Origin of the sequence: Neorhizobium sp. LMR1-1-1.1 (assembly GCF_040675795.1) — a bacterium.
Lineage (GTDB): Bacteria > Pseudomonadota > Alphaproteobacteria > Rhizobiales > Rhizobiaceae > Neorhizobium > Neorhizobium cellulosilyticum.
In genome coordinates this window covers 343,218-400,700 of record NZ_JBEGHE010000036.1, presented here as the reverse complement: position 1 = coordinate 400,700, position 57,483 = coordinate 343,218, and the positions used below count along the sequence as shown (strand labels likewise).

Genomic DNA, 57,483 nt, shown 5'->3' with positions numbered 1-57,483 from the left:
GTTCAGCCCGAAGCTTGTCCTGTCGCTTCAGATGCTCCGCCTTCGAAAAGGGGAGGTTCGGTTGCGGCATGGCACTCACAGGATCGTCCTTTCGCAAGATCGTCAAAGCTCGATGTTGCTTCACGATACGGTTTGGTATACCACTCGTCAACCAGCGGAATACAAAAATTGCGTCACACCGAAAACCGCATGGAAAAAGGGATCGCTGAGGATAGACAGCCTTTGGGCGCAAGAGCTGGTGACAACCGCCATAACGTGTGGCACCAGAAAGTCATTTGAAGCCGTCTCCTTAAAGGGAGGGACTGGATATTTATGCTGATTGAAACCGATAAGCGGCTGGCGCTGCAGGCCTACGAGCAGATATTGAACCTGATCCTTTCCGGCGCAGCCCAGCCCGGCGCGATGGTGACCGAACGTCGTCTGGCCGAAACGCTCAACATGTCGCGCACCCCGATCCGGGATGCGCTGCTGATGCTCGAAGGCGAAGGCCTGCTGATCCGTCAGGGAAGCCGCGGCCTGCAGGTCAAGCAGATGCGCATCGAGGACTATATGGACGCGCTGCAGGTGCGCCTGCTGCTCGAACCTGAAGCAGCGCGTCTTGCTGCAGGCCACATGCCGGCTGCGGCGCTGAATGAACTGGAAGCGGACCTTAAAACGCTGCTCGGCCATCCAGAAGATGGCGAAGGCAAGCCCGATCGCGGCTCCGTGCGTGATGTCGACGACCGCCTGCATGGCGGCATCGGCGATGCCGCTGGCAATCCGCAACTGGCCCATATCATCCGCACGCTGCGCCGCCAGACGCAGATCTTCGACCTGAGAAGCATGCCGGAACGGTTCGACGCGACCTGCCGCGAGCATCTGGCCATCGTTTCAGCCCTGCGCGAAGGACGCGGTGACGATGCCGCACAGCTGATGCGCGATCACCTCGCACATGTAAAAGACAGCATTATCGGGAGACTGACCCGCGCATGACCGTTTTGGCAGAAAAAGCACAGACGGAAACGTCCGTGCTCAGCAACGCCGCCCCTGTGGATATCCCTCTCGCCGAACGGCTGTTCGACGAGCTTCGACGCCGCACCGGCACCAATCGCGGCATCACCCGCACCTCCTATGGTCTCGGCGAACAGATCGCCCATGACATGGTGCGCCGCGAGGCCCGCAAGCTCGGCCTTGAAGTAACGACCGATCCCGGCTGCAATCTCTACATGACGATGAAGGGCCGCGAAGAGGGTCCGGGCATCTTCATCGGATCGCATCTCGATTCCGTGCCGATGGGCGGCAATTTCGATGGCGCAGCCGGCGTGCTTCTCGGCCTCTCGGTCATTTCCGGTTATGTCCGGGCCGGCATCCGCCCGCCGCGCGATATCACCGTCATGGCGATCCGCGCCGAGGAAAGCACCTGGTTCGGGGCCTCCTATATCGGCAGCCGCGCCGCGCTGGGCCGACTGACGGGGCGCGAACTCGATCTGGTCAAGCGCTCCTCCGACCAGATCTCTCTCGCCGCCGCCATCGATGCAGCCGGCGGTGACACGGAATTCCTTCGCTCGGGCCAGTCTTATCTCGACCCGAACAACATCGCGATGTTCATCGAGCCGCATATCGAGCAGGGACCGGTTCTGATCGAGAAAAAGCTGCCGATCGGCATCGTCACAGGTATTCGCGGCTCCTTCCGCTATCGCGAAGCAAAATGCATCGGCACCTATGCCCATTCGGGCGCGACCCCGCGCGAATATCGCAGCGATGCCGTGCGGGCCGCCTCCGCGCTTGTGGTGAAACTCGACAAGGCCTGGGACAGGCTGCAGGAGGAAGGTGCGGATCTCGTCGTCACCTTCGGCCAGTTCTCGACCGATGCTTCGGAAGCTGCCTTCAGCAAAATCGCCGGCAAGCTCTCCTTCGCGCTCGATGTTCGTAGCCAGGAGCCGGAAACGCTCTCAAAAATGCAGGCCGTCGTTGCCGAAGCGGTTGCCCGCATCGAGGCGGACCATCGGGTCAAATTCGAGCTCGGCCGTTTGACCGACAGCAAAGCGGCGAAGATGGACGACGCTATTGTCGCCTCGCTCGCCGGATTGGCAAAGGAGCATGGTATCGAGGCCGAGATCATGGCCTGCGGTGCGGGCCATGATGCGGCGGTGTTTGCCGATGCCGGTGTGCCGACCGGCATGGTCTTCATCCGCAATGCCAATGGCAGCCATAATCCGGACGAGCAGATGGAGATTGCCGATTTTACGCAGGCAGCACGGCTCGTATCCGCGCTCTGCCTCGACCCGCCATTGAAAGCCTGATCATGTCCGATATCCGTTGCGACTGCCTCATCGTCCAGCCGATCGCCAAAAGCGCCATCCGCATGCTGGAAGAAAAAGGGCTTACCGTCCACATTGCGGCCTCCACCACCTTTGCCGATCTCGAACCCTATCTTGCCGTCGCAACCGCGGTCATCACCCGCAATCATGGCCTCTCTGCCCGCGAAATCGAAGCCGCGCCCAATCTGAAGGTTGTCGGCGTTCATGGCACCGGCACGGACAAGGTGCACAAGCCGTCGCTTGCCGCGCGCGGCATCCCGCTGCACAACACGCCCGGCGCCAATGCCCAGTCGGTCGCCGAACTGGTGATCGGTCTGGCGCTTGCCTGCTCGCGCTCGCTGATTGCCGCCGACAATGCCTCGCGCACCGGCGATACGCTCTTCCGCCAACACCACCGCACCTATGAGCTCTCCGGCCGCCGCCTCGGCCTGTTCGGCTACGGCCATATCGCCAAACTGGTCGCCCGTCTGGGCCAGGCCTTCGGCATGGAAGTCGCCACCGTATCGCGTTACACGCCTGCCGAAGAATTGCAGCGCGACGGCATCACGCTTCTGCCCGATCTCGATAGCCTCTGCGAATGGGCCGATGTCGTTTCACTGCACGGCATACCCGAGGAAAAGCCGCTTATCGATGCCCGCCGCCTGGCGCTGATCGGTAAAACCGGCATCCTGATCAACACCGCCCGCGGCGCATTGATCGACGAGGACGCGCTTGCCACGGCGCTGAAGGACGGCATCATTGCAGGGGCAGGCCTCGATGTGCTTGTGATCGAGCCGATTACCGCAGACAATCCCCTCCTCGATTGCCCCAATCTCGTGCTGACACCCCATATCGGCGGCTCGACCGACGAGGCTCTGGAAAAGACCGGCTTCCAGGTCGCCAGCAAGGTTCTGGCCGAACTCGCCGCTCTCGAACGGATCCCGGCCACCGGCACCTGACCGCGACAGGATAGACAAGACATGCATTTCAGGCCCCGATCCGGCCCAAAATCCACATCCGAGAGCACTTATCCGCGCATCCTTCGCTGCGGCGACCGCGCCATCGGTATCGAGTTCTCGGATACGGTCAGCGAGGCCGCAAACCTCAAGGTCCTGTCGCTCGATGCATCGCTTGCGGCCGAGCCGATAGACGGCATTCTCGAAACCATCCCGACCTACCGCTCGCTGACCGTGATCTACGATCCGAAAATCCTGCGAGGCGCGGCTCTCGGCGAAGCGCTGATGCAGCGGGCAACGCATGACACAGCGGTACCGGAAACCGGTCGGCTCCTGGAATTCCCGGTCCTTTACGGCGGCGAACATCAGGCCGATCTCGACGAACTCGCCGCGCTGAAAAATATGAGCGCAGCCGATGTCATCGCGCTTCACGCTTCCGCAGTGTACCGGGTTTACATGATCGGTTTTGCGCCCGGTTTCGCCTATCTCGGCGGCCTGCCGGATATTCTGCATACGCCACGGCTTGCCGTGCCGCGGCAGCGGATTGAGGCCGGCGCAATCGGCATCGGTGGCCGGCAGTCGAGCATCAATTCCGTCCCCGGCCCGAGCGGCTGGCGCTTTCTCGGCCGCACGCCCTTCAAGCTTTTCGACCCCGCCCGCACAGAAGCTTTTCTCCTGAAGGCCGGCGACCGCATCACCTTCCGCAGCGTCGACCTCGACGAGGCCCGAGAATTGGACGAGAAGGTCGCGGTCGGCACCGCCGAATTGAAGGAGATCGCCCGATGACCGCTCTCCTGACCATTTCCCGCGCCGGCCCGCTGATGTCGGTGCAGGATGATGGCCGTTACGGTTTTCGCGCCCGCGGGGTCTCCACCTCCGGCGCCATGGATCGCGACGCGCATGCGATCGCCAATGCGCTGGTCGGCAACGATGCCGATGCCGCAACCATCGAATTCGCCCTCACCGGCGGCGCGTTCACGGCAGATCGCGACACGCTCATCGCCGTCACCGGCGGCAGTTGTCAGGTCGAGATTGCCGGTAGATCGGTTTCCACCTGGGAAAGCCATCTCCTCAAGTCCGGCGAAACGCTGACCGTCGGCGCCTTGCGCGGTGCCGTCTGGGGTTACATCGCCATCTCCGGCGGCATCGCCATCCCAAAGATGCTCGGCAGCCGTTCCACCCATGTGCGAACCGCAGTCGGCGGCCTGAACGGCAAGGCGCTTAGCGCCGGCGATATCCTGCCGCTCGGCGATAGCGAAAAACGTGCCCCCCGCACCCTCGGCACGCCCTACCTGCGCGGACACGGCCCGATCGCCATCATCCCCGGCCCGCAGGACGATTACTTCGACGAGGACGCGTGGAAGACCTTTCTGCGCCAGCCCTATCGCACCACCACGGCGCGCGACCGCATGGCCATGGTTCTCGACGGTCCCGTGCTTCAGGCATTCAAGGGCCACGACATCGTCTCGGATGCGACCGTCGTCGGCTCCATCCAGGTGCCCGGATCGGGCAAGCCGATCGTACTGACCGCCGACGGCCAGACGACCGGCGGCTATCCCAAGATCGCCACCGTCGCGTCATTCGATCTCGCGCGCCTGGCGCAACTGCCGGCCGGCCAGCAATTTTTGTTCCGGGCGATTTCAGCGGACCTAGCGGAAGAACAGACAATCCACGCCGACGACCGCCTTGCCGCCGTGATTGCCGATCTCAGGACGAGCGAAGGCTGACCACCACCCGACTTCGTCATCCTCGGGCTTGTCCCGAGGATCTAAGCACTGTGCCGGAGACTGCGACGTTGCAGCTGGTCGGAACGGCAGCAGATGCTCGGGACAAGCCCGAGCGTGACGACGGAGAAGTGTTCACCCCGCCCACTACACCGAAGCCCCAATCACCCATCCGGCCTTTTCCAGCGCCTCACGCAACTGCCGCGCCATGCCCACCGCCCCCGGCGTGTCGCCATGCACGCAGACGGACCCGATCGGCACCTCAAGCCGCTTGCCGGATGTCGAGGTCAGGCACCCTTCCGACACCATCCCGATCACCCGTTTCACCAGCAGGTCCGGATCATGGATCACCGAACCTGCTTCAGAACGCGGCGAGAGATTGAAATTGTCCGCATAAGTCCGGTCGGCATAGATCTCGTTGATAGGCGTCAGGCCCAGCGTTTCCGCAGCCCGCGCCGTCGCCGTCCCCGGCATCACCATGAAGGCGAGCTTCGGATCGACGGCCTTGATGGCGCGGCCGACGGCAAGCGCCATCTCGTCGTCATCGGCACAGACATTGCCAAGCGCCCCATGGGTCTTCACATGCGTCATCGGATGGCCTTCGAGGGCTGCGACCGCAGCCAGCGCCCCGACCTGATAAGCCACCAGCGATTCCACTTCGGAGACGCTCAGTCCCGGCAGACGTCGACGACCGAAACCGATCAAGTCCATGTAGCCGGGATGCGCACCGATCGCGACGCCGCGTTGTTTCGCCAGTCGCACCGTCTCGCGCATGATGTCCGGGTCACCGGCATGAAACCCGCAGGCGATATTGGCGGTGCTGACAATATCAAGCATCGCCGCATCGTCGCCCATCGTCCACGGGCCAAAACCCTCGCCCAGATCGGAGTTGAGATCAATGCGCATGTCTTCCCCTTTTTAGTCGTCCGGCCGTTTTCGGCTGTCCGGTCAGATGCATAACACGGCACCTGATGATTGCCACGATTTCCCGATTGCACCGTGCACACCGTTGGTATACCACTGGTGTGCTGATTTTGAAAACGGGGAATGACATGGGCAAGCGCCTTCTTTATCTCGGCAATGGCCGCAAGTTTCAGTCCATCGCAAAGCTCGACGACCGCTTCGAAGCCTGGGGCCTGAAGGTCGATCGCTACTGGGCTTATGACGGCCAGTTCCCCGAGACGCTGAAGGGTTATGACGGCATTTTTCTCTCCGGCAGCCCGCATGGCGCCTATGAGGACGTGCCCTTCATCCTGCGCGAACATGATCTGATCCGCGAAGCCGCGGAGCTTGAAATCCCCATGCTCGGCATCTGCTTCGGCAGCCAGATCCTTGCTTCAGCGCTGTGTGGCCGCGACCAGGTGTTCCGCCGCACCTCCTGCGAGATCGCCTACAAGGACCTGCCGCTCACCGAGGCCGCCCGCACCGACAAGCTCTGCCGTGATCTGGTCGACAGCGCCTACATGTTCGTCTGGCACAATGACGAGGTGAAGGCCGCCCACCCGGACATGACGATCCTTGCCTATTCCGACGACTGCCCCAACCATATCTGGCGCTACAAGGACAAGGATATCTGGGGCATCCAGGGCCATCCGGAAGTCACCAAGGCGCAGGCCGTCATCTGGTTCGAGGAAAACCGCGAGCGGATGACGCTCGATGGCGCCGATATCGATGACCTCAAGGCACAGGCCCACGAAGCCGCCGAGGCCAAGACCATGCTGACCCGCTTTGCGGAACTGGTCCAGAACGCCTGATTTTCCCAAAACATCCCGATCGAGGAAGAATAATGGTTACGCCCGCCTACTGGTTCGAACGCGCCGAATTCCTGTCCCGCCTCTCCCGCGTCCAGGCGGAGCTGAAGAAAAAGCAGCTCGATGGCCTCGTCGCCTTCCTGCCGGAGACCGTAACCTGGCTCACCGGTTATTTCACCCGCGCCTATGGCACGCTGCAGTTTGCCATCATCCCGGCAGAAGGCGAGCCGACCCTGTTCTGCCGTGACGTCGAGGAATATTATCTCGACAGCACCTGCGTTTTCTCCGACCGGGTGATGTGGACAGACAGCGACGACCGCATGGCCGTTGCCGCCTCCGCCATAGAAAGTCGCATCGGCAAAACCGCCAAGCTCGGCATCGAGCTTTCCGCCTGGCCGCTCTCGGCAGGCCGTTACGAATATCTGAAATCCGCTCTTCCCGGCATCGTCTGGCAGGACGAGAGCGCCATGACGCCACAGATGCGCCTCATCAAGTCGCCCGCCGAAATCGCCTATCAGCGCCGTGCGGCAAAGGCCGCCGAAGCCGGCATGCGGGCAGCGATAGACAGCGCCGCCGTCGGTGTCACCGAGCGCGAAATGGCAGCCGAAATCTGCGCCGCGATGATCCGCGCCGGTTCCGACCTGCCAGGCCCGGGCGTCATGTCCTCGGGCGAACGCGCCTTCCACCTGCATGGCGGTTATTCCGACCGGGTGCTGGAAGCCGGTGACATTGTCCAGATCGAGACTACGCCGAACGTAAAACACTACCACGCCCGCTTCATGCGCCCGATCCGCGTCGGGCCGGTGCAGGATGATGATTACAAAGTCGTCGAGCAGCTGATCGCCATTCAGGATGCAGCAATCCGCGAAGTGAAGCCGGGCGTTTCGGTGCGTGTGCCGGATGCGATCTATCGTGACGGCGTGCTCTCGGCGGGCCTGCGCGAGACTTACACCAACAAGACCTTCTATTCCGTCGGCCTGCTCCTGCAGCCCAACGGCGGCGAGCCGCTGGAATCGGCGGAAAACAGCACCTGGGTCTTCGAACCCGGCCAGACTTTCCATACTTACGTGCTCGCCCGCGGTTTCGGCATGTCGGAAACGATCACGATCACCGAAACCGGCTATGAAAAGCTGACCAACTTCCCGCGCCAGCTCTTCGTCAAGTAAGCCGACCTAAAGCAATTCCAGCAAAAGTGGGAACCGGTTTTGCGTCCGGAATTGCGTTAAAACAACGAGATAGAGCTGTTTCGCCTTTCGAAGAAAGGCGGAAGTGCTCTACCCCGGAACACCCTGTGGCGGTGTTCCGGCAAGGCTGTAATAGGCATAGATCGCCGCAAAGGCGGCGATCACCACGAGAATAGTAAAAACCCGCTTCAGCCACGGCGGCGTCTGGCGCGGCGGCTTCGGCTGTTTCGGCCGCTGGAACTTGATGACATTGTCGCTCATAAGATTGTTCTAGCCGAGCCTTTGGCGAAAGCCAATCGGCAACGGAGGCGCAGCACCGATCACCCTCAATAGAAAGTTGCGATCCGTTTTCCGTCCATCTCGCGCACCTTGAAACCGGTCTCGCAGGTCTCGGTCGGGACGTCCTCGCGGATGATCTCTTCCGGCCCTCCCTGCCTGAAAAGCCGGCCCGCCGAAGCGGAAGAACTGATGCGATTTAACGAACCTACCATAAGGCCCCTCACCTAACGGCGCACCGTGCTTTCCCGTCTCATTTCCCGTGACCTCTTCTCCGGCGAAGATATCGAGGCACTGACGCAGGCCGTCTCCATCCCGCTTCTCTCGCTAAATCTCGGCAGATGAACAGCCAACGCCGCGGTTAATCGAATGAAGCTCCGGTCGGAGGGTATAAAGGTCGCCTTTTCAACGACAAAACCATTCATCGAAGGCTGAGAGCCCAATCGCTACCGGCGCGGCCCGCCTGGGGATCGTTGACTAACTGCGTGTCGAGAGCCTGAACCGGATTGCCAGTCGGAGATGACCGACGCACTACGTGTCCCAATAATCGATGCGATCTAAACATAGATTCTGCCGAATATTTCGACCCCGCTGCGGGAAACGGCTGCAAAAAAAGGCGGCTCGAAAGCCACCCTTTCTAATTCTGAATGTCCGGCGCTATCAAGCAGCCTTGGCATCGCCTTCAAACTGACCGCACCAGTCGTTAGCGGAAACCACCGGCCAGAAGCCGCGGGCATCGGCCGCCGGCTGCGTGACCGGCGGGTTGACGCGACAGAGACCAGCATCTGCCGGAGCCGAACCGGCGTTTACGACGTGATCTTCATAAAACGAACAGGCTTTGCAGGAAGTATCTTTCGACATGGGTAGCTCTCCTTCTTCAAATGTTAGCCTCAAAACCTGAGACCCAAACTCATAAATATTAGAATGATTCTAAAATAAGGGATAAAGCTTGGCAACCACTAAAAGGGTCGTTGCCGTCAATTTCGCCTGCGGCATTTGATCGCCCGGTCAGTGATTGCGCGAAAACCTGAGACTGAAGTGCGCTTCCCCCGCACTGTCCAATCCGATTTTCCCGCCTCCGCTGCCGCGTGCATGCCCGCAAGCCGGCCGGCAGGACTCACTTTGATTCTCTTGATACTGATTCTCACTTTCCGGCGACAAAACCGGCCGCTTACTCGCCAGCCCTACGGCTGCCGGCTAAGGTGTTCGACACCGGCCCTCATTCATAGTAAACAATAAAATATATATTTTTCAGATAGTTAGATAAGTTTTTGCAGAATCCGATTCCGTTGGATTAAGGGTTCGGTTTACTAGAAATTCCTTGTAAGCCTTCGAAAAAGGCGGATACTGGCGGCAGTTTCCCTGAAACTTGAGTTTTATCGCCAGAACGGTTCCCTGCATGAACGCGCATTCTAAATTGCCGTCTTTCGAGTTTGACGAAAAGATCCTGCTCCAAGGTGCAGAGATCTCGCGTCGCCTCGACCAGTTGCGGCTGGAAAAATTTCCTCCGAATGCAAGAAAGACGTTGCGCCTGTTCTCCATGGCCGAAGTCGCGCATTATCTCGGCGTCAGCCCCAACAATCTGAAGCGACTGCATCTCGAAGGCAAGGGACCGACCCCGAAGACGTCGACCGGCGGCCGCCGTTTCTATACCGGCGAGCAGATGCGCGAGCTGCGCTTTTTCCTCGACAAGACCGGCAAATCCGACGCCAAGAAATACGTCCCGCATCGAAAGGATGGCGACAAGCTGCAGGTGATCGCCGTCGTCAACTTCAAGGGCGGTTCTGGCAAGACGACGACGACGGCCCATCTTGCCCAGCATCTCGCGCTGACCGGCCATCGTGTGCTTGCCATCGATCTCGACCCACAGGCCTCGCTTTCCGCACTTCACGGTTTTCAGCCGGAACTGGACCGCAATTCTTCGCTTTATGACGCTATCCGTTATGACGACGAGAAGAAGCCGATTGCCGAGATCATTCAGCAGACCAATTTTCCGGACCTGGACATCATTCCGGCCAATCTGGAACTGCAGGAATACGAATACGATACTCCGCTGGCGATGCAGACGTCGAGCGAGGGCAAGCGTTTCTTCACCCGGCTCGGCAAGGCGCTGCAGCAGGTCGAGGACCGTTATGACGTGGTGATCGTCGACTGCCCGCCGCAGCTCGGTTACCTGACGCTGACTGCACTGACAGCCGCCACCTCGGTATTGATCACCGTCCACCCGCAGATGCTCGACTTGATGTCGATGAGCCAGTTCCTGCTGATGCTCGGCAATATCATCAAGACGATCAAACGCGCCGGCGCCAATGTCGAGATGGACTGGCTGCGATATCTGATTACCAGATATGAGCCGACCGATATTCCGCAGGCCCAGATGCTGGGTTTCATGCAATCGATGCTGGCTGAGGAGATTCTGAAAAATCCGATGGTGAAGTCGACGGCGATCTCCGATGCCGGTCTGACCAAGCAGACGCTCTATGAAGTCGAGCGCGCGAATTTCACCCGTGAAACCTATGACCGCGCCATCGACTGCATGGACAGCGTCAATTTCGAGATTCAGGGGCTGATCCACCGGGCCTGGGGGAGGATGTGATGGCGCGCAAAAACCCGTTTGCCAATGTGATGAATGAGGACCGGCCGGATAACGGCGTGGCGCTCGATTACGCCGTCAAGGGCGCGTCGCGTACGATCATGTCGACGATCGACGAGCTGGCCGAACGTGCCGACAAGATGCTGGAAGGCGAAACCGTCGTTGAGCTTTCGCCAGAGACGATCGAGGAATCCTTTATCCGCGACAGGCTGGAAGAGGATCCGCAGGCATTCGAGGATCTGGTCGCTGCCATTCGCGAACACGGGCAGACCAGCCCTATCCTCGTGCGCCCTCACCCACATAATGATGGCCGCTACATGGTGGTTTTCGGCCACCGGAGGCTGAAGGCGGCCACCGCGCTCGGCCGCAACGTTCGTGCGGTGGTCAAGCCGATCTCCGACCGTGAACATGTGATTGCCCAGGGGCAGGAAAATTCTGCTCGTGCCGATCTGTCCTTCATCGAAAAGGCAACCTTTGCTCGTCGGCTTTCAGAGTTACACTACGACAATGACAGCACGATTGTGATGACCGCCTTATCTGTGGACAAGGCGACGCTCTCCAAGATGATGTCGGTCGCCAACATGCCCCGTGACATTCTCGACGCGATCGGTGGGGCCAAGCTGCCGGGTCGCGACCGCTGGTATGAACTCAAGCTGCTTCTCGAACGTCCGGCCAATCTCGCGAAACTGCGCGAAGTTCTCGCTGCGACCGATCTTGAGGGTTTGAACGGAGACGCCCGTTTTGTCTTTGTCGTCGATGCCCTGACCCGCAAGAAAGCCTCGGGTTATGCACGGCCGCCGAAGAAGTCGAAATGGGTTCCCAAGGATGAAGGCGTTGCAAGGGCGGTCTCGGCCGAAATCCGCAACGACGGGAAAAGTTACACATTGGCATTGAAGGCCAAAGACGCCGTGGGTTTCGGTGAATTCATCGCCGACAGCCTGGACGATCTTTATGCCGAATATCGCCGGCTCATGAAGGAATAGGACCGACCAAAAGAAAAAAGCCCCCAAAACGTTTCCGTCGTGGAAGCTTCTCTCTGATTAAGCACCTGCAGAATCGCATTTCCACGAATCACAGTCAAGAGTTTTTGGCATCGTTTTGGTGAGCGGCTTTCTTTTGCCTGAAGAAAGGTGAAGGGAAAGATGCGAACTGGACTTGTGACGACGCCTTTCGGGCGGCGGCCGATGACGCTCGCCTTGGTAAAAGGCCAGCTGCAATCGTCCGACGACCGGATGAAGCGTCCTGTCGAAAAATGGAAAGTGTTCCGCGATATCTCCGAAGCGCGTCAGTTGCTCGGTCTGCATGACCGTGCGCTTGCGGTTCTCGATGCGTTGCTAACCTTCCATCCGAAGAACGAATTTGCGGCAGGCGACAGGCTTGTCGTCTTTCCATCGAATGCGCAGCTTTCTGTTCGTGCTCATGGCATTGCCGGCACGACCCTGCGGCGTCATCTTGCGGCCCTGATCGAAGCCGGTCTCATCCATCGTCGCGACAGCCCGAACGGCAAGCGCTACGCTCATCGAGGACATGGCGGCCAGATAGAAGACGCTTACGGTTTCGACCTCGAGCCACTGATGCTGCGTGCTGCCGAGCTTGCCGGACTTGCACAACAGGTCGCTGCCGAAAAGATCCGCTTCAAGCGCGCCAAGGAAGCCCTCACCCTTTGCCGTCGTGACATCCGCAAGCTTCTCACCGCCGCCGTGGAAGAAGGTGCGGAGGGTGACTGGTGCATGCTGGAAGAGATCTACGAAGCCATGATTTCCCGTCTGCCGCGTTCCCCCAATCGGGAAACGGTCGAAACCGCACTCCGCGAAATGGACGGGCTGCGTGCGGAAATCGTCAATCGTCTGGAAACGCAGGTAAAAACCGAAAAAACAGACACCAATGACATCCAAAATGGATGCCACATACAGAATTCAGATTCCGAATCCATCTATGAACTTGAACGTGGCTCTGAGAAGGAGCTTGAAGGAAAAACCGAGCCAACCAAGCTCAGGCAGAACGAGACGCCAAAAACGTTTCCGCTGAGCATGGTGCTGCGGGCCTGCCCGCAGATGCTGGATTATGCGAGAGGCGGTCAGATCGGCAGTTGGCGTGATTTCATCGCAACCGCCGTTCTGGTTCGCTCCATGCTGGGTGTCAGCCCGTCAGCATATCAGCAAGCCTCCGAAACACTCGGGCAGGAAAATGCGGCCGTGGCACTGGCCTGCATTCTTGAGCGTGCCGGACATATTAATTCCGCTGGTGGTTATCTGAGAGACCTGTCGGCAAGGGCGGGGCGTGCCGAGTTCTCGCTGGGGCCGATGCTGATGGCGTTGATAAGGGCCAATGCGAGTGAGGGCCTCAAGCGAACGGGATAGCTTTCAAAACCCGTCGTTGACGGCAGTCAAAATCCCTATTTTCTTCAAATATTTCCGTTAGATACGCGGAAGTGAAGGACTTTCTTTGACGATAAAGATCTCTATCGAGACGAATGCGCCTGTAATAAGTGTCGCGGTGGAGAAGAGACAATAAGAAAAGGGCCGCTCCTTCTTTGTAAGAACGGCCCCAACCGGGTTTCGAATATCAGACGATGCCGCCGCTACCACCCACGACGGCCGGGCGCTCGCCTGCAACCTTCTTCCGATAACCGCTCTTGCGATAGGCGGCGATCGGATCGATTGCGCCACCGGCACGGCGACGGGCTTCGGCAAGGATCGGCTCGACATCGGTGCGGTAGGCGCGCTTCAGCGTATCGGTTGCCATCAGGGCATCGTTGTCCTGCTGGTATCCGTCCAGCGCCTTGCGATCGACGATCAGGGCCTGGGCATAGGCACGGCGGATTTCGTTCGCGCTTGATATCAGGCTCTCGATTGGATCGGTGACGTTATGCGACTGGTCGATCATGTGGGCCGGATGGAAACCCTTGACCCCACGGTTTTCGGCATCGACCAGTTCGTTGAAGACGAGGAACAGGCGATAGGGGTCGATCGAACCCGCATCGAGATCGTCATCGCCATATTTGGAATCGTTGAAGTGGAAGCCTCCGAGTTTCTTGAACTGGATAAGGCGAGCAACGATCATTTCGATATTGGTATTGGGCGCATGGTGGCCGAGGTCGACGAGGCAGAAAGCCTTGTCACCGAGCGTCTGGGCGATCAGCAGATTGCTGCCCCAGTCCTGCACGACCGTGGAATAGAAGGCCGGTTCGTACATCTTGTGTTCGGAAAACAGCCGCCAGTCGTCCGGCAGTGCCTTGTAGATATCGGTCATCGACGCGAGATAGCGTTCGAACTGGCGGGTGAAATTAGCCTGGCCCGGGAAGTTGGAACCGTCGCCGATCCAGACGGTCAAAGCCTTGGAGCCGATGGCGTTACCGATCTCGATACATTCGATATTGTGCTCGACAGCCTGGGCGCGGGTGGCGGCATCGGTGTGGCTGAGCGAGCCGTATTTATAGGAATGCGCCTGGCCGGGTGCATCAGAGAAGGTGTTGGAATTCATCGCATCGAAGCCGAGGCCGAGCGAATTTCCCTTTGCCTTCAGGTCTTTCGGATCGGTCTTGTCCCAGGGAATATGCAGCGAGACGGTCGGCGTCGCGCGGGTCAGCTCATTGATGACGGAGCAATCTTCCAGCTTGTCGAAGATGCCGCGCGGTTCGCCCTGCCCCGGAAAGCGGGCAAAGCGCGTGCCGCCGGTACCGACACCCCAGGAGGGAACGGCAACGAAGAATTCCGAGACCTTGTTGGTGATCGCTTCGATATCTACACCGCGGCGGGACAGGTTTTCTCCAAGCGCGGCATAGTCGGAGGCGAGCGCTACCTCATTGTTTTTGTTGTGTTCGCCGATCACATCGGCGGAAATCATCTGATCCGTCATTTTTCCTCCTCCGCCAGGCGAACGAACCGGCGCTGGCTGCGTTATCGTGTGCAATTATTTCAAAGACGAGGATTTCATGGACGTCATTCGCATCCTTCTCGCCATCATCCTGCCGCCTGTGGGCGTGTTCCTACAGGTCGGCATCGGCCTGCATTTCTGGCTGAATATTCTGCTGACACTTTGCGGCTATGTGCCCGGGATCATTCACGCGATCTGGGTCATTCTGCGCAAGTAGCCGCGACCTGCCACCGGGATCAAATTCCACGGTAGCAGGCAGATGTGATTAGCGGGTAAAACTCTGGGCGTTACCGGCATCGACATTGATGATGTTGCCGGTCGATTTGGCCGAGAGGTCCGAGGCGAGGAAGTAGATCGCCTCCGCAATGTCTTCCGGGAAGACGTTGAGCTTGAGCATCGAACGCTTGCGGTAGTGTTCCTCCAGCTCGGTCACGTCGATCTTGGAAGACGTCGCCCGCTGTTCGCGCCACTCGCCACTCCAGATTTTCGAGCCGCGCAGAACGGCATCCGGGTTGACAGTGTTGACGCGGATACCGGCATCGGCTCCTTCCAGAGCGAGGCAACGGGCGAGATGGATTTCCGCAGCCTTGGCCGTGCAATAGGCCGAAGCGTTAGGCGAAGAGGCCAAACCGTTCTTCGAGGCAACAAAGACGACGTTGCCGCCGATCTTCTGGCGACGGAACAGGCGGAAGGCCTCGCGGGATACCAGAAAATAGCCTGTCGCCAGAATGTCGATATTCTTGTTCCACATCGCAAGCGTAGTGTCTTCCACCGGTGCCGAAGAGGCTATGCCGGCATTGGAGACGAGGATGTCCACGCCGCCGAATTCGACGGAGGCTTCGACAAAGGCCTTTTCCACAGCATTTTCATCGGTCACATCCAGCTTGACGCCACGTACGGCGTCGGCACCGAAGCGCTTGGCGAAATCCGCTTCCGTTTCCGTGAGCGCATTCTGATCGATATCCGCCAGAACCACGCAGGCACCCTCGCCGATCAGGCGGGTTGCGGTGGCGCGGCCGATGCCGCCGGCACCGCCGGTGACGAATGCCACCTGTCCTGCCAGGCTTTTCGGCTTCGGCATGCGCTGCAGCTTCGCCTCTTCCAGCAGCCAGTATTCGATATCGAAGGCTTCCTGTTCCGGCAGGCCCTGATATTCGGAAACGGTCGAAGCGCCACGCATGACATTGATTGCGTTGACATAAAACTCGCCGGCGATGCGGGCGGTCGCCTTGTCCTTGGCAAAGGAGAGCATGCCGACGCCCGGAACCAGGAAGATGACCGGGTTGGGGTCACGCATCTTTGGCGAGTTGTCGTGTTTACAAGTCTCGTAGTAGCGGGTGTAATCGGCGCGGTAATCTTCCAGCGCCTTGTCGAGGCCGGCAACCACGGCATCCGCATCCGGCTTTGCCGGATCGAAATCGACGATCAGCGGGCGGATTTTGGTGCGCAGAAAGTGGTCCGGGCACGAGGTGCCGAGTGCGCCCAGCGGTGCGAGGTGCTTCGAATTGACGAATTCGAGCACGGCATCCTGATCGTCGAAATGACCGAGCTTGCGTTCAGCCTTGCCGATGCGGCCGCGAATTTCAGGCATCAGCTTGGCGGCAATGGCGCGGCGTTCTTCAGCGCCGAGGCTCTTTGTGACCGCACCGCCGAAGATCGTCTTGCCTTCGGTTTCCTTGGCAAACCACTCGATCGCCTTGTTGATGATGTCGAGCGTCAGCTGGTAGCAATCCTTGGCGTCATCGGCCCAGGTGAACAGGCCGTGGCTTTCCAGAACCACACCCTTGGCGGTCGGGTTGGCCTTGACGAAAGCTTCGAGATCCAGCCCGAGCTGGAAACCGGGCCGGCGCCAGGGGAGCCAACCAATATCGCTGCCGAAAATCTGCTGTGTCAGTTCCTTCGAGTTCTTCGAGGCCGCAATCGCGATGATCGCATCCGGATGCATGTGGTCGACATGCGTAAACGGCACGAAACCGTGCAACGGTGTATCGATGGATGCGGCGCGCGGATTGAGGTTGAAAGTGCAATGGGGCAGGAAGCCGACCATGCGGTCTTCATCTTCGACACCCTTGTAGATGCCTTTGAGTGCGTCCAGCTTGTCCATATAGAGAGTGGAGAAGCCATCAAGCTTGATGGTGCCGACATCGCCGCCGGAACCCTTGACCCACATGACCTTGACCTTTTGACCGGTCAGCGGATCGGTTTCCATCACCTTGGCGGACGTGTTGCCGCCGCCGTAATTGGTGATGCGTTTGTCGCTGCCTAGAAGATTGGAGCGATAAAGCAGCTTGCCCGGCTCATCGAGTTTGGCAGCGTAAGCATCATCCCAGCGGTTATCGAGAAGGCGGATTTGGCCCGACATGTCGTCCTCCCTGACGGTATTTTGTGACGACGCTGGTCCTCCTGCGCCGTTTGTGCGACAGGATATCGCGCGATGTTTGGTCGCTTGTCAATCGTAATTGATCAAGTTCGATCATGTTGCGTTGCGGTAGAATCAATCTTGATCGTTTATGATTGACAACTTTAGGAAACTGATAATAGTTGGCCTCAGGAGGAGACCATGCACGAACGCGAACGACATCGCATAATCTTGAGCGCGATCCAGGAAAAGCCTGTGATCACGGTGCAGGATATTGCCGATCTGACGGATGCGTCCGAGGCGACGATCCGCCGGGATATCGCGTCTTTGCACGTGCAGGGCAAACTTCGCCGGGTGCGGGGCGGAGCGGAGGCGGTGCATCCGCCGCAGATCGGCCAGCTGGCCGCCCGCTCATTCCGTGTTTCGGAATCGGTCAACATCGATAAGAAACGCTCAATTGCGCGTCAGGCCGTGGATCTGTGCGACGAGGGTGAATCGATCATCATCAATGGCGGAACGACGACGTTCCAGATGGTGCATTACATGGCCGCGCGCCGCATGCAGGTGATGACGAATTCCTTTGCGATCGCGGAACATCTGGTCAAGCATTCCAAGAACAACGTGACGGTGCCGGGCGGTACGATCTATCGAGAACAAAGCCTGATCCTGTCGCCTTTCGACAATGACGCAATCCGCAATTTCTACGCTCGCCGCATGTTTATCGGGGCGCAAGGGATTGGCCCTCTCGGGATCATGGAGCCGGATGCACTGGTGATCCAGAGCGAGCAGAAATTGATGAGCCAGGCCGAAGAATTGGTGGTTATGGTCGATTCATCGAAATTCCAGCGGCGGTCGAGCATGATCCTGTGTCCGCTGGAGCGTGTGACGACGATCATTACCGATGACGGCGTCTCGGAGGATGCCAAACGCATGGTGGAGGATGCCGGCGTGACACTGATTATCGCCGGTATGGCAGGTGCTGCACATAAGGGTGAGGAAGATACCCCGTCCGTCGCATACGGCGCCGGCGGGAGGAAATGGACATAGGTTCAATCTTTGGGAGGAGAATTGGCATGAAACTTTCGAAACAACTGGCGAAGAAGCTGGCATTGGGCGCGGCACTGGCCCTGGCCATGATGTCATCGGCGGCGAATGCTGCCGACATGAAGATCGCGCTTGTGGTTAAATCGCTCGGCAACGGCTTCTTTGAAGCCGCCAACAAGGGCGCACAGGAGGCGGCAAAGGAACTCGGCGGCGTCGAGATCATCTATACCGGCCCGACTTCGACGACGGCGGAAGGTCAGATCGAAGTAATCAACTCGCTGATCGCTCAAGGCGTCGATGCGATCGCCATTTCCGCCAACGACCCGGATGCTGTCGTCCCGGCGCTAAAAAAGGCGGCCCAGCGCGGCATCAAGGTGATCTCCTGGGATAGCGGTGTTGCACCGGAAGGCCGTATCCTGCAGCTCAATCCGTCTTCGAGCGAGCTGATCGGCAAGATGTGCCTGCAACTTGCAGCCAGCCATCTCGAAGGCGGCAAGGGCGATTTCGCCATTTTGTCTGCCACCACCACCTCGACCAACCAGAATATCTGGATCGGCGAGATGAAGAAGCAGCTGAAGGATTTCCCCGGTCTCAACCTTGCCACCACGGTTTATGGCGATGACCTTGCCGACAAGTCCTATCGCGAAGCGCAGGGTCTTTTGACCTCGCAGCCGAACGTCAAGGTTATCGTCGCACCGACCACGGTCGGCGTGCTGGCGGCATCCCAGGCGGTCAAGGATGCCGGCAAGATCGGCCAGGTCTATGTGACCGGTCTTGGTCTTCCATCCGAAATGGCGGGCGCCATCAAGTCCGGTGCGACCAAGGAATTCGCCATCTGGAACCCGATCGATCTCGGCTACAGCGCCACCCAGATCTCCTATCATCTGGTGAAGGGTGACGCCGACGGCAAGCCGGGTTCGGAAATCCCTGCCGGCCGCATGGGCAAGATCAAGATCGGTGACAACGGCGAGGCCGCGATGGCCGATCCGTTCATCTACGATGCCAAGAATATCGACGAGTTCTCTAAGATCTTCTGATCCCTCCCGGGACTTCAAGGTCCGGCGCCGCCAGCTTTTTGGCGCCGGACCAGCGATGACTTCCAATTGGCAGATATGATGATGACCGCAGTTGAACGGACGGGCATGGAGATGGCGCCTATTCAGGATTCGAGATCCGCGGACCGGACGACGATCCTGGAAATGCGTGGAATTTCCCAGATTTTTCCCGGTGTTAAGGCGCTGGATGGCGTCAATATCTCGCTTCATCCGGGTGAAGTGACTGCCCTGATCGGCGAGAACGGCGCGGGGAAGTCGACGCTGGTGAAGATCCTTACCGGGATCTATGTGCCGAGCGAAGGCGAGATCCTGATCGATGGGCAGCCGGTCAGCTTCTCAAGCGCGCAGGATGCCGTCGATGCAGGTGTCACCGCCATCCATCAGGAGACAGTGCTGTTCGACGAATTGTCGGTGGCGGAGAACATTTTTCTTGGGCATGCGCCGCGCACCCGTTTCGGTCTGATCGACTGGAAGGTGATGAATGCGCGCGCTGCCGAATTGCTTCACGCGCTGGAAAGCGAGATCGACCCGACTATACGGCTAAAAGATCTTTCGATTGCGCAACGGCATCTGGTGGCGATTGCCCGGGCGCTGTCGGTCGAGGCACGCATCGTCATCATGGACGAGCCGACCGCTGCCCTTTCCCGCAAGGAGATTGACGATCTGTTTCGCATTGTCGAGGGCTTGAAGAAACAGGGCAAGGCGATCCTGTTCATCAGCCACAAGTTCGACGAGGTTTACGAGATCGCGGAGAATTTCGCGGTGTTTCGCGATGGCCGGGCTGTGGGTCACGGGCGACTTTCCGAGACACCGCAGGATACGATCGTGCGGATGATGGTGGGCCGCGATGTCTCCAACATCTTTCCCAAGGTCGAGGTGGCGATCGGTAAGACCGTGCTTTCGGTCGAGAATTACTGCCACCCGACGGAATATCGCGACATCTCTTTCGATTTGAAGCGCGGCGAAATTCTCGGTGTTTATGGCTTGGTCGGTGCCGGTCGTTCGGAAATATGCCAGTCGCTGTTCGGCGTGACGCGGCCGTCTTCCGGTCAATTAGTGCTAGAGGGCGAGACGATTTCCATTCGCTCGCCGCGCGATGCGATTGCCGCCGGTATTGTTTATGTGCCGGAAGAGCGCGGTCGCCACGGACTGGCGCTGCCCATGCCGATCTTTCAGAACATGTCGCTGCCCTCGCTGGCGCGCACCTCGCGATCCGGTTTCCTTAAGGCCGCCAATGAACTGGCGCTGGCGCGCAAATATGCCGAACGGCTGGATCTGCGTGCCGCAGCCCTTTCCGTACCTGTTGGTACGCTTTCGGGTGGCAACCAGCAGAAGGTGGTGATCGGCAAATGGCTGGCGACGCTGCCGAAGGTGATCATTCTCGACGAACCGACCAAGGGGATCGATATCGGCTCCAAGGCGGCGGTGCATGGTTTTATCAGCGAACTGGCCGCCGAAGGCCTGTCGATCATCATGGTCTCTTCCGAACTGCCTGAAATTCTTGGCGTGTCAGATCGGGTGCTGGTGATGCGCGAAGGTTTGTCGGCAGGGATATTCGACCGCTCGCAGTTGAGCGCCGAAACGCTGGTGCGCGCCGCCACCGGTAATGCGTGAGGACGCAGAGATGAAGAAACTAATGAAACACCGCGAGCTGCTTCTGGTCGGCATTATCGCCATCATGGTGGCGGGGTTCGCAACCCGTGCTCCCGGTTTTGCCACGCCCGGAAATCTCGCCAATATCTTTAACGACACATCGATCCTGATCATTCTGGCGCTCGGCCAGATGACGGTGATCCTGACCAAGTCGATCGACCTTTCGGTCGCAGCCAACCTGGCCTTTACCGGCATGGCTGTGGCGATGATGGATGCGGCCTATCCCGGCATGCCGCTGGCGCTGCTGGTGATCCTGGCCATCGGCATCGGTGCGGCGCTGGGCGCCATTAACGGCATGCTGGTATGGTGGCTCAGAATCCCGCCGATTGTCGTGACGCTCGGCACGCTCACCATTTATCGCGGCATGGCCTTCGTGCTGTCGGGTGGAGCATGGGTGAATTCGCACCAGATGACGCCCGGTTTCCTCAACTTCCCTCGCTTAGCCGTTCTCGGGATGCCGCTCCTGTCATGGATGGCAATCGCCATCGTGCTGATGATGTGGGTCGTGCTGACGCGAACGCAGTTCGGCCGCGCGACCTATGCTTCCGGTGGTAACCCGACTGCGGCGGTGTATGCCGGTATCGATATAGGCCGGACGCGGTTTTTCGCTTTCACCCTTTCGGGCGCGCTGGCTGGATTGGCCGGATATCTCTGGGTGTCGCGTTATGCGGTCGCCTATGTCGATGTCGCGGCCGGCTTCGAACTCGATACGGTGGCTGCCTGCGTCATCGGCGGTATCTCGATTGCCGGCGGGATCGGTACGGTCGCCGGTGCCGTGCTTGGGGCGCTGTTTCTCGGCGTGATCAAGAACGCCCTGCCCGTCATTGGCATCTCGTCCTTCGCGCAGATGGCGATTTCCGGCATCGTTATCGTCGCGGCCGTTGTTTTCAATGCCCGCGCCGAACGCAAGGCCGGGCGCATTATCCTGCGCGACCGTGGCGCCAAGGAGGTTTCCGCATGAGCGACACCCGCGACATGAGTGCTGAAACCAGAACCCGTTCCGCCATTCCCGATCGGCTCGGCACGCCGGTGAGCCGCCTGCTCGGCAGCTGGGAAGTGCTGCTGTTCGGCGTGGCAATCGCGATCTTCATCGCCAATTCCTTCGCCTCTCCTTACTTCCTCAACGCCTGGAACCTTTCCGACGCGACCTTCAATTTCACAGAAAAGGCGATGATCGCCTTTGCCATGGCGATGCTGATTATTGTCGGTGAGATCGATCTTTCGGTTGCTGCGATCATTGCGCTCGCCTCCACCGCCATGGGGGCGGCGGCCCAGATGGGGATTGGTGCGCCGGGGCTGGTGGCGGTCGGCATCAGTGTCGGGCTTGTCTGCGGTGCGATCAATGGCACGCTGGTCTCGGTGCTGAAGCTGCCATCGATCGTCGTCACCATCGGCACGATGAGCCTGTTTCGCGGGATTTCCTACATCACGCTCGGTGACCAGGCCTATGGCAAATATCCGGCCGATTTCGCTTACTTCGGGCAGGGTTATGTCTTCTGGGTCTTCTCGTTCGAATTCGTGCTGTTCATCGTGCTCGCCATCATCTTCGGCATCGTGCTGCACGCCACCAATTTCGGCCGTCAGGTTTTCGTCATCGGCAATAACGAATTTGCGGCACGTTTTTCCGGCATTCCGGTCGAGCGGATCAAGTTCAAGCTGTTTCTGCTGACCGGCCTGATGTCTGGCATTGCTGCGGTCTGCCTGACTTCACGACTGGGCTCCACCCGCCCCTCGATCGCTCAAGGCTGGGAACTGGAGATCGTCACCATGGTCGTGCTCGGCGGCGTCTCCATTCTCGGCGGCGCGGGCACGATTGCCGGCGTCGTCATCGCGGCCTTCGTCATGGGTCTCGTCACCTTCGGGCTCGGTCTTCTCAACGTGCCGGGCATCGTCATGTCGATCTTTGTCGGCCTTCTTCTGATCATCACCATCGCGCTTCCCATCGTGGTGCGCCGCATCAGGTTCATGAGTACAAAATGATTTTAGAGAAATACGCATTCAAGATGAAACTGAACCCCGGCATGGAGGCGGAATATCGCAAGCGCCATGACGAGATCTGGCCGGAACTGAGCGCGCTTCTGCGCGAGGCAGGCGTGCGGGATTATTCCATCCATCTCGACCGTGAGACCGACACCCTGTTCGGCGTGCTTTCCCGGCCGGTGGACCACTCCATGGCGAACCTGCCGGAGCATCCGGTGATGAAGCGCTGGTGGGCGCATATGGCGGATATCATGGAGAGCAATCCGGATAATTCGCCGGTTCAGAGCGATCTGGTCACGGTGTTTCATCTGCAATGAGTGCATTCGAAAGGATCGCCGTCCTCGATATCGGCAAGACCAATGCGAAGGTCGTGATTTTCGATGCCGCGAGCGGCGCGGAAATCGAGATGCGGCGCATGCCAAATCGGGTTCTCTCAGGCCCGCCCTACCCTCATTATGATGTCGAAGCGCTCTGGGCTTTTCTGCTTGAGACGCTGGCTGATTTCGCCAAGGCGCCGGGCTTCGATGCCATTTCGATCACGACACACGGCGCTGCGGCGGCGTTGATCGAAGCGGATGGGCAATTGGCCTTGCCGGTTCTCGATTACGAGCATCAGTATCCCGAAGATATCCAGCGGGCCTATGACGAGATCCGCCCGGATTTTGCCGAGACCTTTTCGCCGCGTCTGTCCGGTGGACTTAATCTGGGTGCCCAGATCCATTATCAGAAATCGATCTTCCCCGAGGCGTTTTCGCGCGTCCGGACGATCCTGACCTACCCGCAATATTGGGCCTACAGGCTGACCGGTGCCGCTGCCAACGAGGTAACGTCGCTCGGTTGCCATACGGATCTCTGGAGGCCCCATGAGGGCCGCTTTTCCTCGCTCGTCGATGTGTTGGATATTCGCGACCTGATGGCTCCGGTTCATTCGGCCTTTGATCAGGTGGGTATGGTCCGCGCTGATATTGTTTCGGGAATTTCCCTGTCCGAACCTGTACCGGTGTTTTGCGGTATTCACGATTCCAACGCTTCCCTTTTGCCGTACCTTTCGGAAAGGGACGCGCCATTCGCTGTGGTTTCGACGGGTACATGGGTCATCAATTTCGCCGTGGGCGGCGATGTGGACCGGCTGGATATGATGCGCGACGCATTGGCGAATGTCGACGCATACGGACGTGTCGTCCCCTCGGCCCGTTTCATGGGTGGCCGGGAGTTCGAAATTCTGACAGGCGAACTGGGCATTCTGGATCAGGATCGGGCAACGGCCGCATTGCCTGGCGTTATCGGGAAACGCCTGATGCTGTTGCCGAATGTCGTTGCGGGATCTGGGCCGTTCCCGGGGCGCGAGCGAAAATGGGTGAATGGGCAGAGCGCGTCTGCTGATGAGCGATGGGCTGCGGCCTGTCTCTATTTTGCGCTGATGACGGAGACCTGCCTTGATCTGGCAGGCGGCAGGGGGACTATCCTCGTCGAAGGACCGTTTGCTCTCAACGCGCTCTATCTCAGTCTATTGTCCAGCCTGACGGGCAGGGGAGTATTTGCCGTTCCGAGTTCGACCGGCACGAGCCAGGGGGCGGCTCTGTTGGCGGGCATCAAGCCGGCTGACCGCCGTGGCGTTCCGGCCGTTGCAATCGATGGCGCCGGCCTTTCTGGTTACAGGGCGGATTGGCTCGCCAGCGTTTGAGTCTTGCTCCGGCCGGATTAGGCGCGGAGAGCCCAGTTGCCGGACGAGGCTGTTGACAGCTGTCAACCGCGATCCGCTTTATTGCTGTGCGGGCTTAGGTCAGGTGAGAGGACGGGTTGCCTGTCGGTGCTGGTTCCGATGTGTCACCGTCTTTCGCAGGATGGCGCGTCTCGTCCCCGGCAATAGGGGAGGGGCATCTTTCCGAGTTGCGCCGAAGCTGCGCTGATTGATACGTCAGGGGAGGGCTGTTGACAGCTGTCAACGTCTTCCGACGGCGCCGGAAAACAAGGCTTTTAATAACCGGGATCGCGTATTTTCAGACGATGCTCTTAAGCCTATAATACGAATCAGCGGGACCTGCCTGCGTCGAGCCTTCAGCCAGATATGGCTAACTATCCACTAGCGAAACGAAACGTTTGATTAGGTTTCGTATCGCGTCGCTGACGTCTATTTTTCAAGATGTTAACCTGTCCGGATTTTCCGTAGAACGATGTGATCTCGACACCATCTGTCCCATATCCAGGCTATGCCCAAGGGTTTCACGATCCGTTAACGGACAGGCTGCTGCGGCTTCATCTTTCGTGCTCGAGACACGTTTGGCCGTAGGATCCGCTCTCAGTGTCCGATCGCAGGTTTCAGTCGGCGGCGTGTCTCGCTGGGGCTTTCGGCGTAACTGGCGCGGTAGCTGCGCGAAAACGCCGAAGCGGAATTGAAGCCGGTTTCGGCGGCAATATCGGCAAAGCTCGCTCTGGTCTCGATCACCTTTCGACGAGCGGCGTTGAGGCGGAGTGCGAGATAGTGGGCATGAGGCGCGACACCCATCGTCTGGTGAAAGAGATCCTGAAGGTGGCGGATGCTGACGCCAGATCGTCTGGCAAGTTTTGACAGAGAGAGCGGTGCCTCGACCGTCTTCTCCATGAGCTTCACTGCAGCCTGTACGCGCGGGTCGATTTTTCCCGTGCTGCTGATGAGCGGATGATCGGGACGGTCTTTTTCGCTGCGCTCCTGTTCGTAAATGAACAGCCTCGATATTTCGAGTGCCAGTGAATAGCCGTTGGTACGGCGGATCAGTTCCAGCATGAGGTCGAGCGTCGGGAGAGGCCCACCGGTGGTGATACGCTTGGCGTCGATGACGAACCGCTCGCGGACCATGATGACCTGCGGGTAGGCGCGGGAGAAATCGTCGAAATCCTCCCAATGGCTGGTAGCCGAAAAACCGTTGAGCAGACCGGCTTCGGCGAGGATGAAAGCGCCGCTCTCTATGCCGGCGATCGATGTCCGGTGGCGGGCGGTGCGCGACAGGAGAAATTTCAGCTCGCGGGTTGCCGCGCTTTTCCAGTTGTAACTGGCCAGAACAAAAAGCGGATCGGTTTCGCGGCCAGGGCGGAATGCGCCTGATACAGGGGCGGGGATGCCGGACGTTGTCTCGACCGGCCGGCCGTCAGGAGAGTAGATCGTCCAGCGGTAGAGATTTCGCCCGGCGATACGGTTTGCGGCGCGTAAGGGCTCGATGACCGAGGATAGCAGAATGAGGTTGGTTTCAGGCAGAAGGAGAATGTCGATATGCTGGTTATCATCCATGCGCTTCCCTTTGCAGCATTCCGAAAATGTATAGAGCAGCGCCGATAGTGGAAAGCATTTTCCTTTTCCCTCGCTCGTAATGGCGGCAGCGAAAAGGAGGGAACAATGCCGCTCGAGATGAACCGCGAGGTCTTCATTACCTGTGCCGTGACCGGTGCCGGTGATACGACCGGAAAATCCGGTCACGTTCCGATTACCCCGAAAGAGATTGCGGACTCGGCTATCGATGCCGCCAGGGCAGGGGCGGCGGTGGTTCACTGTCACGTTCGAAACCCCGAGACCGGGGCAGCGGCGCGTAACCTTGAACTCTACAGGGAAGTCACCAATCGCATTCGGTCTGCTGATGTGGATGTCGTGTTGAACCTGACGGCTGGCATGGGTGGCGATCTGGTCTTCGGCAATGTCGAGGCGCCATTCCCTTATAATCCCGATGGCACCGATATGGCGGGTGCGACCGAGCGTGTTGCGCATGTGGCCGACTGCCTGCCGGAAATCTGCACGCTCGATTGCGGCACAATGAACTTTTCACTCGGCGATTACGTGATGACCAACACGCCCTCGATGCTGCGCGAAATGGCGCGGCAGATGACGGCGCTCGGCGTGCGTCCCGAGATCGAAGCTTTTGATACCGGTCACCTGTCGTTCGCCAAGCAACTTGTGGAGGAGGGGCTGATCGAGGACCCGGTGCTGATCCAGCTCTGCATGGGCATTCCCTGGGGTGCGCCGGACGATCTCAACACATTCATGGCAATGGTCAACAACGTGCCGAAGAGCTGGACGTTTTCGGCCTTCTCGATCGGCCGCAATGCGCTCGCCTATCCGGCGGCCGCGGTTCTGGCTGGCGGCAATGTCCGGGTCGGGCTTGAGGACAATCTCTACGCCGGCAAGGGGCAGCTCGCGACCAATGCGCAACTGGTGGAGAAGGCCGTCGGGGTGATCGAGGGCATGGGGGCGAAGATCATCGGGCCGGATGCGGTGCGCGAGAAGCTGAAGCTGGTGAAGCGGTAGAGGTCGGGGTGTGCCCCTCATCCGCCTGCCGGCACCTTCTCCCCGCGCGCGGGGAGAAGGACAGATGTCGCAACGTCTCCGTTCCTCTCGAAAGTTGAGCAGGGCACGTCCCCTCTCCCCGCTTGCGGGGAGAGGGTTAGGGTGAGGGGCAGTGGTTAGGCCGGACGAAACAAGGGAAGAATTCATGACGAGCATCCAGAAGGCCGCCTGTATCGGCGGGGGCGTGATCGGCGGGGCATGGGCGGCCCGCTTCCTGCTCGGCGGGATAGACGTGTCGATGTACGATCCGCATCCGGAAGCCAAACGTATCGTCGGCGAGGTACTGGCGAATGCCGAGCGCGCCTATGCCATGCTGACCATGGCGCCGCTGCCGCCGAAGGGAAGGCTGACCTTTTGTGGGAGCGTGGAAGAGGCCGTCGCAGGGGCTGACTGGATTCAGGAAAGCGTACCCGAGCGCGTCGACCTCAAGCGAAACGTGCTCACCGAGATCGACAGATATGCCGATCCGGAAGCACTGATCGGTTCGTCGACCTCGGGCATCATGCCGACCGAACTGCAACGTGACATGCAGCATCCCGAGCGGATGTTCGTCGCCCATCCCTATAACCCCGTCTATCTTCTGCCGCTGGCCGAACTGGTCGGTGGGGAGAAGACATCGCCCGAGACGCTGGAGCGCGCCAGAGACAGGCTGGCGCCGATCGGGATGAAGGGCGTCATCCTGAAAAAGGAGATAGAGGCGTTTGTCGGCGACCGGCTGCTGGAAGCCATATGGCGCGAGGGGCTGTGGCTGATCCATGACGACATCTGCGATACCGAGACGCTTGATGACGTGATCCGCTATTCCTTCGGCATGCGCTGGGCTCAGATGGGCCTGTTCGAAACCTATCGGATTGCCGGCGGCGAGGCGGGCATGCGCCATTTTCTCGCGCAGTTCGGCCCCTGCCTTTCATGGCCCTGGACGAAGCTGACGGATGTGGTCGATCTCGATGATGCGCTGGTCGACAAGATCGCGGCGCAATCGGACGCGCAGTCCGGTGCCCGTGGCATACGCGAGCTTGAGCGTATCCGCGACGAGAACCTGGTCGGCATCATGCAGGCTCTCAAGGCAGGAGATGGCGGAAAGGGCTGGGGTTCCGGGAAGGTGCTGGCCGATTTCGAAAAGCTTCTCTGGGCAAGGGGTGGCGGCAGGAAGGATGCGCCGGACATTTCGCAGCCGTTGCGGCTGGTCGATACAAGGGTAAGCGCTGCATGGGTGGATTATAACGGTCACATGACTGAACACCGTTATCTGCAGGTTTTCGGCGACACGTCCGATGCGCTTTTGCGGCTGATCGGTGTCGACTTCGCCTATGTCGAAGCGGGACACAGCTATTATACGGTCGAGACCCATATCCGGCATCTCGGCGAGGCAAAGCTCGGGCAGATGCTTTATGCAACGCTGCAGGTGCTCGGCTTCGATGAAAAACGCATCCGGTATTTTACCACCATTCATGATGCGCAGAGCGGCGAGGTTCTTGCGACCGCCGAACAACTGATGCTGCATGTGAGTGCCAAGGCCGGCAAGTCTTCCGCCGCACCGCCGGAAATTCTGGCCAGACTTGCGCCCATAGCAGACGCTCATGCCAGGCTGCCGGTGCCGCAAGGGGTAGGGCGGTCCGTGGGGCAGACGGTCATGCAGGGTGCGGTTACGTCCAGCAAGCGATCCTTCTTGCCAGATCAGGGAAACGGCCTGATCCGGTAAGGACGCCACAATTGCGAAACCGAAAAAGCCGCCGAGGACATTCCCGGCGGCTTTTTGCTCATTGGAGGTGGCTCTGGATCAACCGGCCTTTGCCTTCAGCTCCAGCCTGCGACGGTGAAGGACCGGCTCGGTGTAGCCGTTCGGCTGCTCGCGCCCTTTCAGAACCAGATCGAGTGCCGCCTTAAACGCGATAGAACCGTCGAAGTCTTTTGCCATCGGACTATAGAGCGGATCGCCGGCGTTCTGGCCATCGACCACCTTTGCCATGCGCTTCATCGTCTCGACGATCTGGCCTTCGGTCACGACCTTGTGGTGCAGCCAGTTGGCCATGTGCTGGGCCGAGATGCGCAGGGTCGCGCGGTCCTCCATCAGGCCGATATTATTGATGTCCGGCACCTTGGAGCAGCCGACGCCCTGGTCGATCCAGCGCACGACATAACCGAGAATACCTTGTGCATTGTTGTCGAGTTCGCGGCTGATCTCCTCCGGCGTCCAGTTGGGGCGCGGCGCCACCGGCACGGAAAGGATGTCGGAAAGCTTGGCTCGGGTACGGCTCTTCAGGCTCTTCTGAACTGCTGCCACATCCACCGTGTGATAGTGGGTAGCATGCAGCGTTGCCGCCGTCGGTGACGGAACCCAGGCGGTATTGGCGCCCGCCTTCGGGTGGCCGATCTTCTGCTCAAGCATCGCCGCCATGAGGTCGGGCATCGCCCACATTCCCTTGCCGATCTGGGCATGGCCGGAAAGACCGCATTCGAGCCCGATATCGACATTCCAGTTCTCATAGGCCGCGATCCATGCAGCCTGTTTCATGTCACCCTTGCGGATCATGGGGCCGGCTTCCATCGAGGTATGGATTTCGTCGCCAGTGCGGTCGAGGAAGCCAGTGTTGATGAAGACGACACGATCCTTCGCAGCCCGGATCGCTTCCTTGAGGTTGACCGTCGTGCGACGCTCCTCGTCCATGATGCCCATCTTGATGGCATTCCTGGGCAGGCCGAGCGCCTCTTCCACGCGTGAAAAAATTTCGGCGGCGAAGGCTACTTCTTCCGGCCCGTGCATCTTTGGTTTCACCACATACATCGAGCCAAGCCGTGAATTCTTCCGGCGGCCCTTGGGGCTGCCAGTCCGGCCAATATCGTGGATGGCGATCAATGCGGTGACCATTGCATCCATGATGCCTTCCGGCACTTCAGCGCCGTCGCGATCGAGGATGGCCGGGTTGGTCATCAGATGGCCGACATTACGAACCAGCATCAGCGATCGGCATTTGAGCTCGAAACTCGAGCCGTCCGGTGCCGTATAGTCGAGATCAGGATTGAGCTTGCGGGTGAATGTCTTGCCCCCTTTGGACACCTCTTCCGTCAGATCACCCTTCATCAGGCCGAGCCAGTTGCGGTAGACGACGACCTTGTCTTCGGCATCGACGGCTGCGACCGAATCCTCGCAGTCCATGATCGTGGTAATCGCCGATTCAACCCAGACATCCGAGATATGGGCCGGATCTTGCCTGCCGATTGCGGTCGTCGCATCGACCAGGATCTCGACATGGAGATTGTTCTTCTTCAGGAGGATCTGCGTCGGCGCCGCAGCTTTACCCAGATAGCCGGCAAACTGAGCCGGATCGGTGAGCCCCGTCACCTGTCCATCGGTGAGCGTCACGAACAGGGCCGAGGCATCGATCTTGAATGACGCAACATCGTTCCAGCTCGCGCCGGAGAGCGGCGCGGAGCGATCAAGAAAATCGCGCACCCAGGCAATGACTTTCGCACCGCGGATCGGATTGTATCCCTTGCCCTTATCGGCGCCCTCGTTTTCCGGGATCGCATCGGTACCGTAAAGCGCATCATAGAGCGAACCCCAGCGAGCATTGGCAGCATTCAGGGCGTAACGGGCATTCATCACCGGCACGACCAACTGAGGGCCGGCGATAGTGGCGATTTCCGGATCGACGTTTTCTGTCGAAACCTGGAAATCGGGGCCTTCGGGCAGAAGGTAGCCGATCTCACGCAGAAAGGCCTCGTAGACAGACATATCGCTCGGCGCACCGTTCTTCCGGTACCAGTCGTCGATCTTGGCCTGGAAGGCATCGCGCTTGGCGAGAAGGGTGCGGTTTTTCGGAGCCAGCTCGTGGACGATCGCCGAGAACTGCTCGAAAAAGCGATCGGTATCGACGCCCGTATCGGGAAGAGCTTCCTCCACCAAGAAGCGATAGAGTTGCTCGTCAATCTGAAGACCGGCGATTTCCTTGCGTGCCATACGGTTTCTCCCCTAAAACGTTTCTATTCTGCGAAAGATGGCGGCGAATGATTGGTAATTACAACAGACATCAATGAAAATGACTTGTTCCCAAAAGGATAAAATCATTTTTTTGAACCTGTCGTTTCCCAATAAGGTTCTGATCCGTAGATCCGCTGAAGATGTTCCGAAAATGCGCGAACCTTTGGCGGAATGAACTGACGGCTGGGGTAGACGGCCGAGACCGTTGTGTTTTGCGGCCCTTCATAACCTGGAAGCACCTGCACCAGTCTGCCTGTCGAAAGCTCCGTGCCGATATCCCACGTGGAGCGCAACGCTATGCCAAGTCCGGAAATCACCGCTTCACGGATAACTTCGCTGGAATTCGTCTTCAGTTTGCCCTCGGGCCGATAGGTGAGAGATCCTTCCGGCCCCTCCAGTCGCCAAGGCTCTCCGTTGTGCGCCGGCAGGCATGTGTGATTTGCAAGCTCCCGCATTGTTTTTGGAACGCCGAACCTCTCGAGATACTCTGGAGAGGCGCAGAGTATCCGTCGGGTTGCTGCCAGTTTTCGCGCGACCAGTCCGGAATCCTTGAGGGCGGAGATACGGATGGCGAGATCATACCCTTCACTGATGATATCCGTGAAGGCGTCAGACAACACGAGCTCTACAGAAACATTCGGATAAAGCTCCATAAAGCCTCTGAGATGCGGTGCTACATGCATGCGCCCGAAAGAAGTGGGAGCACTTACCCTCAACTCGCCTGCGATTTCTGCGGAACGTCCCGAAACGAAATTCTCGGCTTCCTGCACGCTTGCCAGAATTTCGATAACACGCTCGTAAAATGCTTGCCCCGTCTCGGTGACCGCGATCTGTCGGGTCGTTCTCTGGAGTAGTCGCACCCCCAGTGAAGTCTCGAGCCGCTTGATCGCCTTGGAGACGACGGCTGGAGAAAGGCCGAGAATGCGGCCGCTCTCCGACATGCTGCGCGTCGACGCGACCTTGGCGAAAATCTGGAGATCGCCCAAGTCCTTCATCGGTATTTTCTCCCCGCCAGAATAAATAGCTTTCATTAATTCCCATAGCGGACCTGAGAGGACTGCACCAGATTTCGATTTCTTCGTGCAGGAACCCTGCCGAATTCTGGAGGTCTTGGTGGTGTTGGCTGTCAAGCGTCTTGAGGATAGCGCTCCATCCGCAACGCTGACCGCACTTCCCGGTGTGCCGAGCGGCATTTTTGCCAGTTCCACGCCTATGTTTGGCGTGTGTGCCTACAAGATTTCGGCGTTCGAGAGCGGACACAACCGGATGAAATCCTACATGGTTTCAACCAGGGGTGTCCCCCGGTTGGAACGTAGATTTCACAGGGTGGGCGGCTTGATATCGAAACAGTCTCTCGTTGTTGAATAGGCGCTACCTCCCATCCTTCCAACGGCGTCGAGTGCTATTGGGTCTATGTGGAACCGCTCGTTGACGATGTCGCTTCGCAGTCGTGCGGCGACGATCTCGCCGAGAATAATCTCTCGCGATTTGCCCAGGTCGATGAAGCTATGCAGCCTGCATTCCAGCGCCGCGGGAGATTCAGCGATTGCCGGAGACGCGACCTTGATGCCCGTACGAAGGGTCAATCCCACCATTTCGGCTTCGTTGACATGTTCGTCAAATGGGAAAGCAGTGGTGTTCATTGCATCGGCGAGCGAATGGGAGACTATGTTCACCGTAAAAACGCCGACATCGCGAATGTTGCGAGCGGTGTCCTTTGAACGGCCATCGGCTCGGTATTCGATGCCCAGGCCGATGATCGGCGGATCGGAACTGAGGCAACCGAAAAAGCTGTAGGGGGCTGCATTGGGCCGGCCGCCGGCGTCGACAGTCGTTACCCAGGCGATTGGCCTGGGTACGATCGTGCCGATCATGATCTTGTATTTGTCACGCGGCTCTATTTCCGAAAAATCGATGGTAATCGTGTCTGTCATTGACCTGCTTGAATTCCTGAAAGAGATACCTTCGGCCATGATGACGGCCGAAGGGAAAGAAGGCTTGCCTTTCGGCGGCTATTACTGGCCTGCGTCGATTTTCACCTCGGCCATCGCTTGTCTTTCCAGGCCGTACTTCTTGAGCAGGGACATATAGGTACCGTCCTTGATGAGGGAGGTGACCGCTCCTGCCACCGCGTCCCGCATGGCCGGATCTTTCTTGCTAACGGCAAGACCGAAAAGCGTCTCGATCAGCGGGTCGCCTACGAGAACATAGGTGTCAGGCTCGTCTCGCATCAGGTGGCTTACATATTCCGGGCCAAGCACGGCGGCATCGAGACGGCCCTGCTTGAGATCCAGGCGCGCCGCAGTGGCGCCTTGCGTGCCGTTCACGGTCATTGCAGCCTTGCCGGTGCCGACGCAATTCTTTTCATTCCATGCTTTTGTAGCAGGGAAATAATTCGTTGAGCTGGGCGCTCCTACGGTCAATCCGCAGAGGTCGGCACTGGTCTTCAACTTTTGCGCATTGGCAACGGTCGTGAAGGGCTGTGCCCCGGTGCGCAGATAATCCACGAATGTCATTTTCTCGCGGCGGCTCGGAAGATCGCTGATCGCAGTTCCCACCAGATCGACGCGCCCAACTTCCAAGGCGGTCGCCAACTGTTCGAAACTCAGTTCTTCCCATTTGACCTCAATACCCATTTTTTGGGCCATTGCGGTGACCAGGTCGACATTGAAGCCAAGTCGCTCATTGGTCTTTGGGTTCCGATAGGCCATCGGCGGATAGGTCGATTCGATCGCGACAATTATGCTGCCTTTTTCCTTCAGTGCCGGCGGCACGACAAGATCGGAGGCATTCGAGGTGTATGGAGCAAGCAGTGTCGCGGCGAGAAAAACGGCCGGGGCGAATATTGATTTTGCACTTTTCATATCTGTTCCCATTTTTTCTTTGTCACAGAGTATCCGGCCGCTAGCGGTGCCGGACTGGTATGCGCGGAAAGAATGCGAATGAGAATTTTTTCAGCCCAACGAATTAATTTCGTAGAATCTAGTCGCATTTGGACTAGATCGGGCTGACGTGATGAAAACCGGGCGGTTGGCAAGAATGTCTATTCGCGCGCCGAATAATCCTGCCCGATTTATTATAGTCAGGGCCAAAAGTACTCAGGGAGTGCGACCACGTGAATAGAAGGCTCAAGCCTTTGTATTCCGTGTGGTGTGTTGTTCCATCGCGACCTTAACGCTTCGAAGAAAGGCTCTTGCCACACGCGATAACGGCCTTTTCCCTGATTGCACGGCCGACGCACTGACCTCGCAGGACGTGCTGAGCGGGCGCACCACGATCGCATCCTGTTGTACACAGAGCGGCGATAATGGATCGACGATCGCAACCCCTACCCCATTGCTGGCCAATATGCAGGCCGCGTGGCAATAGCGAACCTCGATCGAGAATTGATACGGCACGTTGGCCTTGTCGAAAATTGAGCGAACAAGATTTCCCATGCGCGTGTGGCGGTCGAGCGCAATGAACGTGTGCTGTGCCAAATCCTCCGGCATGATGATGGTTTTATCCGCAAGTGGATGTCCGAGCGGCATGACGCAAACCATGCTGCCGGAGTAGAGCCGTTCGGTGTCAAGCATCGGCTGGTGCTCGCCCAGCGCCATGACAAAGCCCAGCTCTGCAATGCCGGCGTCGACGCTGTCCAGCACATGCTCCAATCGCCGTACATCGAAGGAGACCTTCACATTGGGCATATCGCGTCGGAACGCCGACAGCGCCTTGGGGATGATGCTGTAACCCATGGGCGGGGTCGCAATGATCCGCACATGGCCGGCCTTGTGTTCCCGAAAGTCCTGCACCCGCAATTCAAGCGCGGCGTGCAGCGAGAAGATCGGCTCGGAGTCTTCATACAGCGAACGCGCTTCCATGGTCGGAAACAGGCGGTTGTTAATCCGCTCGAACAGGGGAAAGCCGAGTTGCGTTTCCAGATGCTTGATTGCATTGCTGACCGCCGGCTGAGAGAGCCCTAGCTCACGCCCCGCGCCTATCGTCGTTTCGTTGCGAATGACCGCCCGAAGCAGTTCCAGTTGACGCAGGTTCATATAATTTCGCTCGATATATCCATGCTGTTCCATTCAATATGCAAATAGTATGCCGCATGGGAACTCATTCCCCTATAATCACCTCGAATAGCAGGACGGTTTTTATAATAGCCGTCTCGACTGCCGCCATGAGCACCTCTCGGCTAAGCTATGGCAATCAGGTGCTCCGGATTTTGTGAACCTGCAAATCCAGCGCCAAGTGCTTTGTCGGCTTCCTTTCCTCGAATAAAAGTCATGCAGATACTGATCATCAATCCGAACTCGTCGCTCGAAGCAACGGAGGCCATGAAAGCATCGCGGCGATGCGCCTTGCGGGCGCGCCGCAACTGCGTGTCGAGAGGCCTGAGGACGGCGCGTTTTCACGATTAATGGAGTAAGGACATGCCGCAAGTGCCGCAGAAGGCAACAGGAACCACAGCCGTTTATGGCAGCTACGTCCTCGTTCGCGAGGAAGGCTTGCCGGTTGTCAAACGCGACCAGTGGGTGGTGATCGAAGGAGACCGGATCGCTGCCGTTTCCGCATCCCGGCCGGCGAGTGCCGATCATGTGCTCGACCGTCCCGGACGGTTCATTCTTCCGGGATTGTTGAACCTGCACAATCACTGCTTCTCTGAAGCTGTCGCCCGTACCCATGCGGAGGATGGTGGCGGTCGCAAGAATAGCCAGAGCGTCGTCTACAGCGTGCTTCTGCCTCTGACGAAAAGCGGCATCGACATCCTGACGCCCGAGGAACGCATGGCGATCGGCCGCCTTGGCATCCTGCAGCTTCTCAAGGGTGGTGCGACGACGGTGATGGAACCGTTCCGCAACGGGATACCCGAAATGTTCGATGCGGCGCTCGAAATGGGACTGCGTTTCTATGGTGCTCCCTATCTGTTTTCCAGCGCCAACCCCAAGGCGGATGCAAAGGGTGTCGTGCAATATGATGTCGCCGATGCGTCAGGAAGCGATTCCGAGCGAGATCTCGCGACATGGAGCGATATCCACGGCAAATGGCATGGACTGGACGGCGGGCGTATCCAGGTCACGATGAGCCCGCATGCCACGGATACCTGCGATCCCGACTTGTTGAGGGCAGCGCATGCACGTGCCCGCGAACTCGGTGTCCAGGTGACAACTCATCTTGCCCAGAGCGTGCGGGAAGTCGAAGTGATTGGCCAGCGATACAACGGGCGCACCCCTGCGGAATATCTCGACTGGTTGGGGCTGCTTGGACCGGATTTGCTTGCGGCTCACTGCATCGCATGCTCCGACAGCGATCTCGACCTGATGGCGAAACGTGACATGACGGTTCTCAACTGCCCGCGTGTCTTCGCGCGCACGGGCAAGACGGCCGCCTTCTCCCGTTTTGCCGAAAAGGGCATTCGGACGGTGGTCGGAACCGACGGTTACAATATGGACCTGCTCGGAGAGATCAACGCGGCAGCGATGATTTCCAAGGTCGTTTCTGGCGATGCGACCGTCGCATCCTCGCAGACGATGATCGATGCCGTAACGGCGCAGGCCGCGGCCGCCATCAAGCGCCCTGATCTCGGAGAAATCCGCCCCGGCGCCACCGCAGATTTGACGATAGTCGACATGACCCATCCTCATCTGCAGCCGCTGTTCGATCCCATGAAGGCGCTTGTCGCGCTCGCCAACAGGGCCAATATCGACAGTGCCATCGTCGATGGCCGGGTTCTGGTCGAGAATGGCGGCTACACGCTGGGTGATGAGGCAGTAATCACCGCGGCAGGAAGTGCCGCTATCGCCCGCATATGGGATATGCCGGAAGCTAGGGCGGCTTTCGGGGCCTGATCAGCAGGCAGATGATCGGGAGGCAAGCCCGATCATCTGCGAATTCATCTGGCAAATACGACAGGTTCCTCGCTTGTGATCTGCCGATATGAACCTCTTCAGGCTTCCGTTTCCCATTCCTTCCCCCAGACCTGAACCTTGTGATCCGCTGAAATCTCGCGGAATTCGCGCTTTTGCGGAACATAGTCGATCGAGCGAATGGGGCTTTTCAATTCCAATGGCGCAGCGGCGCTTGGCCCCCGGCGTAAAGTGGGATCGGGGATCGGGACGGCTGAAAGCAGGCGCTTGGTATAGGGATGCTGCGGGTCCTCGAAAATTGCGGTCCGCGAGCCGATCTCTACGATTTCGCCCAGATACATGACTGCCACCCGATGGGCGATGCGTTCCACCACCGACATGTCGTGACTGATGAAGAGGAAGGAGACGCCGAGAGACGCCTGCAATTCCATCATCAGGTTGACGACCTGTGCCTTCACGGAAACGTCCAGCGCCGAGACGGATTCATCGGCGACGATCAGCTTCGGGTCCAGCATAAGCGCACGCGCTATGCAGATGCGCTGACGCTGGCCGCCGGAGAACTGGTGTGGAAACCGGTCGATCGCATCCGGCCCCAGGCCGACACGGCGCAGAATTTCCGCGACCTTCTCCATGGCCTCAGCGCGTGTGCCAAGGCCGTGTTCGAGGAAAGGCTCGGCAATCGAAGAACCAATCCGCGCGCGGGGATTAAGGCTGGAGAATGGATCCTGAAAGATCATCTGGATGCTTCGACGCATCCGACGCAGATCGGGGCCACGAACCGACTTGGCATCGAAACCGTCGACGGTGATGGAGCCCGAGACCGGCTCGGTCAGCCTCATGATCGAGCGCCCGGTCGTCGACTTGCCGCAACCGGATTCTCCGACCAGCGCCAGCGTTTCGCCTTCGGCGATCGAAAAGGAAACATTCTCGACCGCATGAACCCGCCCTGAGATGCGGTTGAGCAGGCCTGAACGGATGTCGAACCGCGTCACCAGGTTCTGCACGTCAAGGACCATCGGCCGGTAACCAGCCGGTGCCGCTGCCGGTTTCTCCGGTTCCTGAATTGCGCCGGTTTCCATATCCACTTTGGGGAAAGGAACCGGTAGTTCGGTGCCGCGCATGGAGCCGAGCCGAGGCACGGAAGCCAGCAATGCCCTTGTGTAAGGATGGGCGGGGTGCTGGAATATCGCTTCGGTACGCTCGGTTTCCACCTGATCGCCTCGGAACATCACCACCGTGCGGTCGGCGATCTCGGCGACGACGCCCATATCGTGGGTAATGAAAAGCACGGACATGCCGCCATCGGCCTGCAATTCCCGAATGAGGTCGAGGATCTGCGCCTGGATGGTGACGTCGAGCGCCGTCGTCGGCTCGTCAGCAATGAGCAGTTTCGGGCGGCAGGCGAGCGCCATCGCGATCATAACGCGTTGCCGCATCCCGCCGGAAAGGTTGTGCGGATACTCCGCCAGCCGCCGTTCGGCGGCCGGAATGCGGACACGGTCGAGCAGCCTGCGTGCCTCGGCGAGCGCCTCGGCATTGGAAAGATCGCGATGCCATTTTAACGCTTCCGCCAGCTGGAAGCCGATGGTCAGCACCGGATTGAGGCTGGTCATCGGCTCCTGGAAGACCATTGCCGCCTCATCACCGCGCAGGGCCTGCATGGCCTGCGGCGGCAGATCGAGCACATTGCGGCCGTTGAGCAATATTTGGCCGTCGATCCGGCTTGTCGCCTTGGGCAGGAGCCGCATAATTGCAAGAGCCGTAACGCTCTTGCCTGACCCGGACTCGCCGACCACGGCGACAGTCTCGTTGGCGCCGACATCGAAGGAAATATTGCGGACGACAGATTTCCAGTAATCGGCAGAACCGAAGGAAACGGTGAGGTCGCGCACGGAAAGGACTGCATCGGAAGTCGTTTCAGGTGCCGGATGAAGAGTGTCTGACATGATCATGGCGCTCACCGGGACGTCGTTCTTTGGGCATTGCGGGGATCCAGCATGTCACGCAGACCATCGCCGAGGAGATTGATGGCGAGGACCGTGATCGACAGGAAGACTGCCGGGTAAAAGATGATGAAGGGCTTCACCAGCCAGAGGGCACGCCCCTCCGCCATGATATTGCCCCAGGACGGAATGACGGGAGGCACGCCCGCTCCGATGAAGGACAGGATCGATTCCGAAATCATCGCGCTGGCGCAGACATAGGTCGCCTGGACGATTAGAGGCGCAAGCGTGTTGGGAAGGATGTGCTTGAAAATGATCGTTGGCAGGCGCGTGCCTCCGGCGACGGCGGCTTCGACATAGGGCTGCTCACGCAAGCTGAGCACCGTGCCGCGCACCAGGCGCGCCGTTCGCGGGATTTCCGCAATGGTGATGGCGATGATGACGTTGGTCACCGATCCTTTGCTGATCGACATCAGCGCCACGGCAAGCAGGATCGCCGGAATGGACATGAGGCCGTCCATAAACCGCATCACGACGGCGTCGATCGCCTTGACGAAACCCGACATCAGGCCGATGGCAAGACCGCCAATGGTCGACAGAACCGCCACCGCAAAGCCTACGATCAACGAGACCTGGGCACCGTAGAGAACGCGCGTATAGAGGTCGCGACCGAGCATGTCTGTGCCGAACCAGTGGCTGGCCGAGGCAAGCTGGGCGCGGCGTGCAGCGTCGATGTAGGACGGATCGGTGTTCGACAGCAGCGGTGTGAGAAATGCGATCAGAAGGATGATGCCGAGCAGGATGGCTCCGGCAATGACAGTGGGATAACGCGTCGTTTCCTTGAGGAAGCCGCTTGCGGATGTGTTGATGGCAGACATCGTTTCGCTCCCTTCAATAGCGGATGCGTGGATCGACGAAGGTGTAGGCGATGTCGATCAGCAGGTTGACGAGAACGTAGGAAATGGAAAACAGCAGGACGATCGGGTAGTCGCGCCGCATGATCGATTCCATCGTCAGGCGTCCGAGGCCCGGAATGGCAAACACGCTTTCCGTCACGACGGCGCCGCCGATAAGAAGCGCGACCCCGATGCCGATGACGGTGATGATGGGAACCGAGGCGTTCTTCAGCGCATGGACGAACAGGATGGCGCGACGACCGACGCCCTTTGCTTCGGCGGTGCGGATGTAATCCTGCTGCAGCACTTCCAGCACGGCCGTTCGGGTGATGCGGGTAATCAGTGCGATATAGGCTGAACTCAGCGTCAGACACGGCAGGACGAGATGCTGGAACCAGCGCGAAACACCTTGGCCGATCGGCGCATAACCCTGAACCGGCAACCAGCCGAGCTTCAGGGAAAAACTCCAGACCAGCGCATAACCGACGACGAAGACGGGAACGGAAAAACCGAGGACGGCAAAAACGGTGATGAAGTGATCGACCTTGGTGCCGGCGCGCCATGCGGCGATGACGCCGAGCGGTACGGCGATGCAGACCGCCAGCATGAGGGTCGGCAGCATCAGGGACAATGTCGGTTCGATCCGCTGCCCGATCATTTGCGACACAGGCATATTGGTCAAAAGGGATGTGCCGAGATCGAACTGCATGATCGATGCGATCCAACTGCCGAACCTGAGGAGGAATGGATCGTTCAGACCGAGATTGGCGCGAATGCGCGCAATGTCCTCAGCCGTCGCGTGTTCGCCGGCGATCACCGCCGCAGGGTCGCCAGGCGTTAGATAAAGAAGTGAGAAGACGATGAAGGCGACGATCAGCATCACCGGGATGGTCGCCAGGATGCGTCTCAGAATATAGGCATACATGGACTTTCCCCTTATGCGCTGTTTTCGGCGAGGGTATTCACTCGCGTAGCTGTTTTTTTCAGAGGGGAATCGACATGGTCGGCGACCCACAAGGCAAGCAGGGCGCATGCCTTCATGAAATCGTCGATCTCCATGGCTTCGTCCGGATTGTGACTGCCGTTTTCATTGCGAACGAAAAGCATGGTCGAGGCGACACCGGCTTCCGCAAAGGCTGCCGCGTCATGCGAGGCCGGGCTGCCGATCTGGGTCACGTCGAGGCCGGCGGCCGTGGCCGTGGTCTGCATTTCCGAGATGATCTTCTGCGACATGACACCGACAGCCGCACTGGCGCGCTTGCCGAGTTCGAAATGCACGCCACGTTCGCGTTCGATACGAGCGACCTGTTCAAGGAAAAAAGCCTCGAGACGGGCAAGCACAGAGGGATCGTAGGCACGGACATCGAGGCTGAACGCGAAAGCGCCCGGCACGCTGGTCATGCCATGGATGGCCGAGTCCGTGTGGAAACGCCCGAATGTCATCGCCAGCGGCACGCCGGCTGCCTCCTCCTCGCGCCATTTTGCATCCATTGCCATGGCAAGGTCTGCTGCCGCCATCGCCGCATCTCGGCGAAAACGTCGGGGCGTGCCGACATGGTCCTGGCGGCCGATGATAGTTGCTTCCGGATAGCGGAAATTGCCCGGAATGCCGCTGCAGATCGCAAGCGGCACCTGCATCTCGGCAAGGCTGGGGGCCTGCTCGATATGGACCTCCAGAAACGCCCGTATGGAAGAGGCATCAAGGGATTTTTCCCGGCGGGCGATTGCTTGCGGATCGCCGCCGCATTCGGCGATATGTTCGGCCAGTGTCCGGTTTGTATCGATCCGGCGGGCTTCTAGCCCGCCATCCGGCAAGCTACCCAATGCCGACCGGCTGCCGATATAGGAAACGCCGAACCAGACGCTTTCTTCCGCCCTGACGCCCATGGCGATGACATCGCAAGCGGGCTTGATGCCCAAGTCCTTCAGGGCGGCGATTACCGTCAGTCCGGCGACAACCCCTGCAGCGCCATCAAAATTGCCGCCATGCGGGACGCTGTCGAGATGCGAGCCCATGATGATTGAGCCTGCCTGCGGGTTACTGCCTTGCCAGGTGACAAATGTGTTGAGGGCAGCGTCCCGCGTAACGGTCAGGGATAGTGCCTTTGCGTGGTCGGCGATGAGTGAATGTGCGAAATTCTCGCCGGCACCGTATGTGTCGCGAAGGATGCCGGGCTTGCCCGGGCTACCGGCCGCAAGTGACGCGAAAAGATGTTCGACATCGCCACGGCGTGCTTCGACGGCGGAGAGAATCTGCTGAATGCTAGGGGGCATGGAATTGAGGCTTCTGCTGGTGTGATGGCCGGCCCGCCCGAAGGCGAGAAGCCGGCTCCGGCTTGGTGGGGCCAGCCCGTTCGAAACGAGACGGGCGGCCCCAGGGATCGAATTGGGGTCAGACGCGGCGGACGTTCCAGAAGACGGACGTGCCCTTCATGATACCCTCGATATCGGCGCGGTGCAGAGCGGGCTGCTTGTACTGGCCGATCGGATAATAGGGCACTTCCTCGAAAGACAGCTTCTGGATATCGTCTGCGATGCGGACCTGTTCGCCAGCGTCCGCAGTCTCGATCCACTGTGTGCGAAGGGCTTCCATCTTGTCGCTTTTGTACCAACCGGGAAAGACGCCATCGCCGCGAAGCGTGCTGTGGCCGAGCGGGTTCAACCAGTCGATGCCCTGCCAGTTGCCGACGAATGCGTTCCAGCCGCCTTCTTCTGCCGTGCCCTTGTTGACGCGCCGCTTAAGGACCGATCCGAAGTCGATCGCCACATATTCGACGTTCATGCCGGCCTTGCGCATCACATCGGCTGCGATATCGCCAAGCGGCTTCTGAGCGAGTGAATCGGCAGGAACGAGCAGTACGACCTTTTCTCCATTGTAGCCTGCGGCCTTGAGCTCGGCCTTGACCTTTTCATAGTTGCGCGGACCGGTGAACACGTCGAGGCCGCTCTTGCTGGCCATCGGGGTATTCGGGGTGAAATAACCGAGCGGCGAATAACGGAAGCGTGGATCCGAGCCGGCGACCGCCGTCATGAACGCTTCCTGATCGATGGCCCCGAGCAGGGCCTTGCGGATGGCCGGATTGTTGAAAGGCGGTTGCAGATGATTGACGCGCATCTGGCAGGTGAAGCCTAGCTCGTCGAGGATCTGGGTTCGCAGGTTGGAATCGGCCTCGACAAGCGGCATGAAATCATGCGGCATCGCTTCCTGCCAGTCCTGCTCGCCGGCCTGGACAGCGGTCGTTCCGGTCGCCGCGTCCGGCATCGTGGTCCATTCGACGCGATCGAAATTGACGATCTTGGGTCCGGCGGTCCAGTCCGGTGTGCCGCTTTCACGCGGCTTGTACTTGTCGAACCGTTCATAGACATTGCGCGAGCCCGGTACACGCTCGCTGGCGACATAGCGGAAAGGGCCGCTGCCGATCATTTCCGGGATCTGCTTGAAGGGATCCGTATTGGCAAGCCTTTCCGGCATCATGAAGCAGGCCGGCGAGGCCACTTTTCCAAGCGCCAGAGGAAGATAGGGGAATGGACGCTTCAGGCGGAAGCGGATGGTCTTGTCGTCCGGTGCCGAAAGCTCGTCCGTCACCTGCATCAGCGAGCTGCCATAGGTGTCGCGTGCTGCCCAGCGGCGGATACTTGCAACGCAATCGCGCGCCAGAACCTTCTCGCCATCATGCCAGAACAGCCCGTCGCGCAGCGTCAGCGTCCAGAGCTTTCCGTCGTCCTCGACCGTGTGACCCTCAACCATCTGCGGCGACACTTCGAGGTTCTTGCTCATTCCATAGAGCGTGTCGAAAACCATGTATCCGTGGGTACGGCTCACCTGAGCGGTCGTGGCGACGGGATCAAGAAAGGCAAGATCGATGACGGGAATGAAGCGCAAGGTCGATTGCGACGCCGCACGTGTAATGGAGGGGCTCCCGATAATCGTCGCGGCCGCAGCGGCCTGAAGGAAAGTTCGGCGTCTAAGCATGTGTTCCAGCCTCTTTAACGACGCAAGCCAACTCGCGCGCAGAGCATGGCTCTGCACGAGTGATCAGGTCGCGCCTTTGTTGTTATGACTTGGAAAGAATGCCGCAGGGGGGCAGCACAAAGCAATGGACGCTGGTATGAAATATCGAGGCGTTCTATTCATCTTCTGAATAGCCCGGTAGATCAGAATCTCATCGATATTCTGGACGTAGTCCGCCTCCGGCTGGTGCCGGGTACCTAATCTCTTGCGAGAGCGCCTTCCCTGTTAATCCATTGCGTGAAAAGCCGCATGGACTGGCTTGTGGGAAGACTGCGCGGACGCGCGAACCAATAGCCGTAATCGCTGCGGTAGCCGATACCTGCGGGGTTCACGAGACGGCCGGAGACAAGTTCCTCAGCGATCAGCCCCTGCGGAATCAGCGCCATGCCCTGGCCAGCGAGAGCGGCACGTATCACCATTGTATAATAACCAAACCGCATCGTATGGCGTGCTTCGAGAGTTGGACTACCGTGAAAGGCCGCCAGAAATGGCCAGTGAAATGGTGTCTGGGGATGTTCAAGCATTACACCTTTCGAAGCAGCTTCGACCGATGCCGGCTCGCCTATTTTTTCCCAATAAGAGGGCGCACTGACAAGACGGATATCGTGACCAAACAGATAGTCTCCCTCCTCCTCATCAGACGGCTTTACAACGAAACGAACCATACCATCGGGAACTTCGGTCTGGGTCTTGGAGACGAAGGTCGTGAACTGAACCTCGATTTCCGGATGAGCCTCGGTAAACTGAGCGAAGCGCGGCAGGAGCCAGCGATCCCCGAAGATCGGCGGCACCTGAAGGCGAAGCACGCGAGGCCCGGGTTTCAGACGTGAAACTTTCAGGGCTGCGTCTTCCATCGCCTTGATGGCAGTGCGTGCATGCTCGATATAAATGCTTCCCAGCTCCGTCGAGATCATGCCGTTCGGCGTGCGAATGAAGGCGGGGCCGCCAATGGCTTCTTCAAGATTTATCAACTGCTTGCTGACTGCACTCTGTGACAGCGACATGGGCTCGGCTGCGGCGCTGGTAGACCCTCTTTCAGCCACGGCCAGCAGCACTTGCAGTCCCGTCATGGAAGGGAATTGTTTACGACCTGCCACTTCGACCTCATGCAGCATTTGGCGCTCCGTTGCACGCACATGTCGGACAAAACGGAATGCGGAAAGAGAAGGGATATGGGGCGCATCTCATGTGAACCCGCATCACCTTGCCATAGCTGTTTTCAGAATAGGCACTATACCATCCACTGGCTAGTCGCTTTCTTCATAGGGCAACCAATTATCTTCGCTTGCCTCTTTATAGGCCCAGTGAGACCGTTGCCTAAATTTTTGACAAATAAGGGAACACTGATGTCTGAACCGACACAGCTTTGGGGTGGGCGTTTCAAGTCCGGCCCGTCCGAAGCACTTGCCAATCTCTCTCGCGCACATCCCTCGTATTTCCGTCTCTATCGCGAAGATCTGGCCGGTTCCCGCGCGCATGCTTCCGAACTCAAGCGCGCTGGCGTATTGGACGAGACTGAATTCACCACGATTCGTGCCGCACTCGATCAGATCGAGCTCGACATTGCCGAAAAACGCGAAGAGCCGATCCCGTCGGACGAGGACATTCACACCTTCATCGAGCGCCTGCTGATGCAGCGTCTCGGCGCCCTCGGCGGCAAGTTGCGTGCCGGACGTTCGCGCAACGACCAGACCGCCAACAACACCCGCCTCTATCTGCGTCGCATGGCCCGCGAAATCTCGCGAGGCATCATCGATGTCGAGAAGTCGCTCGCCGCACAGGCTGCAAAGCATACCGAAACCGTAATGCCCGGCTTTACTCACCTGCAGCCGGCACAGCCTATCGTGCTCGGCCATCATCTTATGGCGCATGCGCAGAGCCTGTTGCGCGATATCGAGCGTTTCGAGGATTTCGATCGCCGCTTCGATCGTTCTCCGCTCGGTGCAGCCGCTCTTGCAGGTTCAGGCATCGTCAACCGGCCGGATCTGGCTGCCATCGAGCTCGGTTATTCCGCTGCCTGCGAAAACTCGATCGACGCCGTCGCAGCGCGTGACCATGTTGCAGAATTCCTGTTCATCTGCTCGCTGGTCGGCGTCAGCCTGTCGCGTCTGGCGGAAGAAATCTGCATCTGGGCCTCCAAACAATTCAGCTGGGTCAAGTTGCATGACAGCTATTCAACCGGCTCGTCGATCATGCCGCAGAAGAAGAACCCGGATATCGCCGAGTTGACGCGTGGCATGAGCGGCACGCTGATCGGCAACGTCGCGGGCTTCCTGGCGACGATGAAGGCCATGCCGCTTGCCTATAACCGCGACCTCGCCGAAGACAAGCGCGTCCTGTTCGAGAGCCTCGACGTTCTCGAACTCATCCTGCCGGCTTTTGCGGGCATGGTTGAAACGCTGGAATTCGACGTGGCCAAGCTGCGTGAGGAAGCGCCTAAGGGTTTCACGCTGGCAACCGAAGTTGCCGACTGGCTGGTCTCGCAGGGCGTACCGTTTGCCCAGGCTCACGAAATCACCGGTGCTGTCGTCCGTTACTGTGAGGAACACGGCCACGATCTGGCCGGCCTGACGGAAGCCGATCTGCCGAATATCGATGATCGCCTGAACTCTGGCGTTCTAAACGCCATCACGATCGAAGGTGCGCTTGCAAGCCGTACCGGTTATGGTTCCACCTCGCCGGCAAGCGTGCGCGATCAGATTGCGCGCTTCAATGCCGCATTGGAGGCCAAGGCCGCTTTCGCTGCCGCCGAACTGCTTCAGGCGGGCGCAGCAGCCGTACCGCAGCAGACGCGAGGCGCGCGATGAGCTCAGTAGACGTAACATCTTCGACGACTGACCAGAAATACGAAATCGCCCATCTGAAACTGGTGCCGAAACGCCATATCGGGCGGATGATCGCAGCAGCCATCGTGCTGCTGATCCTCGCGGCGATCGTGCGCGCCTTCAGCGTCGGCCAGATCGAATGGAGTTATGTTCGCGACTTCCTCTTCGCCCCGGCCATTTTGGACGGATTGAAGAGTACGCTGATCATGACCGTTGCAGCAATGGCGCTGGGCATCGTCCTCGGCGTCGTCATTGCGATCATGCGTGTATCCGGCAATCCGGTGCTTTCCTCGATCGCGATCGGTTACGTCTGGATCTTCCGTGGAGCGCCTGCGCTGCTGCAGCTGATGATCTGGTTCAACCTGGCGCTGATCTTTCCGACGATGGGCATCCCCGGTTTATTCGAGTTCCGCACCGTCGATATCATGACGCCGTTTGTCGCCGCCATGCTCGGTCTCGGCATTTCGCAGGGTGCCTACACGTCGGAAGTCGTGCGAAGTGGTCTTCTGTCGGTTGACAGCGGCCAATATGAGGCCGCCCGCGCGATCGGTATGACGCAGTTCAAGATGCTTCGTCGTATCGTGCTGCCGCAGGCCATGCGTGTCATGGTGCCGCCGATTGGAAACGAGGTGATCGGCATGGTCAAGCTGACTTCGCTTGCCAGCGTCATCCAGTATTCGGAGATCCTCCACAACGCCCAGATCATCTACTTCGCCAATACCCGCGTGCTCGAACTGCTTCTGGTCGCGTGCTTCTGGTACCTCGTCGTCGTCACTCTTCTGTCGATCGGCCAGTACTATATCGAGCGCTATTTCGGCCGCGGCAGCAAGTCCATCACGGCGTCGATGTGAGGTGTGAGATGACCAAGGATATTATCGTAAAGGCCGTCGACGTTACCAAGCTCTACGGCCCGTTCACCGCCCTCGACAAGGTCAATCTGGAGATCGCCAAGGGCGAAGTCTGCTGCATCATAGGCCCGTCGGGATCGGGAAAAAGCACGTTCCTCCGCTGCATCAACCAGCTCGAGAAAATGAACTCGGGTGCGATCTGGGTGAATGACGAACTGGTGGGTTATCGCCGTGAAGGCAACAACCTTCACGAGATCAACGATGCGGACATGGCGCGCCAGCGCCGGCGGGTCGGCATGGTCTTTCAGAGGTTCAATCTTTTCCCGCACATGACTGCGCTGGAAAACGTGATGGAAGGCCCCGTTCAGGTTCTAAAGGAGCCTGTGGCGGAAGTTCGCAAGCGCGCCGAGGATATTCTCGTTCGCGTCGGGTTGAGCGACAAGATTGGTCATTATCCGTCGCAGCTTTCCGGTGGCCAGCAGCAGCGCGTGGCAATCGCCCGTGCGATGTGCATGCGCCCCGATCTGATCCTGTTCGACGAGCCGACGTCTGCACTCGACCCGGAACTCGTTTCAGAAGTGCTGGACGTGATGAAGGATCTCGCCGCGAGTGGCATGACGATGATCGTGGTGACCCACGAACTCGGCTTCGCCCGAAATGTCGCCAACACCGTGGCCTTCATGGAGGCGGGAAAGATGGTTGAGATCGGCCCGGCATCGGAAGTCCTGACCTCACCGAAAAGCCCGCGCACTGCGGAATTCATCAGGGCTGTGCATAGTTGAGACAATCGGGCAGGCAGGAATTTTCCTGCCCGCAAATCAGAAAACAAACATCAATCCAATCCAGGTTCAATAAGGGGAACTTACATGAAGACTGCATTCATTGCCCTCGCGGCAGTTCTGGCATCGACGGCCGCACATGCCGAGGGGCTGCCGGACCGCGTCAAGACCGCCGGCAAGGTCGTCGTTGCCAACCAGCCGAACTACCCGCCGATGGAATACAAGGATCCGGCCACCAACACGCTGATGGGTGTTGACATCGATCTCGGCCTGGCGCTGGCAAAGCAGCTCGGTACCACCGTCGAATGGGCCGATATCGGCTTCGAGCAGATGGTTTCCTCGCTGGAAACCGGTCGCGTAGACCTTATCCATAGCGGCATGAGTGACTTGCCGAAGCGTCGCGAGACGCTCGACTTCGTCGATTACATGAAGTCCGGTGCACAATTCTACACCTCGGCTTCACGCAAGGAAGAGTTCAAGACACCTGCCGACTTCTGCGGCAAGACGATCGGCATGAGCCGTCGTACCTCCTTCCCGGATGAAACGGCGAAGTGGAGCGCCGCCAACTGCGAAGCAAAGGGACTGTCAGCCATCAAGGTCGTCGGCACTGAAGGTTCGGCGGATGCGCGCGCCCAGCTGAAGCAGGGCCGCCTTGACGGCGCAGTCCAGGGGTCTGAAACCCTTCCATACCTGACCAACCTGGAGAAGAACACCTATGCCATCGTCGGCGAGCCCTTCACGGCTGTCTACCAGGGTATTGCCTTCTCCAAGAAGGATCCGGCCCTGCGCGATGCCTATGCAGCGGCCCTCAAGGCTCTGATGGCATCCGGCGAATACAAGGCCATCTATGCCAAGCACGGTCTCGAAGGCACGATGCTCGACGGCATCTACATCAACGGCGAAGCCGTCAAGTAACGCCCATATCAGGATGTCCGGACGCGAAATCTCGCGTCCGGACGCTTCTGCGGCATCTGCCTTGAAGATGGCCGCTTCGTCGAGCATCTCCAGAGCATCCCATGAACCGTTCTCTCGCCGACTCGCCGGTCGACAGGCTGGCCCGCTTCGTTTCCTCTCTCGACTATGACGCCCTGCCGGCGAATGTCGTTGCCAAAGCCAAGATCCATGTTGCCGATACGCTGGGCGCCGCCCTGGCTGGCGCGCGCTCCAACGAGTTCGCCATTTCGGTAAAGTCACTTCGACCCGCCGGTCCCGTCCCGTTGTGGGGAACCGGTCTTGCTGCCTCGACCCGTGACGCTGCAATTCTCAACGGCTGTGCCGCGCATGCTTTCGAGCTGGACGATTCCGGCGGCTGCGACCATTCCGGCGCCGTGGTGCTGCCGGCCCTGTTCTCGGCGTTGCACGAGATAGGTCGACCAATGGACGGCCAGCGGATGATCACCGCTGTGGTCGCAGGCTATGATGTCGGGCGACGCGTCCTGGAGGCGACGGGCGGTTATGATGCCCATAATAGTCTCGGGTGGCACTCGACCGGCACCTGCGGCACTATTGGAGCGGCGGCCGCATGCGCCAACCTGCTCGGTCTCGATGCAGCCGCGACACGGGATGCCATCACTCTGGCCACGAGTTTTTCCTCCGGCCTTTGGGCCTTCATTCATGACGGCTCGCAGGCGAAGAAGCTTCACGCCGGCCGCGCTGCCGAAGGCGGCCTGCTCGCGGCCTTGCTGGCCTCAAACGGCTTTGCCGGCCCATCCCGCGTTTTCGATGATGTATGGGGTGGTTTTTTCAAATCCTATAACAAGTCCGCCTGCCAGCCCGAATTGCTTGCCGAAGGCTTGGGCGAAGTCTGGAAGGTCAATCGAGCTGTGCTGAAGCCTTATGCATCCTGCCGCGGTGCGCATTCGGCCGTTGATGCACTTGAAGACCTCCTGTCGGAAACCGGGCAAAACGCCTCCGATATTCAGCATATCGACCTTCGCATGAGCGCCATGCTCAAAGACATGTGCGGCGCCAAGGTGGGCGCTGCGATGGCCCCGACACAGATGAGCCTTCCCTATGCGCTGGCGGCGCGCTGCACATTCGGCACGGCCGGTCTGCAGGCTTATACCGAAGAGCATCGTCACCATCCTGATGTCCATGCGATGATGGACCGGATTGATGTTGCGGTCGATGAGGCCATGGATCCGATGGCCGAGCCGGTCGTGACGCTTCGGTTCAAGGATGGCATGGTGGTCGATCGCATGGTTCCCCGCGCGACCGGTTCCGCCGAGCGGCCAATGCAGGCAGCTGTCGTCGAAGCCAAGTTCCGCGAACTTGTGGCGATGAGCCTGCCATCCGATCAAGTCGAAGTCTTGTGGAAAACCTTGGGCTCGCTCGAACAAATCGAAGACTGCTCTGAAATCGAAGCGCTGATGGCAGGCAATGCCGACAGCATCCCCACCTTCCGTTGAAAGCTCAAGAGATGACATTCGATCTTTCCCCACGCCCGCTGAACCCCGCTCCAGCGACACCGAAGATGATCTGGCCGAATGGTGCAAAGAGCGCCTTGTTCATCGGCTTCGACGTTGATGCCGAGACCGCCTGGATCGGCAACAATCCCTCCAATGTCGACCGGATGGTCACGACATCGCATGGCGGTTACGACGCGCGCGTGGGCATCGCCAAGATACTCGAACTGATGGCGGAACTGGACCTGAAGGGCACGTTCTTCACGCCCGGCTGGACGGCACTCGCCCACCCAGCGCAATGCGAGGCGATGGTCGCTGGCGGCCACGAAATCGGCCATCACGGTTACCTTCACAAGCTTCCGGACCGGACCAAGCTCGATGAGGCCTTTGAAGAGATCGACCGCGGTTTTGACGCGCTAAAATCGGCTCTCGGCATCCGCCCGGTCGGCTACCGCGCGCCATCCGGCGAAAACTTTCCCGAACTGCTCGCTTATCTGAAGAAGGCCGGAATTCGCTATTCCAGCTCTTTCCGCGACGACATTCTCCCCTATCGCCACGCCGGCACAGATGGTGCGGTCGGGCCTGTTGAAATCCCCGTCAATTTCGCGTTCGACGACTGGAATTTCGGTATGTCGAGCCGCACCAGCTCGCGTCCGCTCTTCGGCCGCGATCCCGTGCTCCAGCTGTGGAAAGACGAATTCGAGGCGACCCATGCCTGGGGTGGCGTTACCACGCTCGTGCTTCATCCGCAGGTCTCGGGCCGGCCGATGCGTTGGCATATCCTGCGCGATTTCCTCAAGCACGTCATCGACAAGGGCGACGTCTGGATTGCCACTGGAGCTGAGATCACCGATCATTACGAGACGCTCGAGGCGGCTTCGGCCCGATAAACAGTTAGCATAGTGAAGGATTTGACCATGGCTCTCGATGAAGAAGCGCTCAAGCGTCTGCGCGAACGATATGGCGAAGGCCATGGCGGAAGCATCCACGACCCGGAATTTCGCGCGGTCGCCGACCGCATTTTCTCGGCTTCCGGAACACGGGCAGCGCCGTTCAGCGGCATCCCGACCTTGCTCGACGCGACTTACCGGCAGATCGATCCGGCAAAGCCGGATCTCTCCGATCTCGATGTAGCGCTGATCGGCGTTCCGATGGATCTTGGCGTCACCAATCGACCTGGCTCTCGTTTCGGGCCGCGCGCCTTGCGATCGATCGAGCGTGTCGGACCTTATAACCACGTGCTGAAAACCGCACCACTTTTCGAGATCAACGTGGCCGATATCGGTGACGTGCCGTTCCGCAGCCGTTACCGGCTGGAAATGAGCCACGAGGATATCGAGGCGCATTTCAACAAGGTCATCGATGCCAATGTCATCCCGCTGGCCGTCGGCGGCGACCATTCCATCACACACCCGATCCTCAAGGCTGTTGGTCGTGACAAACCGGTCGGCATGATCCATATCGATGCCCATTGCGATACCGGCGGTGCCTATGACCTGACGAAGTTCCATCACGGCGGACCTTTCCGCAATGCTGTTCTCGACGGCGTGCTTGATCCGACCCGCGTGATCCAGATCGGCATTCGCGGCGCCGCCGAATATCTCTGGGAATTTTCCTATGAGAGCGGCATGACGGTCATCCATGCCGAGGAAATCGGCAGGATGGGCATCGAGGCGGTCATTGCAAAGGCACGCGAAGTCGTTGGCGACGGACCGACCTATCTCTCGTTCGATATCGACAGCCTCGATCCGGCCTTCGCTCCCGGCACTGGCACACCGGAAATCGGCGGCCTGACCAACCGTCAGGCGCTCGATATCCTGCATGGACTGAAGGGCCTGAACTTTGTCGGCGGCGACGTCGTGGAAGTCGCACCGCAATACGATGCAACCACGAATACGGCCCATAATGGTGCACAGATGCTTTTTGAAATTCTGAGCCTGATCCGATTTAGCCCGGCTGTTTCGCCGCGGTCCTGATCATCGTTGAAGCATGTCTCCCGAAGCGGATTTCCTGCTTCGGGAGAAACGCTCTAAACAACACAGAAGATAATGGCCGATCCCATATCCACGCCCTCAACCAGCCCTACAGCTTCGGTCATCGAAAGCCTCAAGCAGGTCGTTGGCGCGCAAGGCTGGAGCGCCGACGAAGCCGAGCGCCGAAGCCATGCGACCGACTGGGTCGGACGCTTTTTTGCCGATCCTCTCCTTGTCCTGAAACCGTCAACCACCTTCGAAGTCTCGGAGATAGCAAGGATCTGCAACGACAACGGGCTGAAGATCGTGCCGCAAGGCGGGAATACCTCGCTGGCCTGCGGTTCCATTCCGACAGGTCAGGGTGGCGAGATCATCGTCAACCTGTCCAGGCTCAATCGTATCCGTGGCATCGATATGTTCAACGACACGATTTCAGTCGATGCCGGCTGCACACTTGCCTCCGTACAGCAGGCAGCCGAGCAGGCAGATCGACTATTCCCCTTAAAGCTCGGATCGGAAGGCAGCTGCCAGATCGGCGGCAATATTGCCAGCAATGCGGGCGGCACGAATGTCTTGCGTTACGGCAACATGCGCGACCTCGTTCTCGGTCTCGAAGTCGTACTCGCGGACGGTCGCATTCTTGATGGAATGCGGGCGCTTCGCAAGGATAACACCGGCTATGATCTCAAGCATCTCTTCATCGGCAGCGAAGGAACGCTCGGCATCGTTACAGGAGCCGTTCTTAAACTTTTCCCCATGCCCAGCACGGCTGTCGCAGCAGTCTGCACCGTTTCGTCTCTGCAGTCTGCGCTTGATCTTCTAATCCTGTGCAAGAAGCACGGAGGTGAAAGCCTCACCACTTTCGAACTGATGCCACGCGCCGGGCTCGAACTTGTGTTCAAGCATTTTCCATCAACCCGCTTTCCACTCGGGGAGCTACAGGACTGGCAATTGCTGATTGAGTTCAGATCGAATGACGGAGAGGAGAGAGTTCGCGAACTGTTCGAAACCATTCTGTCTCAAGCGTTTGAATCAGAGTTGGTCGTCGATGCGGCGATTGCCCAGTCCATCCAGCAAAACAGGGATTTCTGGGCACTGCGCGAAGGATTAGCGGAGGCGGACTTCATGGAAGGGGCTGTGATCACCACAGATATCTCCTTGCCTCTTTCCGCCGTTCCGGCATTCATGGATGCCTGTTCGCGTGCCGTGCTCGCACTTGTTCCAATGGGACGCGTTATTGCCTTCGGCCATCTTGGAGATGGAAATATCCATTTTGGCCTGCTGCAACCGCTGGGTTCTGACTCTGAGCAATTTCTTAGCCGTAGCAATGAAATCCAATCCATCATTCACACCATGGCGCTGTCGATGAACGGCTCCATGTCTGCCGAGCATGGGTTGGGTTTTGTGAAAAACGGTGCGGTCGCCCAATATCGCAGCCAAGTGGAACATGATCTCATGCTGACGATGAAAGCAGCCTTGGACCCGAAGTCGACGCTCAATTTGGGCAAGGTTCTGAGAATCGAAAATGGCGCGTTTAGCGCGTGCAAGACCTAGGTGACAAACAACATTTCCGCACGGATCATGAGCGCGCAAAAACAAGCGCTTTGATTTTTGTTCGGATAGATTGGGTCACAGCATTCTTTAGAATGCCGGCAAAACCGCGGCCCCGATGCGTATCAATGCGATCGGGGCCTCGATTTTATCAAGCCAGATCGTCCGGCAGGACGCCGGCCGGAATGTTCTGATAGCTCACGGGCCGCAGAAACCGTCGGATAGACATGGTTCCGACCGAGGTTGCGCCGAAATTGGTGCTAGCGGGATAAGGACCGCCGTGAACCATGGAGTCCACGACCTCGACGCCCGTTGGAAAACCGTTGACCAGAACCCGTCCCGCCTTGCGCTCAAGGATAGGAAGCAAATTCCGAGCAAGAGCGGTGTCTTCATCCGCCATCTGCATTGTGGCCGTAAGCTGGCCCTCGAAATTCTTTGCCAATGCAGGCATTTCATCAGCCGAAGCGACGCGCACGACAAGGCCAAGCGGGCCGAAGACTTCCTCGGATAGAGCATGATCTTCGATGAATGCCTCGGCCTGCACCTCGTAGAGATTTGGGCGGCATTCACGTCCGGTGCTTTCGGTTGCAAGCACTGAGCGAACGGAATTGCGGCCATCAAAGCGCGCCTTTCCGTCGTGATATGCCTGCGCTATCCCTGACGTCAGCATGGTTTGCGGGGCGGTCTTGGCAAGAGCTTCGGCCGTTGCCGCGACGAAAGCATCGCCTTCGCTGCCGCGAGGAACGATCGCGATGCCCGGATTGGTGCAGAATTGCCCGGCTCCCATGACAAGCGATCCCGCCCAACCGGCCGCAAGTTCTGTTGCCTTCTCCTTCAGCGCGCCTGGAAGTACGAACATCGGGTTGACCGATCCGAGTTCACCAAAGAACGGGATCGGTTCGGGGCGCTGTGCGCAAAGATCGAACAATGCTCTACCGCCCGCGAGTGAGCCGGTGAAGCCGACAGCCTTGATGAACGGGTTTTTGACCAGAGCGTGGCCGACGTCCCGCTTGCCGCCCTGGATAAGCGAGAAGGTTCCCGGATGAATGCCGCAGCTTTTGATGGCGGCAAAAATGGCCTCTGCGACGATCTCGCTGGTGCCTGGATGCGCCGAATGGGCTTTGACCACAACGGGGCAACCCGCGGCAAGCGCTGCAGCCGTATCGCCGCCGGCTGTGGAAAACGCCAAAGGAAAGTTTGATGCGCCAAATACGGCGACCGGCCCAACTGGACGTTGCATCAGCCGTATTTCCGGTCGAGGTGCAGGTTTGCGATCCGGCTGAGCCTCGTCATGTCGGCGATCGAGATAATCGCCCTTGAGGATATGGTCGGCGAAAAGCCTCAATTGTCCAGTCGTTCGACCTCGCTCACCCTGCAGGCGGGCGGCAGGCAAACCGGTTTCGGCACTACCGATTTTAGTTATCGCTTCGGCGCGCGCCTCGATCTCGTCCGCGATCGCGTTGAGAAAGGCCGCGCGTTGCGCCCTGCTGGTATAGCCGTAGGACCAGAATGCCTCTTCTGCGGCCGCGCAAGCGCGGTTGACCAGATCTACTGTTCCGACCGAAAAATTAGATATCTCGCCATGTGCCGGATCGTTGGAGAAGGTTTCGGCTGTTGCTACCCATTCTCCGGCGACCAGATGCTGGCCATGTGGTTTAAACACGATTTTCACTCCAGTTCATTGAAATCATGATGCTAAAGATTGAGCGCGCAGGTTTTAAGTCTGTACGCTGTGGTCGCTCAGCGTCCGTGTTTCTTGCGCCAAGCCTCATATTTTTCTCGGTATTCGTCCTTTGTTTGAGGATATAGGCCGATGATCGCATCACCGGCTTTGACCTGTTCAAGAACAAAATCCTCGTAGCTTTCCATTCCGGTGCATTCGTCAGCGAGCTCATCTGCCAGATGCGCCGGAATGACCATAACGCCATCGCGATCTCCGACCAGCACGTCCCCTGGAAAAACCGGGGCGTCGCCGCACGAAATCGGCACATTGATGTCCAAGGCTTCATGCAGCGTCAGGTTGGTTGGTGCAGAGGGCTTGGCATAATAGGCCGGCATGTCCAGTTCGCCTATGCCGTTGGCATCGCGAAAACCACCGTCTGAAACGACCCCGGCAGCGCCGCGAAGCGCCAGGCGGGTGATAAGAATAGATCCAGCAGTTGCAGCTCGTGCGTCCTTGCGCGCGTCCATGACCAGGACCCAGCCTGGAGGGCAGGTTTCCATTGCGACGCGTTGGGGATGCTGGGGATCACGAAAGACGGTGATTGGATTGCGGTCCTCGCGTGCAGGGATGTATCGCAACGTGAAAGCCTGGCCAACCATGTTTTCGGCTTTTGGAGAAACCGGAATGACACCCTGAATGAACTGGTTTCGCAGCCCGCGCTTGTAGAGCGCGGTCGCAATCGATGCCGTGGAGATTTTCTTGAATTTGGCGCGTGTCGCCTCGGAAAGGATATAGTCTGTCATGATGTCCTCAAAAGATATCAGGTTCGCCAGGTGCGCAACTCATTTCTCTCTGCCAAAGATATACTGATGCATTAGTGCTCCAATGGCAATGAGTCTATGGCAAGAGCATTCCGTCGTGCCGCCGAGCCGGTTGCCACTGCGCGAAAAGACCTCGAAATGCGATGGCCATTACGGTCAGCAGCGCCGTGCGCCTCTCGACGGTAACGCCTTCGAGCCGTTCCTCGGCGGTTTGTTTCTCGATGAGTTTCTGTGTCTCCATCCCATGGCTTGCGAGATCCAGAATGCCAGGTTGACGGGTGATCGATACTCGTCTTTTCCCGCGCCATGCTCGGACAAGCCGGTCCCATCACCCTAGCAATTGCAGTTACGCCGCTGATGAACAATCGCAGAACTATCCTCCCGAAAATGATGGGCGCTTGCCCTGGCTTCGCGTTACTCCCAAAGCGAATAAACATATTGAAGCACTAAAACATCAGTGCATCATTGCGAGATTTATGTTCTAGATGTGCTGGCGTTATTGGGGTTGATGGAAACGATAAATGGGTGACGTTATAAGGCGTGGTCAATTGGACCGTTCTAGGCCGGTGGCACTGCAAGTGCATGAGATCTTGCGCGAACGGATCCTGAAAGTTGAGCTTGTGCCGGGCACGGTACTTTCTCGGGCCTCACTCCAGCTGGAATTCGGCGTGAGTCAGACGCCTGTTCGCGATTCGCTGATGCGTCTGCAGGAGGAGGGACTTGTCGAAGTTTATCCGCAATATGCAACGGTTGTCGCCAAGATTGATGTCGATCACGCGAGGCAGGCGCAATTTCTACGGCTGTCCATTGAGCTTGAGGCCGTGCGGCGACTGACCAGCAGCGCTCCAACGGAAACGGCCGATGAATTGCGCGAGATTTTGTCACGGCAGA

At 58.9% G+C, this 57,483-nt stretch carries 50 protein-coding genes and 1 pseudogene (2 of these 51 running past the window's edge); 30 read left to right on the top strand and 21 right to left on the bottom strand.

The window, feature by feature from the left end; translation table 11 throughout:
- Positions 1-70, bottom strand: partial view of a M24 family metallopeptidase gene (locus MRBLMR1_RS22215; protein WP_500066326.1) — the 5' portion only. 1,100 nt of this gene lie to the left of the window's left edge; 70 of the gene's 1,170 nt are visible here — the first part of the coding sequence; the start codon lies at positions 68-70; its stop codon lies beyond the left edge, outside the window.
- A 242-nt stretch (positions 71-312) separates the two neighbouring features.
- Here MRBLMR1_RS22215 and MRBLMR1_RS22210 point away from each other — a divergent pair, with 242 nt between their 5' ends.
- Genes MRBLMR1_RS22210 through MRBLMR1_RS22190 form a run of 5 tightly spaced genes read left to right on the top strand, consistent with a single transcriptional unit; the run spans position 313 to position 4,962 of the window.
- The gene (locus MRBLMR1_RS22210; protein WP_148146718.1) at positions 313-972 is read left to right on the top strand and encodes a GntR family transcriptional regulator; all 660 of its coding nucleotides are present in this window, start codon (positions 313-315) and stop codon (positions 970-972) included.
- Entirely contained in the window at positions 969-2,282 is a 1,314-nt protein-coding gene (locus MRBLMR1_RS22205) for a hydantoinase/carbamoylase family amidase (protein WP_500066249.1), read from the top strand. Before MRBLMR1_RS22210 ends, MRBLMR1_RS22205 begins: the two co-directional genes overlap by 4 nt.
- A 2-nt stretch (positions 2,283-2,284) precedes the next feature.
- Positions 2,285-3,238, top strand: a complete 954-nt coding sequence (locus MRBLMR1_RS22200) for an NAD(P)-dependent oxidoreductase (RefSeq protein ID WP_148146721.1) — start codon at positions 2,285-2,287, stop codon at positions 3,236-3,238.
- A gap of 21 nt (positions 3,239-3,259) precedes the next feature.
- Positions 3,260-4,021 (top strand): 5-oxoprolinase subunit PxpB, encoded by a 762-nt coding sequence (gene pxpB, locus MRBLMR1_RS22195; RefSeq protein WP_148146723.1) that lies wholly within the window; start codon positions 3,260-3,262, stop codon positions 4,019-4,021.
- Complete coding sequence (locus MRBLMR1_RS22190; RefSeq protein WP_148146725.1) at positions 4,018-4,962, top strand: 5-oxoprolinase subunit C family protein; 945 nt, start codon at positions 4,018-4,020, stop codon at positions 4,960-4,962. Before pxpB ends, MRBLMR1_RS22190 begins: the two co-directional genes overlap by 4 nt.
- A 144-nt stretch (positions 4,963-5,106) precedes the next feature.
- Here MRBLMR1_RS22190 and MRBLMR1_RS22185 read toward each other — a convergent pair whose 3' ends face one another.
- Positions 5,107-5,865 (bottom strand): 5-oxoprolinase subunit PxpA, encoded by a 759-nt coding sequence (locus MRBLMR1_RS22185; protein WP_148146727.1) that lies wholly within the window; start codon positions 5,863-5,865, stop codon positions 5,107-5,109.
- Positions 5,866-6,011: 146 nt separating this feature from the next.
- On the opposite strand from MRBLMR1_RS22185, the gene MRBLMR1_RS22180 reads away from it, so the two are divergent.
- Both MRBLMR1_RS22180 and MRBLMR1_RS22175 read left to right on the top strand, forming a co-directional pair.
- The gene (locus MRBLMR1_RS22180) at positions 6,012-6,713 is read left to right on the top strand and encodes a type 1 glutamine amidotransferase (protein WP_148146729.1); all 702 of its coding nucleotides are present in this window, start codon (positions 6,012-6,014) and stop codon (positions 6,711-6,713) included.
- A gap of 32 nt (positions 6,714-6,745) precedes the next feature.
- Positions 6,746-7,876: a M24 family metallopeptidase gene (locus tag MRBLMR1_RS22175; RefSeq protein ID WP_148146731.1), complete on the top strand. Its 1,131-nt coding sequence runs from the start codon at positions 6,746-6,748 to the stop codon at positions 7,874-7,876.
- 108 nt (positions 7,877-7,984) lie between these two features.
- On the opposite strand, the gene MRBLMR1_RS22170 is transcribed toward MRBLMR1_RS22175, so the two are convergent.
- The 3 genes from MRBLMR1_RS22170 to MRBLMR1_RS22160 form a co-directional block, all read right to left on the bottom strand.
- Positions 7,985-8,155 carry a hypothetical protein gene (locus tag MRBLMR1_RS22170; RefSeq protein ID WP_183685547.1) on the bottom strand — a complete coding sequence of 57 codons (171 nt, stop codon included), beginning with the start codon at positions 8,153-8,155 and terminating at the stop codon, positions 7,985-7,987.
- Between the two features lie 65 nt (positions 8,156-8,220).
- The gene (locus tag MRBLMR1_RS22165) at positions 8,221-8,385 is read right to left on the bottom strand and encodes a hypothetical protein (RefSeq protein WP_183685548.1); all 165 of its coding nucleotides are present in this window, start codon (positions 8,383-8,385) and stop codon (positions 8,221-8,223) included.
- Positions 8,386-8,830: 445 nt separating this feature from the next.
- Positions 8,831-9,031, bottom strand: coding sequence for a hypothetical protein (locus MRBLMR1_RS22160; protein WP_148146733.1), 201 nt, complete (start codon positions 9,029-9,031; stop codon positions 8,831-8,833).
- 538 nt (positions 9,032-9,569) lie between these two features.
- On the opposite strand from MRBLMR1_RS22160, the gene repA reads away from it, so the two are divergent.
- The 3 genes from repA to repC all read left to right on the top strand — a co-directional run bounded on the left by repA (position 9,570) and on the right by repC (position 13,123).
- Complete coding sequence (gene repA, locus MRBLMR1_RS22155; RefSeq protein WP_148146734.1) at positions 9,570-10,766, top strand: plasmid partitioning protein RepA; 1,197 nt, start codon at positions 9,570-9,572, stop codon at positions 10,764-10,766.
- On the top strand, positions 10,766-11,746 hold the full coding sequence (repB, locus tag MRBLMR1_RS22150; protein WP_148146736.1) for a plasmid partitioning protein RepB: 981 nt from the start codon (positions 10,766-10,768) through the stop codon (positions 11,744-11,746). Before repA ends, repB begins: the two co-directional genes overlap by 1 nt.
- A 159-nt stretch (positions 11,747-11,905) precedes the next feature.
- Positions 11,906-13,123 carry a plasmid replication protein RepC gene (gene repC / locus MRBLMR1_RS22145; RefSeq protein ID WP_148146737.1) on the top strand — a complete coding sequence of 406 codons (1,218 nt, stop codon included), beginning with the start codon at positions 11,906-11,908 and terminating at the stop codon, positions 13,121-13,123.
- A gap of 205 nt (positions 13,124-13,328) precedes the next feature.
- Here repC and rhaI read toward each other — a convergent pair whose 3' ends face one another.
- Positions 13,329-14,621 (bottom strand): L-rhamnose catabolism isomerase, encoded by a 1,293-nt coding sequence (rhaI, locus tag MRBLMR1_RS22140; RefSeq protein WP_148146739.1) that lies wholly within the window; start codon positions 14,619-14,621, stop codon positions 13,329-13,331.
- Positions 14,622-14,697: 76 nt separating this feature from the next.
- On the opposite strand from rhaI, the gene MRBLMR1_RS22135 reads away from it, so the two are divergent.
- A complete protein-coding gene (locus tag MRBLMR1_RS22135; protein ID WP_148146741.1) occupies positions 14,698-14,856 on the top strand; it encodes a YqaE/Pmp3 family membrane protein in 159 nt (52 codons plus the stop codon).
- A gap of 48 nt (positions 14,857-14,904) precedes the next feature.
- Here the strand turns inward: MRBLMR1_RS22135 and MRBLMR1_RS22130 are convergent, their stop codons facing one another.
- Positions 14,905-17,001 (bottom strand): bifunctional rhamnulose-1-phosphate aldolase/short-chain dehydrogenase, encoded by a 2,097-nt coding sequence (locus MRBLMR1_RS22130; RefSeq protein WP_500066242.1) that lies wholly within the window; start codon positions 16,999-17,001, stop codon positions 14,905-14,907.
- A 198-nt stretch (positions 17,002-17,199) separates the two neighbouring features.
- Here MRBLMR1_RS22130 and MRBLMR1_RS22125 point away from each other — a divergent pair, with 198 nt between their 5' ends.
- The 7 genes from MRBLMR1_RS22125 to MRBLMR1_RS22095 all read left to right on the top strand — a co-directional run bounded on the left by MRBLMR1_RS22125 (position 17,200) and on the right by MRBLMR1_RS22095 (position 24,414).
- Entirely contained in the window at positions 17,200-18,045 is an 846-nt protein-coding gene (locus MRBLMR1_RS22125; RefSeq protein WP_500066240.1) for a DeoR/GlpR family DNA-binding transcription regulator, read from the top strand.
- 26 nt (positions 18,046-18,071) lie between these two features.
- Positions 18,072-19,079, top strand: a complete 1,008-nt coding sequence (gene rhaS / locus MRBLMR1_RS22120) for a rhamnose ABC transporter substrate-binding protein (protein WP_148146747.1) — start codon at positions 18,072-18,074, stop codon at positions 19,077-19,079.
- 105 nt (positions 19,080-19,184) lie between these two features.
- A complete protein-coding gene (locus MRBLMR1_RS22115; protein ID WP_500066324.1) occupies positions 19,185-20,711 on the top strand; it encodes a sugar ABC transporter ATP-binding protein in 1,527 nt (508 codons plus the stop codon).
- Between the two features lie 10 nt (positions 20,712-20,721).
- Positions 20,722-21,711, top strand: a complete 990-nt coding sequence (locus MRBLMR1_RS22110; protein ID WP_148146751.1) for an ABC transporter permease — start codon at positions 20,722-20,724, stop codon at positions 21,709-21,711.
- A 14-nt stretch (positions 21,712-21,725) separates the two neighbouring features.
- Complete coding sequence (locus MRBLMR1_RS22105) at positions 21,726-22,730, top strand: ABC transporter permease (RefSeq protein WP_148147059.1); 1,005 nt, start codon at positions 21,726-21,728, stop codon at positions 22,728-22,730.
- Complete coding sequence (rhaM, locus tag MRBLMR1_RS22100; protein WP_148146753.1) at positions 22,727-23,047, top strand: L-rhamnose mutarotase; 321 nt, start codon at positions 22,727-22,729, stop codon at positions 23,045-23,047. Before MRBLMR1_RS22105 ends, rhaM begins: the two co-directional genes overlap by 4 nt.
- Positions 23,044-24,414 carry an FGGY-family carbohydrate kinase gene (locus tag MRBLMR1_RS22095; RefSeq protein ID WP_500066237.1) on the top strand — a complete coding sequence of 457 codons (1,371 nt, stop codon included), beginning with the start codon at positions 23,044-23,046 and terminating at the stop codon, positions 24,412-24,414. Before rhaM ends, MRBLMR1_RS22095 begins: the two co-directional genes overlap by 4 nt.
- 615 nt (positions 24,415-25,029) lie before the next feature.
- Here MRBLMR1_RS22095 and MRBLMR1_RS22090 read toward each other — a convergent pair.
- Positions 25,030-25,995: a GlxA family transcriptional regulator gene (locus MRBLMR1_RS22090; RefSeq protein WP_148146756.1), complete on the bottom strand. Its 966-nt coding sequence runs from the start codon at positions 25,993-25,995 to the stop codon at positions 25,030-25,032.
- Between the two features lie 105 nt (positions 25,996-26,100).
- Here MRBLMR1_RS22090 and bcoG point away from each other — a divergent pair, with 105 nt between their 5' ends.
- Together bcoG and MRBLMR1_RS22080 are read left to right on the top strand one after the other, a co-directional pair.
- Positions 26,101-27,003: a 3-dehydrocarnitine:acetyl-CoA trimethylamine transferase BcoG gene (bcoG, locus tag MRBLMR1_RS22085; RefSeq protein WP_148146758.1), complete on the top strand. Its 903-nt coding sequence runs from the start codon at positions 26,101-26,103 to the stop codon at positions 27,001-27,003.
- Between the two features lie 184 nt (positions 27,004-27,187).
- A pseudogene (locus tag MRBLMR1_RS22080) lies at positions 27,188-28,669 on the top strand (carnitine 3-dehydrogenase); the annotation flags it as partial.
- 153 nt (positions 28,670-28,822) lie between these two features.
- Here MRBLMR1_RS22080 and MRBLMR1_RS22075 read toward each other — a convergent pair.
- From MRBLMR1_RS22075 to MRBLMR1_RS22055, 5 genes are all read right to left on the bottom strand, one after another.
- Positions 28,823-31,003: a malate synthase G gene (locus MRBLMR1_RS22075; protein ID WP_148146762.1), complete on the bottom strand. Its 2,181-nt coding sequence runs from the start codon at positions 31,001-31,003 to the stop codon at positions 28,823-28,825.
- Between the two features lie 104 nt (positions 31,004-31,107).
- Positions 31,108-32,019, bottom strand: a complete 912-nt coding sequence (locus MRBLMR1_RS22070) for a LysR family transcriptional regulator (RefSeq protein WP_148146763.1) — start codon at positions 32,017-32,019, stop codon at positions 31,108-31,110.
- A gap of 324 nt (positions 32,020-32,343) precedes the next feature.
- Positions 32,344-32,958, bottom strand: a complete 615-nt coding sequence (locus MRBLMR1_RS22065) for a flavin reductase family protein (RefSeq protein WP_148146765.1) — start codon at positions 32,956-32,958, stop codon at positions 32,344-32,346.
- Between the two features lie 81 nt (positions 32,959-33,039).
- Positions 33,040-33,798 carry a transporter substrate-binding domain-containing protein gene (locus tag MRBLMR1_RS22060; RefSeq protein ID WP_404946293.1) on the bottom strand — a complete coding sequence of 253 codons (759 nt, stop codon included), beginning with the start codon at positions 33,796-33,798 and terminating at the stop codon, positions 33,040-33,042.
- 354 nt (positions 33,799-34,152) lie between these two features.
- Positions 34,153-35,061: a LysR family transcriptional regulator gene (locus MRBLMR1_RS22055; RefSeq protein ID WP_206826591.1), complete on the bottom strand. Its 909-nt coding sequence runs from the start codon at positions 35,059-35,061 to the stop codon at positions 34,153-34,155.
- Between the two features lie 381 nt (positions 35,062-35,442).
- On the opposite strand from MRBLMR1_RS22055, the gene MRBLMR1_RS22050 reads away from it, so the two are divergent.
- Positions 35,443-36,858 (top strand): amidohydrolase family protein, encoded by a 1,416-nt coding sequence (locus MRBLMR1_RS22050; RefSeq protein WP_148146772.1) that lies wholly within the window; start codon positions 35,443-35,445, stop codon positions 36,856-36,858.
- A 98-nt stretch (positions 36,859-36,956) separates the two neighbouring features.
- Here the strand turns inward: MRBLMR1_RS22050 and MRBLMR1_RS22045 are convergent, their stop codons facing one another.
- The 6 genes from MRBLMR1_RS22045 to MRBLMR1_RS22020 all read right to left on the bottom strand — a co-directional run bounded on the left by MRBLMR1_RS22045 (position 36,957) and on the right by MRBLMR1_RS22020 (position 44,842).
- Positions 36,957-38,828 (bottom strand): ABC transporter ATP-binding protein, encoded by a 1,872-nt coding sequence (locus MRBLMR1_RS22045; protein WP_500066232.1) that lies wholly within the window; start codon positions 38,826-38,828, stop codon positions 36,957-36,959.
- Positions 38,829-38,833: 5 nt separating this feature from the next.
- Positions 38,834-39,697 carry an ABC transporter permease gene (locus MRBLMR1_RS22040; protein ID WP_148146776.1) on the bottom strand — a complete coding sequence of 288 codons (864 nt, stop codon included), beginning with the start codon at positions 39,695-39,697 and terminating at the stop codon, positions 38,834-38,836.
- Positions 39,698-39,710: 13 nt separating this feature from the next.
- Positions 39,711-40,640, bottom strand: a complete 930-nt coding sequence (locus MRBLMR1_RS22035; RefSeq protein WP_500066230.1) for an ABC transporter permease — start codon at positions 40,638-40,640, stop codon at positions 39,711-39,713.
- A gap of 11 nt (positions 40,641-40,651) precedes the next feature.
- Positions 40,652-41,989, bottom strand: coding sequence for a hydantoinase/carbamoylase family amidase (locus tag MRBLMR1_RS22030; RefSeq protein ID WP_148146779.1), 1,338 nt, complete (start codon positions 41,987-41,989; stop codon positions 40,652-40,654).
- A 118-nt stretch (positions 41,990-42,107) separates the two neighbouring features.
- The gene (locus tag MRBLMR1_RS22025; protein WP_500066226.1) at positions 42,108-43,688 is read right to left on the bottom strand and encodes an ABC transporter substrate-binding protein; all 1,581 of its coding nucleotides are present in this window, start codon (positions 43,686-43,688) and stop codon (positions 42,108-42,110) included.
- Positions 43,689-43,924: 236 nt separating this feature from the next.
- Entirely contained in the window at positions 43,925-44,842 is a 918-nt protein-coding gene (locus MRBLMR1_RS22020; protein WP_183685551.1) for a LysR family transcriptional regulator, read from the bottom strand.
- 231 nt (positions 44,843-45,073) lie between these two features.
- Between MRBLMR1_RS22020 and argH the strand changes: the two genes are divergently transcribed.
- From argH to MRBLMR1_RS21980, 8 genes are all read left to right on the top strand, one after another.
- Positions 45,074-46,534, top strand: a complete 1,461-nt coding sequence (gene argH / locus MRBLMR1_RS22015) for an argininosuccinate lyase (RefSeq protein WP_148146782.1) — start codon at positions 45,074-45,076, stop codon at positions 46,532-46,534.
- Positions 46,531-47,403 (top strand): amino acid ABC transporter permease, encoded by an 873-nt coding sequence (locus tag MRBLMR1_RS22010; RefSeq protein WP_148146784.1) that lies wholly within the window; start codon positions 46,531-46,533, stop codon positions 47,401-47,403. The genes argH and MRBLMR1_RS22010 overlap by 4 nt, the downstream gene beginning before the upstream one ends.
- Before the next feature lie 8 nt (positions 47,404-47,411).
- Positions 47,412-48,182, top strand: coding sequence for an amino acid ABC transporter ATP-binding protein (locus MRBLMR1_RS22005; RefSeq protein ID WP_148146786.1), 771 nt, complete (start codon positions 47,412-47,414; stop codon positions 48,180-48,182).
- A gap of 84 nt (positions 48,183-48,266) precedes the next feature.
- Entirely contained in the window at positions 48,267-49,094 is an 828-nt protein-coding gene (locus tag MRBLMR1_RS22000; protein ID WP_148146788.1) for an ABC transporter substrate-binding protein, read from the top strand.
- Positions 49,095-49,195: 101 nt separating this feature from the next.
- A complete protein-coding gene (locus MRBLMR1_RS21995; RefSeq protein ID WP_148146790.1) occupies positions 49,196-50,587 on the top strand; it encodes an MmgE/PrpD family protein in 1,392 nt (463 codons plus the stop codon).
- 11 nt (positions 50,588-50,598) lie between these two features.
- On the top strand, positions 50,599-51,474 hold the full coding sequence (locus tag MRBLMR1_RS21990) for a polysaccharide deacetylase family protein (protein ID WP_183685552.1): 876 nt from the start codon (positions 50,599-50,601) through the stop codon (positions 51,472-51,474).
- Between the two features lie 27 nt (positions 51,475-51,501).
- The gene (gene speB, locus MRBLMR1_RS21985; protein ID WP_148146794.1) at positions 51,502-52,560 is read left to right on the top strand and encodes an agmatinase; all 1,059 of its coding nucleotides are present in this window, start codon (positions 51,502-51,504) and stop codon (positions 52,558-52,560) included.
- Between the two features lie 72 nt (positions 52,561-52,632).
- Positions 52,633-54,111, top strand: coding sequence for an FAD-binding oxidoreductase (locus tag MRBLMR1_RS21980; protein WP_183685554.1), 1,479 nt, complete (start codon positions 52,633-52,635; stop codon positions 54,109-54,111).
- 148 nt (positions 54,112-54,259) lie between these two features.
- On the opposite strand, the gene MRBLMR1_RS21975 is transcribed toward MRBLMR1_RS21980, so the two are convergent.
- A complete protein-coding gene (locus tag MRBLMR1_RS21975; RefSeq protein ID WP_148147061.1) occupies positions 54,260-55,774 on the bottom strand; it encodes an aldehyde dehydrogenase (NADP(+)) in 1,515 nt (504 codons plus the stop codon).
- A gap of 74 nt (positions 55,775-55,848) precedes the next feature.
- Entirely contained in the window at positions 55,849-56,574 is a 726-nt protein-coding gene (locus tag MRBLMR1_RS21970; protein ID WP_148146797.1) for a ribonuclease activity regulator RraA, read from the bottom strand.
- Positions 56,575-57,113: 539 nt separating this feature from the next.
- Here MRBLMR1_RS21970 and MRBLMR1_RS21965 point away from each other — a divergent pair.
- Positions 57,114-57,483, top strand: partial view of a GntR family transcriptional regulator gene (locus MRBLMR1_RS21965; RefSeq protein ID WP_148146799.1) — the 5' portion only. Its footprint extends 365 nt past the window's final position; the window shows 370 of its 735 coding nt (coding positions 1-370); its start codon is at positions 57,114-57,116; the stop codon falls past the right edge of the window.

Bases quoted from the DNA above. Each gene is read 5' to 3' on its own strand.
- MRBLMR1_RS22075 (WP_148146762.1), bottom strand. From the start codon at position 31,003: ATGGCACGCAAGGAAATCGCCGGTCTTCAGATTGACGAGCAACTCTAT.
- repA (WP_148146734.1), top strand. From the start codon at position 9,570: ATGAACGCGCATTCTAAATTGCCGTCTTTCGAGTTTGACGAAAAGATC.
- rhaM (WP_148146753.1), top strand. From the start codon at position 22,727: ATGATTTTAGAGAAATACGCATTCAAGATGAAACTGAACCCCGGCATG.
- MRBLMR1_RS22020 (WP_183685551.1), bottom strand. From the start codon at position 44,842: ATGCTGCATGAGGTCGAAGTGGCAGGTCGTAAACAATTCCCTTCCATG.
- MRBLMR1_RS22000 (WP_148146788.1), top strand. From the start codon at position 48,267: ATGAAGACTGCATTCATTGCCCTCGCGGCAGTTCTGGCATCGACGGCC.
- MRBLMR1_RS22030 (WP_148146779.1), bottom strand. From the start codon at position 41,989: ATGCCCCCTAGCATTCAGCAGATTCTCTCCGCCGTCGAAGCACGCCGT.
- MRBLMR1_RS22170 (WP_183685547.1), bottom strand. From the start codon at position 8,155: ATGAGCGACAATGTCATCAAGTTCCAGCGGCCGAAACAGCCGAAGCCG.
- MRBLMR1_RS22025 (WP_500066226.1), bottom strand. From the start codon at position 43,688: ATGCTTAGACGCCGAACTTTCCTTCAGGCCGCTGCGGCCGCGACGATT.
- rhaS (WP_148146747.1), top strand. From the start codon at position 18,072: ATGAAACTTTCGAAACAACTGGCGAAGAAGCTGGCATTGGGCGCGGCA.
- MRBLMR1_RS21970 (WP_148146797.1), bottom strand. From the start codon at position 56,574: ATGACAGACTATATCCTTTCCGAGGCGACACGCGCCAAATTCAAGAAA.
- MRBLMR1_RS22095 (WP_500066237.1), top strand. From the start codon at position 23,044: ATGAGTGCATTCGAAAGGATCGCCGTCCTCGATATCGGCAAGACCAAT.
- repC (WP_148146737.1), top strand. From the start codon at position 11,906: ATGCGAACTGGACTTGTGACGACGCCTTTCGGGCGGCGGCCGATGACG.
- speB (WP_148146794.1), top strand. From the start codon at position 51,502: ATGGCTCTCGATGAAGAAGCGCTCAAGCGTCTGCGCGAACGATATGGC.
- MRBLMR1_RS22185 (WP_148146727.1), bottom strand. From the start codon at position 5,865: ATGCGCATTGATCTCAACTCCGATCTGGGCGAGGGTTTTGGCCCGTGG.
- MRBLMR1_RS22090 (WP_148146756.1), bottom strand. From the start codon at position 25,995: ATGGATGATAACCAGCATATCGACATTCTCCTTCTGCCTGAAACCAAC.
- MRBLMR1_RS22005 (WP_148146786.1), top strand. From the start codon at position 47,412: ATGACCAAGGATATTATCGTAAAGGCCGTCGACGTTACCAAGCTCTAC.
- MRBLMR1_RS22180 (WP_148146729.1), top strand. From the start codon at position 6,012: ATGGGCAAGCGCCTTCTTTATCTCGGCAATGGCCGCAAGTTTCAGTCC.
- MRBLMR1_RS22045 (WP_500066232.1), bottom strand. From the start codon at position 38,828: ATGATCATGTCAGACACTCTTCATCCGGCACCTGAAACGACTTCCGAT.
- MRBLMR1_RS22130 (WP_500066242.1), bottom strand. From the start codon at position 17,001: ATGTCGGGCCAAATCCGCCTTCTCGATAACCGCTGGGATGATGCTTAC.
- MRBLMR1_RS22190 (WP_148146725.1), top strand. From the start codon at position 4,018: ATGACCGCTCTCCTGACCATTTCCCGCGCCGGCCCGCTGATGTCGGTG.
- MRBLMR1_RS22125 (WP_500066240.1), top strand. From the start codon at position 17,200: ATGCACGAACGCGAACGACATCGCATAATCTTGAGCGCGATCCAGGAA.
- rhaI (WP_148146739.1), bottom strand. From the start codon at position 14,621: ATGACGGATCAGATGATTTCCGCCGATGTGATCGGCGAACACAACAAA.
- repB (WP_148146736.1), top strand. From the start codon at position 10,766: ATGGCGCGCAAAAACCCGTTTGCCAATGTGATGAATGAGGACCGGCCG.
- MRBLMR1_RS22110 (WP_148146751.1), top strand. From the start codon at position 20,722: ATGAAGAAACTAATGAAACACCGCGAGCTGCTTCTGGTCGGCATTATC.
- MRBLMR1_RS22165 (WP_183685548.1), bottom strand. From the start codon at position 8,385: ATGGTAGGTTCGTTAAATCGCATCAGTTCTTCCGCTTCGGCGGGCCGG.
- MRBLMR1_RS22115 (WP_500066324.1), top strand. From the start codon at position 19,185: ATGGAGATGGCGCCTATTCAGGATTCGAGATCCGCGGACCGGACGACG.
- MRBLMR1_RS21990 (WP_183685552.1), top strand. From the start codon at position 50,599: ATGACATTCGATCTTTCCCCACGCCCGCTGAACCCCGCTCCAGCGACA.
- MRBLMR1_RS22050 (WP_148146772.1), top strand. From the start codon at position 35,443: ATGCCGCAAGTGCCGCAGAAGGCAACAGGAACCACAGCCGTTTATGGC.
- MRBLMR1_RS22035 (WP_500066230.1), bottom strand. From the start codon at position 40,640: ATGTATGCCTATATTCTGAGACGCATCCTGGCGACCATCCCGGTGATG.
- MRBLMR1_RS22055 (WP_206826591.1), bottom strand. From the start codon at position 35,061: ATGAACCTGCGTCAACTGGAACTGCTTCGGGCGGTCATTCGCAACGAA.
- MRBLMR1_RS22200 (WP_148146721.1), top strand. From the start codon at position 2,285: ATGTCCGATATCCGTTGCGACTGCCTCATCGTCCAGCCGATCGCCAAA.
- bcoG (WP_148146758.1), top strand. From the start codon at position 26,101: ATGCCGCTCGAGATGAACCGCGAGGTCTTCATTACCTGTGCCGTGACC.
- MRBLMR1_RS22105 (WP_148147059.1), top strand. From the start codon at position 21,726: ATGAGTGCTGAAACCAGAACCCGTTCCGCCATTCCCGATCGGCTCGGC.
- MRBLMR1_RS22070 (WP_148146763.1), bottom strand. From the start codon at position 32,019: ATGAAGGACTTGGGCGATCTCCAGATTTTCGCCAAGGTCGCGTCGACG.
- MRBLMR1_RS22205 (WP_500066249.1), top strand. From the start codon at position 969: ATGACCGTTTTGGCAGAAAAAGCACAGACGGAAACGTCCGTGCTCAGC.
- MRBLMR1_RS22135 (WP_148146741.1), top strand. From the start codon at position 14,698: ATGGACGTCATTCGCATCCTTCTCGCCATCATCCTGCCGCCTGTGGGC.
- MRBLMR1_RS22010 (WP_148146784.1), top strand. From the start codon at position 46,531: ATGAGCTCAGTAGACGTAACATCTTCGACGACTGACCAGAAATACGAA.
- MRBLMR1_RS21995 (WP_148146790.1), top strand. From the start codon at position 49,196: ATGAACCGTTCTCTCGCCGACTCGCCGGTCGACAGGCTGGCCCGCTTC.
- MRBLMR1_RS22065 (WP_148146765.1), bottom strand. From the start codon at position 32,958: ATGACAGACACGATTACCATCGATTTTTCGGAAATAGAGCCGCGTGAC.
- MRBLMR1_RS21980 (WP_183685554.1), top strand. From the start codon at position 52,633: ATGGCCGATCCCATATCCACGCCCTCAACCAGCCCTACAGCTTCGGTC.
- MRBLMR1_RS22210 (WP_148146718.1), top strand. From the start codon at position 313: ATGCTGATTGAAACCGATAAGCGGCTGGCGCTGCAGGCCTACGAGCAG.
- MRBLMR1_RS22040 (WP_148146776.1), bottom strand. From the start codon at position 39,697: ATGTCTGCCATCAACACATCCGCAAGCGGCTTCCTCAAGGAAACGACG.
- argH (WP_148146782.1), top strand. From the start codon at position 45,074: ATGTCTGAACCGACACAGCTTTGGGGTGGGCGTTTCAAGTCCGGCCCG.
- MRBLMR1_RS22160 (WP_148146733.1), bottom strand. From the start codon at position 9,031: ATGTCGAAAGATACTTCCTGCAAAGCCTGTTCGTTTTATGAAGATCAC.
- pxpB (WP_148146723.1), top strand. From the start codon at position 3,260: ATGCATTTCAGGCCCCGATCCGGCCCAAAATCCACATCCGAGAGCACT.
- MRBLMR1_RS22175 (WP_148146731.1), top strand. From the start codon at position 6,746: ATGGTTACGCCCGCCTACTGGTTCGAACGCGCCGAATTCCTGTCCCGC.